Annotated in this window: 53 protein-coding genes and 1 pseudogene (2 of these 54 only partly in view); 11 read left to right on the forward strand and 43 right to left on the reverse strand. The window is 30.5% G+C overall.

Annotated elements, in window-relative coordinates; all coding sequences use genetic code 11:
* The 4 genes from pyrF to pyrB all read right to left on the reverse strand — a co-directional run.
* Positions 1 to 314, reverse strand: the 5' end (the start) of a protein-coding gene (gene pyrF, locus BR66_RS0120705) for an orotidine-5'-phosphate decarboxylase (protein WP_026884628.1). It extends 550 nt beyond the left edge of the window; only the first 314 of its 864 coding nucleotides appear in the window; it begins with the start codon at positions 312 to 314; its stop codon lies off the left edge, out of view.
* A gap of 15 nt (positions 315 to 329) precedes the next feature.
* Positions 330 to 1514: a dihydroorotase gene (locus BR66_RS0120710; RefSeq protein WP_026884629.1), complete on the reverse strand. Its 1185-nt coding sequence runs from the start codon at positions 1512 to 1514 to the stop codon at positions 330 to 332.
* A gap of 68 nt (positions 1515 to 1582) precedes the next feature.
* On the reverse strand, positions 1583 to 2005 hold the full coding sequence (locus tag BR66_RS0120715; protein ID WP_026884630.1) for an aspartate carbamoyltransferase regulatory subunit: 423 nt from the start codon (positions 2003 to 2005) through the stop codon (positions 1583 to 1585).
* Complete coding sequence (pyrB, locus tag BR66_RS0120720; protein ID WP_026884631.1) at positions 2005 to 2928, reverse strand: aspartate carbamoyltransferase; 924 nt, start codon at positions 2926 to 2928, stop codon at positions 2005 to 2007. Before pyrB ends, BR66_RS0120715 begins: the two co-directional genes overlap by 1 nt.
* A 369-nt stretch (positions 2929 to 3297) precedes the next feature.
* Between pyrB and BR66_RS0120725 the strand changes: the two genes are divergently transcribed.
* Complete coding sequence (locus BR66_RS0120725; RefSeq protein WP_026884632.1) at positions 3298 to 3906, forward strand: DedA family protein; 609 nt, start codon at positions 3298 to 3300, stop codon at positions 3904 to 3906.
* A 140-nt stretch (positions 3907 to 4046) separates the two neighbouring features.
* Here BR66_RS0120725 and BR66_RS0120730 read toward each other — a convergent pair whose 3' ends face one another.
* Positions 4047 to 5792 carry an ABC transporter ATP-binding protein gene (locus tag BR66_RS0120730; RefSeq protein ID WP_026884633.1) on the reverse strand — a complete coding sequence of 582 codons (1746 nt, stop codon included), beginning with the start codon at positions 5790 to 5792 and terminating at the stop codon, positions 4047 to 4049.
* 217 nt (positions 5793 to 6009) lie between these two features.
* On the opposite strand from BR66_RS0120730, the gene BR66_RS0120735 reads away from it, so the two are divergent.
* Complete coding sequence (locus tag BR66_RS0120735; RefSeq protein WP_026884634.1) at positions 6010 to 6210, forward strand: alpha/beta-type small acid-soluble spore protein; 201 nt, start codon at positions 6010 to 6012, stop codon at positions 6208 to 6210.
* A 162-nt stretch (positions 6211 to 6372) separates the two neighbouring features.
* Here the strand turns inward: BR66_RS0120735 and BR66_RS0120740 are convergent, their stop codons facing one another.
* The 9 genes from BR66_RS0120740 to BR66_RS0120780 all read right to left on the reverse strand — a co-directional run bounded on the left by BR66_RS0120740 (position 6373) and on the right by BR66_RS0120780 (position 14088).
* The gene (locus tag BR66_RS0120740; RefSeq protein WP_026884635.1) at positions 6373 to 6798 is read right to left on the reverse strand and encodes a CBS domain-containing protein; all 426 of its coding nucleotides are present in this window, start codon (positions 6796 to 6798) and stop codon (positions 6373 to 6375) included.
* Between the two features lie 284 nt (positions 6799 to 7082).
* Positions 7083 to 8165 carry a nicotinate-nucleotide--dimethylbenzimidazole phosphoribosyltransferase gene (gene cobT, locus BR66_RS0120745; RefSeq protein ID WP_026884636.1) on the reverse strand — a complete coding sequence of 361 codons (1083 nt, stop codon included), beginning with the start codon at positions 8163 to 8165 and terminating at the stop codon, positions 7083 to 7085.
* A 258-nt stretch (positions 8166 to 8423) separates the two neighbouring features.
* On the reverse strand, positions 8424 to 8885 hold the full coding sequence (locus BR66_RS0120750) for a ribonuclease H-like YkuK family protein (RefSeq protein ID WP_026884637.1): 462 nt from the start codon (positions 8883 to 8885) through the stop codon (positions 8424 to 8426).
* Positions 8886 to 9044: 159 nt separating this feature from the next.
* A complete protein-coding gene (locus BR66_RS0120755; RefSeq protein ID WP_026884638.1) occupies positions 9045 to 10223 on the reverse strand; it encodes an SAM-dependent methyltransferase in 1179 nt (392 codons plus the stop codon).
* A 40-nt stretch (positions 10224 to 10263) separates the two neighbouring features.
* Entirely contained in the window at positions 10264 to 11325 is a 1062-nt protein-coding gene (locus tag BR66_RS0120760; RefSeq protein WP_242841190.1) for a CdaR family transcriptional regulator, read from the reverse strand.
* A gap of 40 nt (positions 11326 to 11365) precedes the next feature.
* The gene (locus BR66_RS0120765) at positions 11366 to 12067 is read right to left on the reverse strand and encodes an LrgB family protein (RefSeq protein WP_026884640.1); all 702 of its coding nucleotides are present in this window, start codon (positions 12065 to 12067) and stop codon (positions 11366 to 11368) included.
* Between the two features lie 5 nt (positions 12068 to 12072).
* Positions 12073 to 12414: a CidA/LrgA family protein gene (locus BR66_RS0120770; RefSeq protein ID WP_026884641.1), complete on the reverse strand. Its 342-nt coding sequence runs from the start codon at positions 12412 to 12414 to the stop codon at positions 12073 to 12075.
* A 336-nt stretch (positions 12415 to 12750) separates the two neighbouring features.
* Positions 12751 to 13578 (reverse strand): putative ABC transporter permease, encoded by an 828-nt coding sequence (locus BR66_RS0120775; protein WP_026884642.1) that lies wholly within the window; start codon positions 13576 to 13578, stop codon positions 12751 to 12753.
* A gap of 129 nt (positions 13579 to 13707) precedes the next feature.
* On the reverse strand, positions 13708 to 14088 hold the full coding sequence (locus BR66_RS0120780) for a DUF1523 domain-containing protein (protein ID WP_242841191.1): 381 nt from the start codon (positions 14086 to 14088) through the stop codon (positions 13708 to 13710).
* Positions 14089 to 14899: 811 nt separating this feature from the next.
* Here BR66_RS0120780 and BR66_RS0120790 point away from each other — a divergent pair.
* The 3 genes from BR66_RS0120790 to BR66_RS26880 are packed head-to-tail and all read left to right on the forward strand — an operon-like array spanning position 14900 to position 17277.
* Positions 14900 to 15811 carry a DMT family transporter gene (locus BR66_RS0120790; RefSeq protein WP_026884644.1) on the forward strand — a complete coding sequence of 304 codons (912 nt, stop codon included), beginning with the start codon at positions 14900 to 14902 and terminating at the stop codon, positions 15809 to 15811.
* Positions 15812 to 15860: 49 nt separating this feature from the next.
* Complete coding sequence (locus BR66_RS0120795) at positions 15861 to 16991, forward strand: hypothetical protein (protein ID WP_026884645.1); 1131 nt, start codon at positions 15861 to 15863, stop codon at positions 16989 to 16991.
* A 40-nt stretch (positions 16992 to 17031) separates the two neighbouring features.
* Positions 17032 to 17277 (forward strand): transposase, encoded by a 246-nt coding sequence (locus tag BR66_RS26880; protein WP_156946343.1) that lies wholly within the window; start codon positions 17032 to 17034, stop codon positions 17275 to 17277.
* A gap of 683 nt (positions 17278 to 17960) precedes the next feature.
* Here the strand turns inward: BR66_RS26880 and BR66_RS0120805 are convergent.
* The 10 genes from BR66_RS0120805 to BR66_RS0120850 all read right to left on the reverse strand — a co-directional run bounded on the left by BR66_RS0120805 (position 17961) and on the right by BR66_RS0120850 (position 27874).
* Positions 17961 to 18704 (reverse strand): amino acid ABC transporter ATP-binding protein, encoded by a 744-nt coding sequence (locus BR66_RS0120805; RefSeq protein WP_026884646.1) that lies wholly within the window; start codon positions 18702 to 18704, stop codon positions 17961 to 17963.
* Between the two features lie 14 nt (positions 18705 to 18718).
* On the reverse strand, positions 18719 to 19402 hold the full coding sequence (locus BR66_RS0120810; RefSeq protein WP_026884647.1) for an amino acid ABC transporter permease: 684 nt from the start codon (positions 19400 to 19402) through the stop codon (positions 18719 to 18721).
* 12 nt (positions 19403 to 19414) lie between these two features.
* Complete coding sequence (locus tag BR66_RS0120815) at positions 19415 to 20212, reverse strand: amino acid ABC transporter substrate-binding protein (RefSeq protein ID WP_026884648.1); 798 nt, start codon at positions 20210 to 20212, stop codon at positions 19415 to 19417.
* Between the two features lie 165 nt (positions 20213 to 20377).
* On the reverse strand, positions 20378 to 21721 hold the full coding sequence (gene mgtE / locus BR66_RS0120820) for a magnesium transporter (protein WP_026884649.1): 1344 nt from the start codon (positions 21719 to 21721) through the stop codon (positions 20378 to 20380).
* A gap of 182 nt (positions 21722 to 21903) precedes the next feature.
* Entirely contained in the window at positions 21904 to 23367 is a 1464-nt protein-coding gene (locus BR66_RS24425; protein ID WP_084156574.1) for an amino acid permease, read from the reverse strand.
* A 60-nt stretch (positions 23368 to 23427) separates the two neighbouring features.
* Complete coding sequence (locus BR66_RS0120830) at positions 23428 to 23724, reverse strand: hypothetical protein (RefSeq protein ID WP_026884650.1); 297 nt, start codon at positions 23722 to 23724, stop codon at positions 23428 to 23430.
* Between the two features lie 277 nt (positions 23725 to 24001).
* A complete protein-coding gene (locus BR66_RS0120835) occupies positions 24002 to 24784 on the reverse strand; it encodes an ABC transporter ATP-binding protein (RefSeq protein ID WP_026884651.1) in 783 nt (260 codons plus the stop codon).
* A gap of 14 nt (positions 24785 to 24798) precedes the next feature.
* Entirely contained in the window at positions 24799 to 25782 is a 984-nt protein-coding gene (locus BR66_RS0120840; protein WP_242841192.1) for a FecCD family ABC transporter permease, read from the reverse strand.
* A 32-nt stretch (positions 25783 to 25814) separates the two neighbouring features.
* On the reverse strand, positions 25815 to 26846 hold the full coding sequence (locus BR66_RS0120845; protein WP_051624332.1) for a FecCD family ABC transporter permease: 1032 nt from the start codon (positions 26844 to 26846) through the stop codon (positions 25815 to 25817).
* 89 nt (positions 26847 to 26935) lie between these two features.
* Complete coding sequence (locus BR66_RS0120850) at positions 26936 to 27874, reverse strand: ABC transporter substrate-binding protein (RefSeq protein ID WP_026884654.1); 939 nt, start codon at positions 27872 to 27874, stop codon at positions 26936 to 26938.
* A gap of 323 nt (positions 27875 to 28197) precedes the next feature.
* Here BR66_RS0120850 and BR66_RS0120855 point away from each other — a divergent pair, with 323 nt between their 5' ends.
* Positions 28198 to 28851, forward strand: a complete 654-nt coding sequence (locus BR66_RS0120855) for a pentapeptide repeat-containing protein (protein WP_026884655.1) — start codon at positions 28198 to 28200, stop codon at positions 28849 to 28851.
* Positions 28852 to 28906: 55 nt separating this feature from the next.
* On the opposite strand, the gene BR66_RS0120860 is transcribed toward BR66_RS0120855, so the two are convergent.
* From BR66_RS0120860 to BR66_RS0120880, 4 genes are all read right to left on the reverse strand, one after another.
* Positions 28907 to 30256, reverse strand: coding sequence for a citrate/2-methylcitrate synthase (locus BR66_RS0120860; protein WP_026884656.1), 1350 nt, complete (start codon positions 30254 to 30256; stop codon positions 28907 to 28909).
* 241 nt (positions 30257 to 30497) lie between these two features.
* Complete coding sequence (locus tag BR66_RS0120865; RefSeq protein WP_026884683.1) at positions 30498 to 31463, reverse strand: aromatic acid exporter family protein; 966 nt, start codon at positions 31461 to 31463, stop codon at positions 30498 to 30500.
* A gap of 1254 nt (positions 31464 to 32717) precedes the next feature.
* On the reverse strand, positions 32718 to 33632 hold the full coding sequence (locus BR66_RS0120875; protein ID WP_242841193.1) for an AEC family transporter: 915 nt from the start codon (positions 33630 to 33632) through the stop codon (positions 32718 to 32720).
* Positions 33633 to 33714: 82 nt separating this feature from the next.
* Complete coding sequence (locus BR66_RS0120880; RefSeq protein WP_026884658.1) at positions 33715 to 34359, reverse strand: hypothetical protein; 645 nt, start codon at positions 34357 to 34359, stop codon at positions 33715 to 33717.
* Positions 34360 to 34553: 194 nt separating this feature from the next.
* Between BR66_RS0120880 and BR66_RS0120885 the strand changes: the two are divergent.
* Positions 34554 to 35930, forward strand: a pseudogene (locus BR66_RS0120885) (urease accessory protein UreH domain-containing protein); the annotation flags it as partial.
* A gap of 21 nt (positions 35931 to 35951) precedes the next feature.
* On the opposite strand, the gene BR66_RS0120890 reads toward BR66_RS0120885, so the two are convergent.
* The 8 genes from BR66_RS0120890 to BR66_RS0120925 form a co-directional block, all read right to left on the reverse strand.
* Positions 35952 to 36635, reverse strand: coding sequence for a response regulator transcription factor (locus BR66_RS0120890; protein WP_026884660.1), 684 nt, complete (start codon positions 36633 to 36635; stop codon positions 35952 to 35954).
* Between the two features lie 69 nt (positions 36636 to 36704).
* Positions 36705 to 39158 (reverse strand): heavy metal translocating P-type ATPase, encoded by a 2454-nt coding sequence (locus tag BR66_RS0120895; RefSeq protein WP_026884661.1) that lies wholly within the window; start codon positions 39156 to 39158, stop codon positions 36705 to 36707.
* 68 nt (positions 39159 to 39226) lie between these two features.
* Positions 39227 to 39493 carry a metal-sensing transcriptional repressor gene (locus BR66_RS0120900; protein ID WP_026884662.1) on the reverse strand — a complete coding sequence of 89 codons (267 nt, stop codon included), beginning with the start codon at positions 39491 to 39493 and terminating at the stop codon, positions 39227 to 39229.
* A 243-nt stretch (positions 39494 to 39736) separates the two neighbouring features.
* Positions 39737 to 40537: a TPM domain-containing protein gene (locus BR66_RS0120905; RefSeq protein ID WP_026884663.1), complete on the reverse strand. Its 801-nt coding sequence runs from the start codon at positions 40535 to 40537 to the stop codon at positions 39737 to 39739.
* Between the two features lie 2 nt (positions 40538 to 40539).
* The gene (locus BR66_RS0120910; RefSeq protein ID WP_026884664.1) at positions 40540 to 41115 is read right to left on the reverse strand and encodes a LemA family protein; all 576 of its coding nucleotides are present in this window, start codon (positions 41113 to 41115) and stop codon (positions 40540 to 40542) included.
* 215 nt (positions 41116 to 41330) lie between these two features.
* Positions 41331 to 42698: a sensor histidine kinase gene (locus tag BR66_RS0120915; RefSeq protein WP_026884665.1), complete on the reverse strand. Its 1368-nt coding sequence runs from the start codon at positions 42696 to 42698 to the stop codon at positions 41331 to 41333.
* A 27-nt stretch (positions 42699 to 42725) separates the two neighbouring features.
* Positions 42726 to 43502, reverse strand: a complete 777-nt coding sequence (locus tag BR66_RS24990) for a hypothetical protein (protein ID WP_026884666.1) — start codon at positions 43500 to 43502, stop codon at positions 42726 to 42728.
* Between the two features lie 26 nt (positions 43503 to 43528).
* Positions 43529 to 44488 (reverse strand): zinc ribbon domain-containing protein, encoded by a 960-nt coding sequence (locus BR66_RS0120925; RefSeq protein ID WP_026884667.1) that lies wholly within the window; start codon positions 44486 to 44488, stop codon positions 43529 to 43531.
* Between the two features lie 277 nt (positions 44489 to 44765).
* On the opposite strand from BR66_RS0120925, the gene BR66_RS0120930 reads away from it, so the two are divergent.
* Positions 44766 to 46601, forward strand: coding sequence for a glycosyltransferase (locus BR66_RS0120930; protein WP_026884668.1), 1836 nt, complete (start codon positions 44766 to 44768; stop codon positions 46599 to 46601).
* A gap of 51 nt (positions 46602 to 46652) precedes the next feature.
* On the opposite strand, the gene BR66_RS0120935 is transcribed toward BR66_RS0120930, so the two are convergent.
* Positions 46653 to 48545: a glycosyltransferase gene (locus tag BR66_RS0120935; protein WP_026884669.1), complete on the reverse strand. Its 1893-nt coding sequence runs from the start codon at positions 48543 to 48545 to the stop codon at positions 46653 to 46655.
* 112 nt (positions 48546 to 48657) lie between these two features.
* Positions 48658 to 49038, reverse strand: a complete 381-nt coding sequence (locus BR66_RS0120940) for a hypothetical protein (protein WP_026884670.1) — start codon at positions 49036 to 49038, stop codon at positions 48658 to 48660.
* 190 nt (positions 49039 to 49228) lie between these two features.
* Between BR66_RS0120940 and BR66_RS0120945 the strand changes: the two genes are divergently transcribed.
* Genes BR66_RS0120945 through BR66_RS0120955 form a run of 3 tightly spaced genes read left to right on the forward strand, consistent with a single transcriptional unit; the run spans position 49229 to position 52673 of the window.
* Positions 49229 to 49804 carry a helix-turn-helix domain-containing protein gene (locus BR66_RS0120945; protein ID WP_026884671.1) on the forward strand — a complete coding sequence of 192 codons (576 nt, stop codon included), beginning with the start codon at positions 49229 to 49231 and terminating at the stop codon, positions 49802 to 49804.
* Between the two features lie 7 nt (positions 49805 to 49811).
* Entirely contained in the window at positions 49812 to 50873 is a 1062-nt protein-coding gene (gene eutH / locus BR66_RS0120950; protein ID WP_242841194.1) for an ethanolamine utilization protein EutH, read from the forward strand.
* Positions 50874 to 50891: 18 nt separating this feature from the next.
* Complete coding sequence (locus BR66_RS0120955; protein ID WP_026884673.1) at positions 50892 to 52673, forward strand: aminopeptidase P family protein; 1782 nt, start codon at positions 50892 to 50894, stop codon at positions 52671 to 52673.
* An 89-nt stretch (positions 52674 to 52762) separates the two neighbouring features.
* On the opposite strand, the gene BR66_RS24440 is transcribed toward BR66_RS0120955, so the two are convergent.
* The 5 genes from BR66_RS24440 to BR66_RS0120980 all read right to left on the reverse strand — a co-directional run.
* Positions 52763 to 53362, reverse strand: coding sequence for a hypothetical protein (locus tag BR66_RS24440; protein WP_051624333.1), 600 nt, complete (start codon positions 53360 to 53362; stop codon positions 52763 to 52765).
* A gap of 147 nt (positions 53363 to 53509) precedes the next feature.
* Positions 53510 to 54766 carry a VanW family protein gene (locus BR66_RS0120965; protein ID WP_026884674.1) on the reverse strand — a complete coding sequence of 419 codons (1257 nt, stop codon included), beginning with the start codon at positions 54764 to 54766 and terminating at the stop codon, positions 53510 to 53512.
* A 325-nt stretch (positions 54767 to 55091) separates the two neighbouring features.
* Positions 55092 to 55913: a Cof-type HAD-IIB family hydrolase gene (locus tag BR66_RS0120970; RefSeq protein WP_026884675.1), complete on the reverse strand. Its 822-nt coding sequence runs from the start codon at positions 55911 to 55913 to the stop codon at positions 55092 to 55094.
* Positions 55914 to 55944: 31 nt separating this feature from the next.
* Positions 55945 to 56799 (reverse strand): DeoR/GlpR family DNA-binding transcription regulator, encoded by an 855-nt coding sequence (locus BR66_RS0120975; RefSeq protein ID WP_341350084.1) that lies wholly within the window; start codon positions 56797 to 56799, stop codon positions 55945 to 55947.
* A gap of 121 nt (positions 56800 to 56920) precedes the next feature.
* Positions 56921 to 57671, reverse strand: the 3' portion of a protein-coding gene (locus tag BR66_RS0120980) for a cysteine peptidase family C39 domain-containing protein (protein WP_026884677.1). 341 nt of this gene lie beyond the right edge of the window; 751 of the gene's 1092 nt are visible here — the last part of the coding sequence; its start codon lies beyond the right edge, outside the window; it ends in the stop codon at positions 56921 to 56923.

The following is a 57671-nucleotide window of genomic DNA, read 5'->3' on the forward strand; positions in this document are numbered from 1 at the left end:
GCTGTCCTTGATATATCTCCTCTTTTAATATCTGCTATTGATATTACTTTTTCACTTTTCAAATATTCCAAAGTCTTTTTATATGCACTCAGTCCTTTTAATCCATAGGCTTCGTAATATGCTATCTGCACCTTGTAACATGCTACTACGTCAATAGTAGCATCTATTATTTTTTTATTGAAATTGAATAATGCATCCTCAATATTCTCATATTTTTTTAAAAAATCTTCTGGCAAATAACTAAGATCTGTATCTAATCCTAAACAAACATGTCCTTTTTTTTCAACACTTTCATATAATTTATCTATAATCATATTTAAAAACTCCCTCTATATATTATAAACAGTTATCCCGCTTTTTATAGTTCTTAATACAACACCATATAATTGCATTCCATTAAAACAAGTATTTTTACCCTTTGATAAAAAAGATTTTGAATCAACCGTATATTTTTTCTCTAAATCTACAATTACAAGATCCCCATCATATCCTAGCTCTATTCTACCTTTATTAAACTTTAATATTTCAGAAGGATTTTTAGACATTATTTCTGAAAGTTTATTTAAACTTATATTGTTGTTTTTAACAAGTTCCGTATAGCATATTGAAAAGGAAGTTTCTATTCCTGATATACCACATGCCCCATTTTCTTTGTCCTCTTTTGTATGTGGTGCATGATCCGTTCCTATTGCATCCACATATCCTTCTTTTATAGCCTTTATAATATATTGTCTGTCCTCTTCTTCTCTAAGTGGAGGATTTACTTTATACCTGTCTTCCCCTGTCAGTGCTATATGATGAGGCGTTACTTCGCATGTTACATTAAATCCCTGTTTTTTTGCTCTTTTAATTTCTTTCATTGCCTCTTTTGTACTTACATGGCAAAGGTGAAGATGTGCTCCGGTAAATCTAGCAAGTTCTATATCTCTTATTGTCATAAGATTTTCCGAAAGTCTTGTACTTTCATGAGTAACTTCCATATCCTCTGCGTGAGACATAACAACCCAATCTTTCTTTTTTGCTATTTTCATAGCTTGAAGCATGATTTCACTGCTACATACTCCTTTACCATCATCAGATATAGATTTGATATTATTTTCAAGTTCTTTAAGGTGAGTCATATCTTTTCCCTCTAAATCCCTTGTTATACTAACTGTTTGATTAATATCTACAAGTCCAATTTTCTTAGCCCTATCAAGTACATAATTTACCGTTTTCATAGTGCTACATACAGGTTTTGTATTTCCCATGAGATTAACTGCTGTATATCCGCCTTTTACCGCAGCCATGCTTCCACTTTCAATATCCTCTTTATATGTAAACCCTGGATCCCTAAAATGACTGTGCAAATCTGTAAAAGCGGGCATTACCACTTTCCCTTTTGCGCTTATTGTTTCACAATCCTTTTTTAAACCCTGACCTATTTCCTTGATCACTCCATCTTTTATATATATATCGCCAAAAACATCATGAGAAAAATCAACTATTCTTCCATTCTTAATTAAAAGTTCCAAACAAATTCCTCCCTAGGTATCCTTTCAATAAAACAATAAGTATACCAGTTTATTTTGTTTTAAATTCTTTATATTGTAACAATTTCGTCACAATACTCACATCTATATTCTCCTTTTTCTTCATCTACTAAATTAAATACATGAGTTACATATTTCTCAACAGAAGTAATACATCGTGGGTTTTTGCATTTCAATACATTTTCAACTTTTTTTGGGAGGCTAAGTTTAATTTTTTCCTTGATTATTTCATTTTCAATTATATTTACTGTAATATTGTGATCTAAAAGACCTAGCATTTTAAAATCTAAATCTATATCATTTTCAATTTTAATTATATCTTTTTTCTTATTTTTAGTACTACTTACATTCATAATTAATGCAGTAGGAAAATCTGCATCCTCAAGATTCAAATAATTATATATCTTAATGCCGTGACCTGCTTGAATATGGTCTATAACTATACCATTAATTATGCTATTTATAGTAATCATTAAGCCACCCCCAAAAGTTTTGCCATTAATGCCATTCTTACAAACATTCCAAATTTAGCCTGCTTAAAATAGCATGCCCTTGGATCATCATCTACTTCATAGGCTATTTCATTTACCCTTGGTAACGGATGTAGAATTATCATATCTTTTTTAGCCAGTTCTAGCTTTTCTTTGTCTAGGATATAACTATCTTTTAGTCTTATATAATCCTCTTCATTAAAAAACCTTTCTTTCTGAACTCTAGTCATATAGAGGATATCTAAGTCCCCTATTACTTTTTCTAACTTATGGGCTTCTACAAATTCAATATTATTTTTCTGTAATATTTCTTTTTTTATATAATCTGGGATCTTTAATTCATTAGGTGAGATTAAAATAAATTTATTGTTTTTATATCGTGAAAGGGCCTTAATAAGTGAGTGAACTGTTCTTCCGAACTTAAGATCACCACATATACCGATTGTTGAATCAGTTAGTTTACCTTTAATATTTTTGATTGTAAGAAGATCAGTTAATGTTTGAGTTGGATGTTGATGACCTCCGTCTCCTGCATTTATTATAGGTACTTCTGAGTACATAGCCGCAATTTTAGGAGCACCTTCCTTGGGATGCCTCATAGCAACTATATCAGCGTAACACCCTACAACCCTTATAGTATCTGCTACAGTTTCTCCCTTGGACACTGAGGTTGAATTTGGTTCTGAAAAGCCAACAACTTGACCGCCAAGCCTTAACATGGCAGTTTCAAAGCTAAATCTTGTTCTAGTACTTGGTTCATAAAAAAGTGTAGCCAATATTTTACCAAAAGCTATTTTTTCATAGTCCTCTGGTTTTTCCATTATATTATCTGCTAATTTAAATATTTCGTCTAATTCTTCAATGCTTAGATCCATAGGATCAATTAAACTTCTTCCTTTTAACATATTCATCCTCCTTCTTAGTCTCTCTGTACTAAATTTAAAGGTGCAAAAAATGCCTTCCCCTAAAGGAAGGCATAATGATATCAATACTCATTTATTCCTGTTCTACCTTCCCAGTCTCTCTGAACTGAACTTAAAGGCTAATCAATTCGATTATTATATTATCATACCCATAATTTATTGTCAATGCACCCCAATATCCTATAATTTCACTTATGCTACAATGTCTAAACAACATCCATTTTGTAAATTTTTTATAACAACGCCTACTTTTCCGTAAATTTATGTGGAAAAATGTTTCTCTAACCATTAAAATGAATATGGTGTATAAATAAAATAATTTTACTCGTGTTCTGAAAGGATTGTGTTAATTTGGTTAATCATATTATAAACTTGTTAATTTTAATACTAGGAAAACTTGGATACTTCGGAACTTTTTTTGGAATGTTCTTTGAAAGTGCATGTATCCCAATACCAAGCGAAATTACTTTACCTTTGGGTGGTTATCTCAGCTTTACAGGTCAATTAAATTTAATACTTGTCATAATCTTTGGTACTGCTGGAGGAACTGCTGGTTCCATATTCGCATATTACATAGGAGCGAAGGGCGGAAGACCTCTAGTGGAAAAGTATGCTGATAAACTACACCTTTCAAAGGAAAAGATTGATAGTAGTGATGCCTTATTTAATAAGTATGGTGATAAAATAATATTTATATCAAGACTTCTCCCTATTATTAGAACCTTCATTTCCCTGCCTGCGGGAATTGCAAAGATGAATTTTGCTAAATTCACCATTTACACTATTATTGGTTCTGCAATCTGGAGCTCACTTCTGGTATATTTAGGTTTTGCTATGGGGAAAAATTGGGAAACTATTCGTTCATATTATCATTACTTAGATATAGCTGTTGTACTAATAATTGTTGGATTTATAGTGTATAAAATAATTACTCGGAAAAAGCAAAAGAAAACACTGTAAGTAATTAAAAGTTACAAGTTCATGAATATTTTCTGCTAATGCAGAATAATAGATTATAAAAGTAAGGCAGATGTGTAAACTCATCTGCCTTACTTTTATATATTTTTTTATTTTTCGTTAAGACAAAATCCCCTTAACTCTTAACGTTGCTCCATTACTTCAAATTGCATATTATAAAGAGAAGCGTACATACCCTCATTCTCCATAAGCATATCATGATTTCCTCTTTCTATAATTCCTTCCTCTGTTAGAACTAAAATTTCATCTGCATTTCTTATGGTACTAAGCCTATGTGCAATGACTATAGTCGTTCTATTCTTTGAAAGTTCCTCCAGGGAATTTTGAATAAATTTTTCACTGGCATTATCAAGAGCGGAAGTTGCTTCATCCAAAATTAGTATTGGTGGATTTTTAAGAAATACTCTAGCGATAGATATTCTCTGCTTTTGCCCACCAGAAAGTTTAACTCCTCTCTCACCTACAAAGGTATCATAACCATCTTCAAGTTCCATAATATAATCATGTATATTAGCTCTCTTTGCAGCCTCTAGTATTTCTTCATCCGTGGCTTCTTCCTTACCATAAGCAATATTTTCTTTTATAGATCCACCAAACAAATACACCTCTTGCTGTACAATACCTATTGAGTTTCTAAGTGAGTTTAGTTTTATATCTCTTACATCTATTCCATCTATAGTTATACTTCCTTCAGAAGTTTCATAAAATCGTGGAATAAGGCTACAAAATGTAGTTTTTCCACCACCAGAAGGACCAACTATAGCTATCTTTTTGCCTGCAACTATTTTTATATTTATGTTATCAAGTATTGTTGAACCTTCACCATATCTAAACGTTACATTTTTAAATTCAATATTACCTTTAGTATCATTAAGATTAACCGCACCTTTTTTATCAACAATATCAGGATTTGTATCAAGTATTTGTAATAGCCTGGTAAATCCAGTTAATCCTCGTTGAAATTGTTCTGTGAAATTCACAAGTTTATCTACAGGATTTAAAAATATATTTATATACAATATATATATTACAAGATCAGAAACATTAAAACTTCCACTACTTATAAATATTCCACCAAGTAAAATTACAGAAAGATATAACATTCCTTGAAAAAAACTATTTCCACTATAATATTTACCCATTATAAAATAACTTTTTTCCTTAGTTTTTAGAAATTCCAAGTTACCTTTTCGAAATTTAGCCGCTTCTACTTTTTCGTTTGCAAATGATTTAACAACTCTTATACCTGAAAGGGTATCTTGAACTACTGCATTTACATCTGCAATCTTCACTCTATTACTCATAAATACTACTTCCATTTTTTTATTGTAATATAATGAAAAATAAAGCATTACTAATGTGAAAAATACTAATAAAAATGTTATTGGAACATTTATACTAAAAAGAATAGCAAAAGATCCTATTATCTTTATTAGTGAAATGAACAAATCTTCTGGCCCATGGTGTGCTAGTTCTGATATGTCAAACAAATCATTTACTATTCTTGACATAAGCGTTCCAGTGTTATTATTATCATAATATGAAAAAGAAAGTTTTTGATAATGTTCAAAAAGGTCTCTCCTCATATTTGTTTCCATCTTAGCTCCCATTATATGGCCCCAAGAAGTTATGAAATATTGGCAAAAATACCTTATTATATACATAACTAATAATGCCCCGCCAAGTATTAAAACATATCTCAATATAACATTTTTGTCTTTTAATATATACACATGATTGAGCAAAAATTGTACAATTATAGGAAAAGCTAAATCCACTGCTGATAATATGAGTGCGCAGAACATATCTGCCGCAAATAAATTTTTATATGGTTTGTAATACGCAAAAAATCTTTTAAGTTTATTCATTATTAAAATATCACCTTTTCTCTAAAATAATTATAATTCCCATTTGATAAGAGTAACATTTAATTTTAATTTTATCAACAAGTAGTTTTCCTTTGTTTCTCATCTCTTTTGAATTAATCCCAAAAGCACCTTAAATTACATAGGATATGATTTTAGAAACTACACAATATACTAACGTAACACAAACAAATTATTATTTATAAGGAGATGTTTACTAATGGCAAGTAGAGGAAATAGAGTTTTAGTACCTGAAGCAAAGGAAGCGTTAAATAAATTTAAGTTGGAAGCAGCTCATGAGGTAGGTACTCCTTTATCAGAAGGATACAATGGAGATCTTACTTCAAAACAAAATGGTTCTGTTGGTGGCCAAATGGTTAAAAAAATGGTTCAGGATTACGAAAGTAAAATAAGCAAATAGTTGTGTTATTATAAAAAAGAAAGAAGCTGTTTCAAAGTTAGAAATTACTTAGCAATTTCTAACTGCTTGAAACAGCCTCTTTTATTATTTTTTCACTATATTGGTATATCTATTTATTATTTTTTCTACTTTACTGAAAAATTCTTATTACCTTATAACTTACTACATACATCTAACCCTCATGTTATTCATTGAAGCATATTTATCAGAATTTATCAAATCACTTTTTTTGATTATTCCTATAAATATATTGTTATCATCAACAACTGGAGTAAAACCTTGATTTATCATATCATTGGGTAAATCCTCAACCTTACAATCTATATGCACAGGTCTAATTACCATTTGTCTTACTATATCTAATATTCCCACTTTATTAAAATCCTTAAATTCTACTTCAGGGGAATTTTTTATCTTACGGACTAAATCATCTTTTGTAACAGTTCCAACATATATTCCATGGTTATCTAATATAGGAATTTGAATGCAATTATGATATTTCATCTTTTCTAAAATTTGCCTCACTGTAGAAGTTAATTTACCATATATTACTTCTTTTTTAGGAGTTAAAAAAAACACTATAGTCATAACTATTAACCTCTTTCCTTAGATTACTTTTACTATAATTATATTATATATGTATTGTTTCAAGATTTCAATAGTTTTTTATCGATTTATCAATAGAACTCTAGTTTTGTTTAACATATTAATAAAATATTCATTTATTGTTATTAACCTATACATTAATAACATTAAAACTTGATTTAATTATTTATAACAAAATGAGGATGTAAGTAGATTTGTTTATGCAAACCTACTTACATCCTCATTTTATATTTATTGTATACTATCAAAAATAGCTTCCTTAATTTTTAACTGTTTTTATCAGTTCTTATATCCACATAATTATTTTTATCAAGTCCTGATTCTTCAAAACAAACCATATTGTTTATTGCATATAAAGCGGTTTCTATTAAATTAAAAGCTAGTGGACATCCCGAACCTTCACCTAAACGCATTTTTAGATTAAACATAGGTTCAAGTCCAATTTCGTTCATTATAAATATCATACCTGGCTCGGCGGATAAATGAGATGGGAAAATATAATCTTTAACATTACTATTTAACCTATATGCACATAATGCTGCCACTGAAGAAATCAATCCATCAATAACTATAGGAACCCTATTCCTTGCAGCTCCTAAAAAGCACCCACAAATTCCAGCAATGTCAAATCCGCCTATTTTAGAAATAACGTCCACTATATCATTTTTATCAGGCACATTTACCTCAATTGATCGCTTTACCACTATTTTTTTATTTTTTAATTGCTCCTCTGTAAGACCCGAACCTTTACCCACAGCCATATCCACATCAATTCCTAGTAATACACTTAATACAGCTGCAGATGTTGTTGTATTTCCAACTCCCATTTCACCAGTTCCAAATAAATTATAACCTTCATTACATAATTCATCTACAGTTTCAATGCCTATTTCTATTGCCCTTATAGTCTGCTCCCTAGTCATAGCAGGCTCTTTTGCTATGTTTTTTGTTCCATATGCTATTTTTTTATTTATTATTTGTGGATTATTAAAATCTGCATTTACACCAACATCCACGATTGTCAAATCTGCTTTCTCCTTTTTAGCTAATACACAAACTCCTGTGGTTCCTTTGGTAAAATTATTCATTACAACTGAGGTTATATTTTGTGGGCATGTACTAATTCCTTCTTCCACTACTCCATTATCCCCACACATAATAATTATATTTTTTTTATACTCTTTAATAGCTAAATTCCCTTGAATTCCTGCTACCTTGGCAGCAATTTCTTCTAGCAATCCCATACTTCCTATAGGTTTTGATAGATTATCTATAACCTTCCATGCCTTTTTCATTTGTATTTTATTTGAAGGCATAATATTTTTTAATGTTTCATTTAATAACTGCATACTGTCCCCCCAATTAAATAATTATTTATATTATACTACTTTATATATGCAAACATTTTATTTTTCTTTTACTTTCTAATATAACTGAATCATCAGCTTACATTGTTTTGTGCCTACCTAAAGTAAAACCTTTACAGTATATTTATAAAACTATGTATTTATAAGTGCTAATGCTTGTTCTAATACATTGTTACCATTAATCAAACTAACACTCAGCAGTGGCTTAAAACATACCTCCCGCAAAGTGTTAGTTAACTTTTATTTTGAATATCTGTCTGCTATTGTTGATGCTGCATAAGAATCTGGTTTAGTTTTACAGTCAAACCCATAGGACCTTACCCACCTAGTTATTTCAGGTATAATACTTGATGTAGGTCCACCTTCACCAGCATCCACATGAATACCTATTCCGTAATTGAAATTTTCGTTTTGGAATTTTTTTGAAAGCTTCATGGCAATTTCAAGGCTCATACTTGTTTCATAAAATAACTTTTCATGAATATTATTTAGCTTTTTTACCCTTTTTATATCATAGAAAAATATCCCACCATGCCCCATTCGATGTATTGAAACTACCAGTACAACTTTGGTTAAATCAAAATTTTGGCTATCTGTCCCAACAGCAATATGATATGTTTCCTCAGGCGATTTACCAACAAATTTTTTTATGATTTGAAACATCTTGTCAAAATCAACATTTCCATAGGTTATACTTCGCATATAATTTCCAACTTTCATAATTAATATTTAGTCATCTGAAAAAAATATCAAATAAAGTGATTTGTAATTTCTTTAAGAAGTCATATATATATTATTATTTAATTGTTAAGAAACAATACCTACAAAGGTTAACTTTTAATTGATTTACATATTAAGGTATCATTCTTTATACATATACGTCCTAGTAATAGGTATTTCATTATTAAGACCTTTAGTAAATAAAAATTGATTGATATCCATAACTCCATAATGAAATGATGCTGCACAAGCATTTAAATAAAGTCTCCACATTCTTATAAATCTTTCATCTTTTATTTTTCTAACCTCGTCTATTGCTTCTTCAAAATTACTTGCCCAACACTCTAGCGTTTTTGCATAATGTAATCTTAAACTTTCAACATCTATTAAATGAAAATCATAATCTGGCATGAGTCCTATAAGTTCCCTAGTAGATGGTATATATCCTCCTGGAAATATGTATCTTCGTATCCATTCATTAACTTCACCTTCAGTTTGAGCTGTAATACAGTGCAAAAGTGAAATACCATGTTCTTTTAGTAATTTATCTACTGTTTCCATGTATATAGGCAAATTTTTTCTGCCAACATGCTCTACCATACCTACACTTACTACTCTGTCAAACATTTCACCTGATTTAGTTAGTTCTCTATAATCAAGCAATCTAACCTCTACCAAATCCTCAAGTTTGTTCGCCTTAATTCTTTCATTAACTTTGTCAAACTGCTCATTACTTAGCGTAACACCCAATGCGTGTACTTTGTATTTTTTAGCTGCTGTAATTATCAGTTCGCCCCAACCACAACCAATATCTAGAATTTTTTGTCCTTCTTTTAGGTTTAATTTTTTTAGAATATGGTCAACTTTATTTAACTGAGCCTCATATAATGTGTCTTTTTCATTCTGAAAATAAGCACATGAATAACTCATAGTATCATCTAACCACAGTTTGAAAAAATCATTTCCTAAATCATAATGATATTGTATATCATTTTTGCTCTTTTTAATTGAATTTGTTTTAAATTTATTTAATTTTTGAAATATAGCTGCTTTATGTAAGAAACTATCTTTATTTTTATATATTGACTCAATAATTTCTTGAATATTACCTTGAAAATCTATGACATTATCCATATATGCTTCACCAAAGGTTAAAAAAGGGTCTTTTAGTGCATCTTTTTTAGATATTTGATCATTTACTAACAGCTTAAATTTAGATTGGCCTTCTCCAAATTTTTCAGAGGTTCCATCAGGGAACTCTACCTCACAACTATCATAAAATGCATTTTTTACAAATTCAGTCAAGAAAAATTTATCTATATCCATTTTTATCATCTCCATTAATATTTTAACATCAATACTATAATATTGAAATAAGATATGCCGTAAAAAGTTCAAAAAGTTCTATTACATTTCTTGGGTTCTTTCCAGATATCTCATGTATCTTTTCTAACCTATAATTTAAAGTGTTTCTATGTATATGTAATTTTTCCGAAGTAATATTAATCTCTTCGTTGTTATACACATAGGCTACTAATGTCTTTAAAAGATCTATTTGCTTTGCCTCCTTCTTTAATTTTTCAATAATATTACTTAGCTCTGAATCACCTTTAAATTTTGCGAGCATTGAAATAAAATGCAAGTCTTTAAATAAAAAAACATTTTTATTATTCTCAAGTTTTTTGCCTATATTTAACGCTGTAAGCGCCTGTTTTACTGATTTTGCTATAATTATTTCATTGAGTCCTATTCCAAAATTCACATTACTATATTCATTATCAAAACATGCTGACAATCTCTTTATGATTGTTTCATCAGAATTCATAAAAAGTACTATTGTATAAGAATTAAGCATATAAAAATATTCGTTTTTACCTAAAATTTCATTTAATTTACTTTTTATTTTTTTTGAAGTTTCTTCATTAAAGCTTATTACCACTGCTGTATGTAAAATATTTAAATTTATTCCTAGAGAGAGCCCTCTTTCAATAAAATTTTCTGAATAATCGTCTGTTATATATGACAAATCACAAAGAAATTTTTCTATCCGTTGTTCCTTAACATTTTTTTCATTCAAGGTATACTCCTGATTTATTAAAAGCTCCACTGTTACCCGTGCCAATTCACTAAAAGATTTAACAATACTAGGCTCTCCTGAAATTCCAATAACACCAACAAGTTTTCCTGCAAAAAAAATCGGTGAATTCACGCCTCTTTTAACACCTTCATAAGAATCATCATATATTTCAACTATTTTTTTAAATTTCAATACTTGTTTTGCTCCAGTATGAACCTGATTAATTCTATGTATATCTCCACTGCCTATTATTACGCCCTGTTCGTCAGCAATAATAACATTATATGGAATAACCTTCATAATCATATACACAATTTTCTGTGCCAGCGGCTTAGACAATTTCATAATAATATACCCCTATCTGTAGTTTATATAAAGCTACAATTCATAATAAACTATGAAATATTTTCGCAAGTATTGGAGCGATTATTACTGTTATTAGACCTGTAATTCCTATAGCAAGACTACTCATAGCACCCTCGACTTCACCTAATTCAATTGCTTTAGATGTACCAACAGCATGAGAAGAACAACCCAGTGATATTCCTCTTGCTACTCTATCATTTATACGAAAAATTTTAAAAATAGTAGGTCCAATTACAGCACCTGTTATTCCCGTAATTATAATAGCTGCAACTGTTATTGATGGTATCCCACCAATTTGCTTAGAAACCTCCATACCAATTGGCGTAGTTATAGATTTAGGAATCATTGATAAACTAAGTTGTTTTGAAATTCCAAATAAATTACACAAAAGGATTACGCTAGTAATACCACCCACTGTTCCTAGTGAAATGCCCAAAAATATAGGAAGTGCATTTTCTTTGAACAGTCTTATTTTTTTATATAATGGAACGGCTAAAACCACTGTCGCTGGTGCTAATAACAATGTTATAAACTGTCCACCAGTATTATATTCCGTTGTGCTTATGTTAAAACATTTTAGGAATGCTATAAGCAAAATTATACTTACTAAAAGTGGATTTAAAATAGCGAGTTTTATTTTTTTATTTATGTAACATGCGATTTCGAAAGCCATTAACGAAATCATTATGAAAAATAATGGTGAAGAAATTAAGTCATGCAAAACATTCAGCTCCTTTTAAGTATCTGCACCGTTATCCCAGTGATAACCATAGCAACAACCGTAGATATAAAAATTATAATAATTAAATATGGCCAACAATTTCTTATACTCCCTATGCTTGCAATAAGTCCAACACCTGCCGGAACAAAGAAAAATGGTAAATGCTCTAATAAAAAATTGCTTACCTCTTCCACTGATTCTACTTTTAAAATTCCAGAGCATAAAAAAATAACAAGTAATATCATACCAACTACATTTCCTGGTATCTTAAGTCCTAATACAGTACTTATGACACTACCTAAAAAACAAAATCCTAGTATAATTGCCAATTGCCTTGTAATTTTCATCTGTGCGCCTCCTCTCTAAGTATACTTTATTCATTTGTTCATTTGCACCAATCATCGTGTCATAACCATTATTTTATACTAATTCTTTATAATATACAATGGTCATTTGATTTGTCTTTTTTCTATTCTATTGTGCATTCGAACAAAATCAATTGTAGTAATCGTATACAGTTCATCTCATTGATCACACTTCAAAATATAAATGTGGTAATAACCGAAGCTTCTCCTAGCAGTGTTATATCCGATTTATCAAATAAAATTCATAGGGCACTTATATAAATATATAAGTGCCCATTTCCTACTGCATATATTTGTTTCTTCACGTTATAAATCCCACTACCCTCTTCGAGTAGCATTCTTTTTTAATTCCTCTAAAGCTTCAAAATACTTATTAGACCTAATATTCGGGAATGCTCTAATAAGTCTTCTGTGAAGTATGTTTTTTCTTGCTATAAGGTTATTATAATTCTGTTTAAGTCCATCAACTTCATCATCATATTTTGTTTTGATTGCGATTAACTCATCCTCATGTTTTCTTTTGAACTCAATTGAATCCTTAGATATCTCTTTAGCCAAGGTATCTGAACTTTCTTTTATTCTAGCAGATATTTCATCAATTTTCTTTAATCTTACGTTAAATTTTAATACAGTTTCAACTGCCGCCACCATATCTATAATTAATAAAGTAATTATTACACCCAACATTATATTGCCTAAAAGTATTGGAATTAATTTTGTAATATCCCTAATTACAGTATGAATTATTTTAACAACAAAAACACTTGCTAGTCCCCAAATCAATGAAAATCTAAGACAAATGTACCCTTTTATGTTAAATGATCTCTGTGAATAATCCCACCACCTATTATTAAACAACTTTTCAAGTATAAATCCAGTTATAAATTCAATAAGAGAGGTAACAATAATGGAAACAATAAAAATCAATATTAAATTATTTCCAATTGGTGTAATTAATTCTATGAGTATAACAACTCCAAACCCATATATAGGGCAAACTGGTCCATTCAAAAATCCTCGATTAACAAATTCGCCTGTCTTAATTGCCGCATATACAACTTCTATGCACCAACCTATAAATGCATATATAGTAAAATAAAGAATAACGTTATATAATGATAAATTAAAAATTATTATGTTTTGCATAGATACTCCCATTTCACTTAATATTATAATCCAAGGCATCTTCAAAAAACAACCAATCACGCTAGCCTATTTTGATTCAGATATCTCTTTTATCTATATTATAAGTAAAAAAAGATTTTTTGTATACTTTTAATTTACACCTTTAGCCCATATAATATTTTCATAGGATGATATTAATGGTATATTGAGCCCATATGTCTTTATTTCATATTTTTTATTAACCCTAAGTTCCCAGTATAAATTTTCAGAATTTAATTTTAATTCTAGCGCACTGTCAGTATCATTAAATGTAATTATTTTACCATCATCAGTTTGTGCATAAATTAAATAAATATCACTATTATTATACGTTTTTATTTGTTTATTCGAAATAGTTACTACATAAGTGTTTCTAAATAAATGCGGAAAAAATGCAACCACCCCTACTATTAATACTATACCAATTATTATTAAAACAATATTGAATTTATAGAACTTGTTATTTTTAAATTTATAAAAATTGTTTTTCATCATAAAATCTCCTCGATTTTAATAAATATACTCTATTTAATTATTACTAATTTTATATATATATTAGTATTAAATTTAGAATTAAATTTACATTAATGAATATTACACTTTCAGTAATCCTTACATACCCAAAATAAATAAAACGGAGCAGTAGCACAACTTGAACGTGATTACATAAAGGATAGAGAAATGGAAGGCATAGCTATTGCAAAGCAGAAAGGAAAATTCAAATGTCGCACCCTAAACAGTGGGACAAGTATTATAAAATGATGAAACAAGGGCAAATAAAAGGTATTGATGTGATGAAAATTTTAGATTTAAAGAAAACTACTTTTTATAAACTAATAAAAGAATATGAGTCTTACGAAAGGGGTCTAAAATATTTATAGAGAACATTATAATTAGTTATATGAGGGTGTCAGCCAACGAAACCTACGCTAAGGAAATAAATACTGTAAACCTTCGTTTATGGCACTTAAATAAAACACTTATAAATAGCTGATTTATAAGTGTTTTTCAGTTCAAAAAGTATTACAAAAAATGAAGTACAAAATAATGCTAATACACCGTTTATGGTACTTATTTTAAAATATTATTGGATTAATATAGTCAAAACTTTTGCTTTAATTTTAAGTTCTATCAAATCTTTGATTTTGTTGTATGTATATAATTTTTCAAAAAAAAGTTGCAAAATTATATCTTTTGTATTAATATGAGAAATAGCTAATATTTATACTATATTTCATAACATTTACATATTAGTAAAGAGATGAAGTCAAAAAGACAAAATGATCGTTATAAGGAGGCGAATATGAGCGTACATAAAATCAAATCAAATCTTATTCTTTTACTTGTTGCAATTATATGGGGATTTGCATTTGTTGCACAACGAGAGGGAATAAAATATATTGGACCATTTACTTTTAATGGTATTCGTTTTGCACTTGGTAGTATTTCTCTAATTCCACTTATGTTATTTAATAAAAATATGCATCATAGTTATGTTAATAAGCATGGTATTAAACGTGCAATAAGCTCCGGTATTCTGGCTGGAATAATCCTATTTTCGGCTTCGTCTTTACAACAGATTGGCCTTTTAGGTACAACAGCTGGTAAAGCTGGTTTTATAACTGGATTATATATTGTTCTTGTTCCAATTTTAGGAATAATTTTAAAACAGTATATTGGTATTAATGGGTGGCTTGGTGCAATAATTGCTACGATTGGATTGTATTTACTGTGTGTTACAGATCGATTTTCTATTTCATATTATGATTTGCTGGAGCTTATAGGATCGTTATTATTTGCAATACATATACTTCTAATTGACCGATTTTCATTAAAAGTTGATACTTTGAAATTAGCATTTTTTCAATTTTTAACATGTTCAGTTCTTAGTATGGCAATGGCTCTATTTATGGAAAAGGTATCTTTAAGTGGCATTCATAAATCTATAATACCTATTCTATATGGTGGAGTTTTTTCAGTAGGAATTGCTTATACATTGCAGATAGTTGGTCAAAAAAATGCAAATCCTTCACATGCAGCTATAATTCTAAGTTTTGAATCTGTTTTTGCAGTTATTGGAGGAACTATAATTTTAAATGAAAATTTAGGATTAAAGGGCTTTTTAGGTTGTGCTTTTATGTTTACAGGTATGTTGTTATCTCAGTTTCGTAGTCATGATAAAAAAAATATGCTATCTGATAGTGAAACTGGATAAGGGTAATATTTAAAAAAATTTTAGTCTTTAATAAATGATGTGTTTAAAATTGAAATGTAACAGTTTATTACAAAAAATCAATAAAGAACTTACAGATAATGTTCCTTTAGTTAAACCAGAAAAATATTTATTTTCACGACCTAAAAACATTAGTATAGGTACTACAAATATATCAGGTAATTCTCTTAATAAAATTATTATATATCTAAGATCTGATGTTGGCGGTGAGCATGGTACTGAAACAGGAGGATGTGCTTGTTGTAAACATTGGAGGCTAGGAACTGCAGGTATTAAACTTGATATTCCAAATATGTATATAAATCAATATCTATATGCAGTGAAATTACATGGGTTACAACCTGTTGTTAGTCTTTACAATGAAGGTAATATACTTAATACTAATGAGGTTCCTATAGATGAATTAATTTATATTATTAAGCATATGTCAAAAAATAACGTCAAAAAATTAATTATAGAAAGTAGACCAGAATTTATAGATCAGAATAAGTTAACAAAAATAAAAGCTGTGTCTGGTAATATGACAATAGAAATTGGAATTGGATTGGAATCTGTAAATGATTTTGTAAGAAATGAATTATTTTTAAAAAATATGAAAAAAAGTGAATATGAATCAGCAGTTAAAATAATTAATGAAAATAATATGAAATCTCTTACATATGTAATTTTGAAACCAGCTTTCTTAAATGAGGTACAAGCAATAAAAGAAGCAATAGAAACAATTAAATATGTTTTTAATGCAGGGTCGCATGCTGTTTCGCTTGAACCAATTGGTGTTGAACCATACACGGTAACTAATCTATTATATGAAGATTGTAAGTATATACCTCCAAAATTATGGAGCGTGTTAGAAGTTCTTAAGCAGACATATCAACTTGGGGAAATTAGAATTGGTGCTTGTCAAGTATCACCAAGACCAACTACTTTACCGTCAAATTGTGATAAATGTACAAATAAAGTTTTGGAGAAATTTGATGAATGGAATTGTACATATGACATTTCTGTTTTAAATGAGTTATATTGCAGCAATTGTTATGATACATATATTGATGATGTTAATAAGTTAGATAGTTTTATCGATGAAAAATCTATAGAAAAAGATATCCTAGATTTTATAAATCATTATAATACTGTAAGCATGGAGAAAGTAACAAATAGTTAATTGGGGCTGTTGCGCCAAGAAATTAGTGTGACAGTTTTTTTTGCAAAAAAACAATTCCTACGCTTCTAGCAAAATTGAAAGTGCATGCAAGCGAGATATTAATTTCATGTATCTTTTAGAAAGTGCGTCAGCACCAGTCTATTCAACTATAGCTAGATTTCGTAGCCTTCATTTTACACCAGTTGCCGAAGAACTTTTATCACAAATGACAGATTTTCTGGCACATAATGGAGAGCTTTCGCTAGAAAATCTGTTCATTGACGGTACAAAGATTGAGGCGGTGTAGCCAATAAGTACACTTCCGTCTGGAAAAAATAAATTACTAAAAATCAGAAAAAACTCATGGATAAAATTCCAGCATTTATTTTACAAGCTGAAAAAGATTTTTGAATTAAAATTTTGTATAAAAGTTTAATTCAAAAAACATTATACCAGCTTGATAGATACATCCAAAGATTGAAACAGTAGAATCAGTACATTCAATTTACAAAAGAATCATTGCAGATTCAGGATATGAAAGTGAAGAAAATTATTTGTATTTGGAAAATAATCAACAGCTAGCATTCATTAAGCCTACAAATTATGAAATCAGTAAAAGGTGAAGTAAAGCAAGACATGGGATTCAGACGCTTCTTGTGTCGTGGACAACAAAATATACTGGCAGAATGCATCTTGCTTGGGATTTCACATAACGTAAATAAGTTACACAATAAAATACAAAATGGACGTTGTGGTTCTTATGTTTTTCCATTAAAAGCAGCGTAAACTTTAGAATTTTAAAATTCAAAAAAAATGGGTAAAAATACCCTTTATTTTCTGTACCCTTTTTACATTTCAATTTCAAAAAACATAAATTCAATCCTAAAATCTAAAATATAGTATAGAAAAAGAGCTGTTCATAGCAATTAAAAAAATCGCTAATGCAACAGCCCCGTTTCATTTATTTACTGAAATACCAACATATTAATATTAATCATTAAACAAACTTAGAAACTGTTTTATTCTTTGATTTTCTGTTTCCTCAAATATTTGCTTTGGGCTGCCCTCTTCCACAATAAGTCCATGATCCAAAAATATTACTTTATGAGCAGTATTTCTTGCAAAGCTCATTTTATGAGTTACAATTACCATGGTCATGCCTTCATGTGATAGGTTTTTCATTACTTTTAACACTTCTCCCTCAATTTCAGGATCAAGTGCAGATGTTGGTTCATCAAATAGTAACACATCAGGTTCCATGGCCATTGCACGTGCTATAGCAACTCTTTGCTGTTGTCCACCAGACAATTGATATGGATAATCATCACACTTTTCTATAAGTCCAACTTTTTCTAAAAGTTTAAGTCCCTTTTCACGAGCTTCATTTTTGGGACGTTTTAGAACAATAACTAATCCTTCAATAATATTTTCTATAACTGTCATATGAGGAAATAAATAAAATCCTTGAAATACCATTCCTGTTTTCTTTCTTAGCGTTATTACTTCTTTTTTACTTGGTTTATTATCTTTATCAAAAGTTAATTTGCTAGTTCCCACACTGATTGTACCCTCACTAGGAGTTTCTAGTAGATTTATACAACGTAGCAATGTAGTTTTCCCTGAACCAGATGGCCCAATAATTACTGTTGTTTCACCCTTGTTTACTTGTAAATTTACACCTTTTAAAATCTCATCATTTCCAAAACTCTTATGCAAATTTTTTATATCAATCATAATATTATCCTCCATTACATTGCCACAGACCTTTCTAGTCTTTTTTCTAGCTTTTGCTGAAATAAAGACAATACTGCACAAAATATTAGATAGATAAATGCCGCTTCGCTATATAAATATAGTGGCTCATATGTTGTTGCAGTTATTGTTTGTGCAACCTGAAACAGTTCCGTCACAGTTATTGTTGCTGCTAGTGATGTATCCTTGACAAGACTAATAAATGAATTTGCAAGTGCCGGTATAGCAACCCTTGCAGCTTGTGGTAAAATAACTCGTCGTAATGCCTGATTATCACTCATGCCAATGGAATAAGCAGCTTCCCATTGCCCTTTATTTGTAGACAAAATTGATGCTCTTATTATTTCAGAATTATATGCGCCTACACTCAAAGTAAATCCAATTGTGGCAGAAGTTAACGCACCAATTGTGATTCCTGCAGCAGGTAGACCATAAAAGATAATAAATAATTGAACTAGTAAAGGGGTTCCCCTAATTATAAAAACATAAAACTTTGCTATTGCTACCAAAGGTTTTATATTTGAAATACGTGCTAATGCCGTTAACAATGCAAGTATTAGCCCAAGTATAAATGATATCACAGCAAGTGGAACTGTAAATTCTAGTCCTGCTTTTAACAAAGGAAAAAAAGAACTTGTGAGTATGTGTATTATTCTTAATGTTGAATCGTCTAACTTCATTACATCACCCTATTATTTTGATACATCAGTACCAAACCATTTATTGGATATTTTCAAATAAGTTCCATCTGATTTCATATCAGCTAAAGCTTTATTTACTGCTGCTATTAATTCTGTATTCCCTTTTCTAAACAATATGGCACTTTTATCAGCATTTGTGTAAGTTGCAACTATTTTTACAGGTGCATTAGGCTTTTGTTTTTTTAAATCTAAGTAAGATAAACTATCATTAACTGATGCATCAACTCTTTTTGAAGTTAATAAATCAATTGATGCGTTAAATCCATCATCTTGTACAAGTTCAGCACCGTACTTTGTAGCTATTTTAGCAAAGTTACTTGTTAGGCTTTGTGCTGACTTTTTACCTTTTAAATCTTCAAAACTTTTTATGCTGTTATTATCACTGTTAACAACAAGGACTGCTTTTGACACAATATATGGATTTGAAAAGTCATATTTTTTTTGTCTGTCAGCATTCACTCCCACTTCGTTTACAACAATATCAAATCTTTTAGCATCAAGTCCTGCGAACATTCCATCCCACTTTGTTTCAACAAATTTAGTCTTAACGCCAAGACGTTTTGCAACTTCTTTAGCTATATCAACATCAAACCCTGTCAAATTCCCGTTACTATCATGAAATGTAAATGGCGCGTATGTTCCCTCTGTACCAATTTTTATTACACCATCACTTTTTATTTTTGATAAACTATTTGATTGTTGTGTGCTACTACTATTGCTTACTCCGCATCCTGTACTAACAATAGCTACAGTTATTAATGCAGTAATTAATAAAGATATTTTTTTCATAATGATCCCTCCTAGTATTCCAATCGAAGTTATGTACTAACAAACAATATCATGCATATGATTTTATGTCAACTATTAATACCAATATCATGCGTTTTATTTTTTGCGCTTTTATAATCATTATTCATACTATGTTCCGTTAAAAATCTTGGCACTTGTCACTACTTATATTAGGTATTTTAAAAGCAATGTAGCTAGACCAAGAAAGAAAAAGAAACCACACACATCAGTAAATGTAGTTACAAAAACAGCTGAAGCTAATGCAGGATCTACCTTTAGTTTTTTTAATATTACAGGAACTAGATATCCTACAATAGTTGCAACACACATGTTACCAATCATAGATACTCCAACCACTATTCCAAATACAGGTTTACGAGACCACACCATTCCAATTATTGCTATTACAACGCCAATAGCCGCTCCATTAATTAATCCAACTAATATTTCTTTTCGAAATATTTTTTTTGCGTTTTCTTTTGTAAATTCTCCTAATGCTATACCTCTTACAATTAGTGTTAAGCTTTGAGTTCCTGCATTTCCTCCCATCCCCGCTATTATAGGATTAAAAGCTGCAAGTATAACTACTTTATCAATGGTGTTACTAAAAACACCTACAGTGGCTCCTGCAAGTATTGCTGTTACTAGATTAACATAAAGCCATGGCAATCTGCTCTTTACCGAAGAGAATGTTGGTCCATCAATTATTTCACCCTCATTAACTCCACCAAGACGTAAGATATCTTCAGTTGCTTCCTCTCTTACTACCTCAATAATGTCATCCACAGTAATTACACCAAGCATCTCACCCTTTTCATCCGTAACAGGCATTGCTTGAAATCCATATTTTTCAAATATAGTTGCAACCTCTTCTTGATCCATTTCTACTGGAAGACTTTTTACTTTTTCATGCATTATTTCTCCTATTTTCGTATGAAAGGTTGAAATAACTAACTCTCTAAGTGATATTATTCCTTTTAAAATATCATTTTCATCTAATACATAAAGGTAATAGGCCGTTTCCGCATCAATACCTGCCGTTTGAAGATATTTCAAAGTTTCTTTTACAGTCATAGTTTCCTTAATGGCCAAAAATTCTGAAGCCATAAGTCCACCAGCAGTATCATCTTCATAGTTTAAAAGTTCTTTTACATCTTCAGCCTCTTCTTTTCCTAAATGTCCTAAAAATCTAATTATTCTTTCTGGTTCTAGGTTTGCCAGTAAATCTGCTATCTCATCTGAAGTCATTTCATTAACAATTTTATATTGTTCAAGTTCTGAGAACAGGTTTAAAAAATCCTCTTTTTCTTCCTCTTCCATTTCCTCGAAAACATTAGCTATAAGCCATACAGGTAATTTTTCCATTATTTTTAATTTATCAATATCACTATCTCTTAAGACCTCTAGTATATCAGCTGGATGTATATCCTCCAGATATTGTTCCAGCTGTTCTGTGCTACTATATACCAATAATTCTTTAAGATCTTGATTTGTTAAAACATCATTCAAGTAGCTTCACTCCCTCATGATATATATTATGTATATTATATATATTTTTTAAACTATTTAATCTTAATCCATTATTAATGAAAAAAAGAATGTAAGTAGTTTTGCTTACATAAATCTACTTACATCTTTACATTATACCAAAATAGACTACCATATGGTAGTCTACTTAACTTTGGAAACTTTTATTTTTTTTCTTTATGTCTTGGAAATTTAATATGATGCTCATTAACCCAAGTTAACATTTTAGTGTATATAGGAGCATTGGCTTTTTGGAGTTCACTATGCTTTCTACCATAAGCGAAATATATTATTAGTCCCAATAATAACCAGATTACAAATCTAATCCATGTTTCTAAAGGTAAAGCCGACATTAAGTAACCACAAGCTATTATAGTAAGTATTGGTAAAAACGGTACCCAAGGACATCTGAATTTTCTTTCAGCATTGGGCATAGTTTTTCTAAGTACAATAACCCCTACAGAAACAAGAACAAAGGCAAATAATGTTCCTATATTACATAATTTTATTATTTCCTGCAATGGTAAAAATCCTGATATTGCCGCAGCTAAAACCCCAGTAATTACTGTGCAAAGGGTAGGTGTTTTATGAACTGGGTGTACTTTTGAGAACACCTTAGGTAATAAACCATCTCGAGACATAACCATAAATACCCTTATCTGTCCATAAAGCATTACAAGTAATGTTGAAATCATACCTATAACTGCACCGGTTCCAACCAGGGCCGCACCCCAATTGATTCCAAACTTTGTTAATGCATCTGGGATAGCATTATTTTGACTTATTGCTTTAAATGGAACCATACCAGTTATAACAACTGCTACTGTAACGTAAAGTATAATTACCACTCCAAGACAAATTGCAAGTCCTCTAGGTACATCCCTCTTTGGATTTATAGTTTCTTCTGCCGCAGTAGAAACTGCATCAAATCCAATATAAGCAAAGAACATTATTGAAGCACCTGCCATAACACCTTTCCATCCAAAAGGAGCAAATGGCTTATAGTTAGCTACACTAATATGAAATACTCCAAGCACTATAAACAAAACAATTACAGCAATTTTTATTAAAACTATTGCATTGTTAAGTTTCGCACTTTCTTTTATACCTACAAACAATATACATGTTACAAGCCCCACTATAAGGACAGATGGTAAATCAACAAATCCACCTTCCGTTGGTCCATGGGTTATCACTGTAGGTAAATTAAGTCCAGCAGATTTTAATAGCCCTACGAAAGTTCCAGACCAGCCAGATGCAACTGCTGCTGAGGAAACTAAATACTCAAGCATTAGATCCCATCCTATAATCCAAGCTATAACTTCACCAAAAGCAATATATGAATATGTATACGTACTCCCTGCAACTGGAAACATAGTAGCAAGTTCTGCATAAGTAAGTGCACAAAGTCCGCTAGTTATTGCAGCTACAATAAATGATAGAACTACCGCTGGTCCTGCCATATGAGCACCAACCCCTGTTGAAACAAAAATCCCAGTACCAAGTACTGCACCTATTCCAAGTGCCGCTAGATCTGTTGATGTAAGATTCTTTTTAAGATCTGATTTCTCTGCAGAATGAAGTACCTGTTTCAGTGATTTTGTTTTCCATATATCTTTAATATTCATAATGATCCTCCTTTGTAAAAACAGTACTGATGATTCTTAATTATCTATTAGATACAAGTTTCACTTTATAAACATAAAATAACATAAAACTACTAAAAGTATATTTGAAATTGCTAAATCTACATATACAATATAATCTATAAATTTTTTTCGTTTATAATAATCCTCAAATTTCTTTTCAGATTGTTGTTGAAACTCCTTACATTCTTGTATTGTATCCTTAGTCTCCTTAGTTATACGGGCATTTTTGGTGTTATATGTATTTTGAATTTTACTTTGAAAATGTGAAATGGTATTTTCACATTTTCCACGCACCTGTTTTATAGTCTTTCCTTGCCAAATTTTATTAATATTCAATACGTTTCTCCTTTGCAGAACAATAGTAATACCTATTTTTATTTTGTGATTAATTCACTAATTTATATAAGCATCTAACTTTTTACAGGAAATTTATAAAAAGCATAAAAAAAAGCACCACTTCGTTAAATTCAGTGAAAACATTTAACAAAGTGGATTCCTATTTTTATATTATATCAGAAAATTCATCAAATTTCAAATGTAAAAATATGCATTTTATTTGTTGATCTTTAGATTAAAGAGGATTTTTTTCTTTTTTTACACAAGCTTTAATGTTCTATCCTAAATTATATGTTATGCAAACCGGTTTATTATTTATAGGTTCTTTAACTATTTCAGCTTCTATATTAAATATTTTTCTTAAATTATCTTTAGTCATTATCTCGTCTGGTGTACCTTTACATACTATATTTCCATCTTTAATACCCACCATATAATCTGCAAATCTTGCGGCATTATTTAGCTCGTGAATAACCATAACTATTGTTCGTCCCTGTTCTTTGTTTAATTTATCTAATAACTGCAGGATTTCAAGTTGGTGTGCCAAATCCAAATATGTTGTTGGTTCATCTAATAACAATATTTCAGTATCTTGTACCAAAGCCATAGCTATCCAAACTCTTTGTCTTTGTCCTCCTGATAATGATTCTATAGGTCTATGTTTAAATTGTTTCATATCAATTATATTTAAAGCCCAATTTATTTTCTCTCTGTCCACTTTATTCAGTTTTCCAAACCCACTTTGATGTGGAAATCTTCCATAGGCCACTAACTCACCCACAGTTAATCCACTTGGTGCCTGCGGACTTTGAGGCAAAACCGCCATTTCTTTTGCTATTGCTTTTGAACTTAATCCTTGTATATCAACACCATTTATATAAACACTCCCACTTTTACTTTGTAATATTCTAGCTATAGTCTTTAATATAGTTGATTTTCCACATCCATTTGGACCTATTATGGTAGTGATCTTACCCTTAGGTATATTTAAATCTAGATCTGTTACTATCTCAAAACTCCCATATGCTATAGATAAATTTTCAGTTTTTATACTTTCCATATGTGCCTCCTAAATTATTCTTTTAAAAGCAAAAATATAAAATATGGTACTCCAATAATTGAAACAATTATTCCAACTGGCACCTCAAGAGGGGCTAAAATATTTTTTGCTATAGTATCGGATAAAAGTAAAATTATTGAACTCACGATTGCTGAAGTTGGTATTAATAGTTTATGTCTTGGTCCAACTAGTCTCCTAGCTATATGTGGAGAAACCAGTCCCAAAAATGATATGGTTCCCGCTACTGCTGTGGCAACACCGGCCAGTGCCACAGCGTATATCAATAATACTCTTCTTTCCCTCTCTACATTTACGCCTAGGCCCAATGACATCTCATCTCCTAAACTTAATACATCTAGATATCTTGCTTTATAAATTATTAGTCCAGTAAAAATAAATACCCAAGGTACTGTTGCAAAAACATAAGTCCAACTTGTTCCCCAAATACTTCCTGAGGTCCAAACCATTACTTTATTAAATTCTTGGGTTGTAAACCTAAGTTGAAATATAATTAATATAGCGTTAAAAGCTGAATTTATACCTATACCCATCAAAATAAATCTGGTAGGCTCTAGCCCCTTTTTAAATGCCAATGTGTAAATTAACAAAGCTCCAAAACCAGCTCCAAACAAAGCTACTAATGGCATAGTAAATACAGTTAATTTACTTATATCAGATGATCCCCCCCTATTCATAAAATAAATATAAATAACAACAGCCACCGCTGCTCCAGAGCTTATACCTACTATACCAGGGTCAGCTAAATCATTTTTAGTTATTCCTTGAAGTACCGTTGCTGATATAGCTAGTGCACTTCCTACCAATATTGCTATTATTATCCTTGGAAGCCTCATGGTAAAAAGCACTAATTCCTGCTTTTCGTTTCCTTGTCCTAGCAAAGTTTTAATTACGTCAATTGGTGTTATAGCAAATGTTCCTATATTAAAGCTAATTACAAATATAGAAAGTAGTAAAATGATTAAAAATCCTAGGATCAAAACATTTTTTTTTATTTTCTCATAGCTACGCTTTATAATGGTTTTGCCTCCTTTCTCACAATATATATAAAGAAGGGTACTCCAAGTAATACTGTTAATGCACCAATAGGTGTTTCATAAGGTTGATTTATCATCCTAGAAGCTATATCACTATAAACCAATAATACTGCACCTAATACTAGTGAACATGGAATTATAAATCTATAATCAGGCCCAACTAAACTTCTTACAATTTGTGGTACAATAAGTCCAATAAATGCAATATTTCCTGCTACTGCTACTGAACTACCACTCAATAATATTACTATTACTATACCAATGAATCTTATAATATTTGTTTTTTGTCCAAGCCCTATAGCGATTTCTTCCCCTAGGCTTAAAATTGTTATTTTAGGAGAAATAATTATTGCAGCTATCACCCCAAATACACCAACAGAAGCTAGTAATCTAACTCCCTGCCACTTTGCAGTAACAAGACCTCCTGAAATCCAAAAACTTAACTGCTGAGATAAATTAAAATACATTGCCACACCTGTTGCTAGTGATATTAAAAGGGTTCCTAGTGCAGTTCCTGCCAAAACAAGTTTAATGGGACTAACCCCTTTAATGGATCTTGAACTTAACAAGTAAACTAATAAACCGCTTAGGCTAGCTCCAGCAAAAGCAAAAAGCATCAATCCAGAACCTCCTATACTGGCTTTCATTGCAAAAGCTATAGATATACTAAATGTTGCACCTTGCGTAATTCCCATTATTGAAGGATCTGCTATGGGATTTCTTGTTATTCCTTGCATTATAGCACCAGAGGCAGCCAGAAAAGCTCCAACCAATGCCGCTGAAATTGCCCTTGGAAGTCTTATATCTCTAATTATATTTGAATTTATATCTCCATGGTATGATGTAATACTATTAACTACAACATCTAAACTTATGTGTTTTGCTCCCAATGATGAAGACAAAATTATACCAAAAAACAAAATTATAAGTCCAGTTATAATTAATAATGAGCTTATAATAAGTCTAGTTGGCTTTGTTTTATTTTTTTTAACTATTATGTTTACCATTAAAATCTTACGCCTCCAATTTGCTTAAGGTAAAAAGGTGATAAAAAGACTAAAAATTTTCTTTTTTATCACCACAATTTTTTTATGTATTACTTCACAAATTTTCCTTTTACCAAATCAAGTAATAATTCTCTTCCTATTGGCGCATACCCTTGAGCAAAATATGGACTACTATTAAGCATTGTAACATTTCCATCTTTTACAGCCCTCATACTCTTCCAAACTTCACTGTTCTCTAAATCTTTTTTATCTGCATCAGTTGTTATAGCAATAATATGGTCTGCATCAATGGATGCCAATCCTTCCATAGTTACTACTGGTAAACTTATGCCTTCCTGTTTTGGCATGTTAGATGGTTGTGGAAGTTTCATGTCTGATAATAAAATTGAACCAATAGCTGCATCGCTAAAAATATAGAACTTACCTGAACTAGCTAATATGGTTAGATATGTTTGTTTCCCATTTTTTTTCTCTATCTCTTTTCCTATACTAATAGCTTTTTTATCATAATCAGCTAACCACTTTTTAGCATCCTTTTCTTGTCCAAATAATTTTGAAACATCAGTTAATTGAGATCTCCAATCATTAGCATAATCTTTCAACATAACGACTGGTGCTATAGCTTTTAATTGATCATATATCTTTGCTTGTCTTTCGCTCATTATAATTAGGTCTGGATTTAATTTTAGTATAGCCTCCATATCCATTGTATCCATCATGGAAAAACCTACAAGTTTTGATGTACGCAATTCATCTTTAAGATAACTTGGCTTTTCAGTAGTTTTATATGAATCAGCATTGGCTGTACCTATTGGAGTGTGCTTTAAAATTAATAGGTCTTCAGTAACTCCCGATATATCCACAATACGTTTAGGGTTAGTTGGTATACTTACATTTCCCTTTATTGTGCTAACTATCTTCGTACTGCTCTCCTTTTTAGCCTTTTCTGTATTGCTTGAACAACCTGCAAACAAACTAGCACAAATTATAATTCCTGTAATTAATCCAAACACTCTTTTTTTCTTCAAGTTGATTCCTCCTAGTATAATTAAAATCCGATTAAAAATCCCCACGCAAACCTTAGTTGAAATTAATAATCATTATCATTTATCTTCAAGTGATATTGTATCAGAACTGATAGATATGTCAATATATTTTTTTTATATTACCTGATTGGTTTTTAACATAATGCTTATGACTCAATTCTACATAAAAAATAAAAGCCCACAAACTCAATGTTTGTAAAGCTTTTATAGTCACTAGAATTATGTCTACAATCAAAAATCAGTACTCTTAAATATAATTATGATATAATAGTTTAGGTTCATAAATTAAACTGGGGGAAACGTATATGAAGGACACTAAAATAAAGTCAAAAGTTTTAAGACCTAAATTTAATAATGATTTAGATATCATAGAGTTAGCTGAAGAAAATATATTTGATGATAATATAATTTCTTTTGGAATAATTAGTAGTTGCACTTTAGAAAATCAAGAAGCAGATAAAATGACCTTTAAGCAAGTGGTATTCAAAAATGTTATTTTTAATAAAATTATATTTAGACATATAGAATTAGAAGATGTGAGATTTGAAAACTGTAATTTATCAAACGTAGACTTTGATGAAGCTTCATTGTACAGAGTTGAATTTATAAATTGTAAGATTATTGGTATTAATTTAAATCAATCTACCCTTAGAGATACAACTTTTGAAAACTGTAATGGTCAATATGCTCTTTTTAGTAATTCCAATTGTAAAAAAGTTTCTTTTCTACAATGTCAATTACGTGCATCAAACTTTCAAAATTCAATACTTTCTAAAATTGAATTTAAGGAATCAAATCTTCTTATGTCACAAATGAATTTCACAAATCTTAACGGAATAGATTTTACTAGTTCTGACATTGAAGGTTTAGGTGTAAATATTGCAGATATTAATGGTGCTATAGTTACTGCTATGCAAGCAAGTTCACTTGCCACCTTACTAGGTCTCATTGTTAAATGAGGATTTCCTTTGTAATTGTTACTCCTCATTTAACTTACAATAACCTACCCCATAATTATCTATCACCTAATGGGATATAAGAACTTCTTTCTGCAACACATTTATATGCAGGTCTAATAATCTTACCATTGTTTATTATTTCCTCAAGCCTATGAGCGCTCCAACCAGATATTCTTGATATAGCAAAAATAGGTGTAAACATCTCAGCTGGTATATCTAGCATTCTATATACAAATCCCGAATAAAAATCCACATTAGCGCTTACCCCTTTGTAAATTTTTCTAACACTGGCAATTACTTTTGGTGCTAGTTCTTCAACTTTTGCATAAAGATTGTATTCATCTTCAAGACCCTTTTCCTTAGCTAGCCTTTCAACATATCCTTTGAAAATAACTGCTCTTGGATCAGATATAGAATAAACAGCATGACCTATTCCATAAATTAGCCCCGATTTATCAAATGCCTCTTTATTAAGTATTTTTGATAAATATTTTTCAATTTCTTTGTCATCGGTCCAATCACTTACTCTTTCCTTCATATCTTCAAACATTTTAACAACTTTAATATTCGCACCACCATGTCTTGGACCTTTTAAAGAACCAAGAGCTGCAGCTATTACTGAATAGGTATCCGACCCAGAGGAAGTTACTACATGTGTAACAAATGTGGAGTTATTACCACCACCATGTTCTGCATGAAGTACTAGTGAAAGGTCAAGTAATATAGCCTCAAGTTTTGTATATTTACTATCATCTCTAAGCATATAAAGAATATTTTCAGCAGTACTTAATTCTGGACTTGGATCATGAATAATCAGACTGTTATTATTATGATAATGTGATAATGCTTGATAGCCGTAAACTCCAATAAGTGGGAAACAGGCAATTAATCGAAGGCATTGCTCAAGAACATTACTTACAGTGGTATCCTCAGCTTTATCGTCCAGGCTATAAAGTGCCAAAACACTCCTTGCTAATGAATTCATTATATTTTTACTTGGCATTTTAAGTATCATATCTCGTACAAACCCATCAGGGAGATTTCTGTATTTAGCCAATAATTCTGTGAATGTTTTTAGTTCTTGTTCAGTTGGTAGTTCACTAAAAAGTAGCAAATAACAAGTTTCTTCAAATCCAAACCTAGAATCTTCAACGAAACCATCTACTAAATTGTTAATGTTTATACCTCTATACCTTAATGAACCTGGTACTGGAACCATCTTATTTTCCTTAGATATAAATGAATTTACTTCTCCTATTTCCGTTAAACCAACAAGCACTCCTCTACCATCAGTATCTCTAAGTCCTCGTTTAACTTCATACTTATTATATTGTTCTAAGTCTATAGGCCCACTTAATTTTTTAGCCATTTTTTTCTCGAATTCATCCAGTTTATCATTTTCCATAATATACCACCTTTCAAAACGATTGTTAATATTCCGTTAAAAAGAAATATAAGTGTTTTTTTGCACAAACCTATCTATATTTCTTTATTATACAAAAATAGCCTACTTGGAAGTAGGCTATTTGAATTTAACAATTTTATTATGTTTGTTTTTCTGCCTTAGTTACTACCTCAATAATCAGTATATCACTATATCATATCACATATACTAACATAAGTATGCATTAAGCTATACTAATTTTTTAATTACCATGGAGCTTATCCTTAAAATTTTTCTTTATCTCTAAAAGATACTCCATATCATTTAGAAATTGGAATAGCATAGCTCTATTTTCAAACTCCTCCCTTGATTTAGGAAGTTCTTGAACTTTACAAGCTTTCATGACACCTTTTAGCTCTGCCATAAGCTCCTGCGCTGTATTAAATTCACCAAAATTTAATGCAACTTTTTCCGTAAATGCTGCCACCATCTCTGTCTGATGAAAATTCATATAAAATTTCACAAAATGCATTCTCATATATTTTAATATCTCATATTGTAGAGTTCTCATTTCCATATATTGAACATAATATTTCACTTCATTCATAATGTAATTATTTAAATTTCTATATGCCCTCTCAGTACCTTCCTTTAATTTACTCTCTAAGTCATTAAATAGCTTTTCCTCTTCAATATGTACAGACTGGTTTCTTAAACTTTCCGCCATGTTAAATAAAATTTTTCTCATATATTCTTCTATATCCCTTTGATTTTCCTTGATTTCACCTTCAATTTTAGGCATATATATATTTAAAATAATACCAATTCCAGCACCTATAGCCATAAGTAGAAGTTCATTTTTTATTAGAAATGGTGATACAGATTTTTCAACTAATAAATGAGTAACTAGAACCGAGCTAACCACAATTCCATCTGTAATCTTCAAAATCACAGTGAGCGGAATAAAAATAATTAAATATACACCAAAAATAACTGGAGTATATCCAAATACAAGAAATAATGATCCTGAAATGACTAGAGCTAAAATAGTAGATTCAATTCTTTGTCTAGCTAAAGTTATAGATGTTTTTTTTGTATTGTGAACACTTAAGATTGTTATGATTCCAGCAGCAGATGCATACTTTAGCCCTAAAGATCCAGCAAGGATAATTGCAAGTGCTGAACCTACTGCAGTTTTTAAAGTTCTAAGCCCAATAATTTTTCGCATATTACCTCCATAAATCCCATGATTTTTATATACTTGTTCAATTATAGCATCTTTATTGCCACCAAAAAACATCTGCTCCCATATACCTTTTTCTTCAAAAACTTCTTTAACTCCCTCCTTTTCAGTTGTTAATTTAACTTGACCTATGCATCTTATATATGAAGGGTTGATTTTTAAAGCTTTAGCTGCAAATTTTTTTATTTTAGATATTCCTGTGCTTATAAACATATTTACAGTTAAAATATCCTGTTCTCTTTTAAATTCTATTTTAAACTTTTCTCCATTGCTCACTTGTTGAATAAAAGTTAAGTTATTATCAATAAATTTTTTAGTTACCGGATGATATTTTGTATCTAATCTTTTTACTGCAGTTTTTTCTTCATTATCAGCTATTATATTTCCATGTTTTCCTATCATGAAAACTGGTAATCTAGCATAACCATATTTTTTTTCTGCAATAATATCACAGGCTATAATTGTATAATCTCCAATATTTGCACGACACCAATACCAATGGTTCATGAGTCTACCCATATGGATATTACCCCAATTGTGATCATGATATCCATTTCCATTTAATTTGAACGTTTCCCTTTCAATTCTTAATGTAGCACTAACATAGGCAGAAGGCATCGCCACAAACCAGGCGAAATAATGTTTTTGTCCCTCCCCATAATACCAATGTCCTGTTCCTGGTCTCCACATTGGTAATTTAGGTTTCATGATGCAAGTGTATTCAACTTCGCCTTCTACAAAATGTATGAAATAATTACCATCACAATATTTAATACTGCTTCGACAAATCTTTACATCACATTTCTCTTTTGAAGCACGAATTTTTTGTCCGGTGCCTTCCGAAATACTTTTTAATATAGTTTTTCCATTTGGAAAAGTTATTTCAATAGATGCTGTTGGATGTGCTGGTCCTCTTACATCAAACCCATTTTTACTATAGAATATAACAACAACTTTGGTTCCATCAGTATATTCAACATCAAAATACCACCATTCATAGGTTCTCTCCCCACCGCTACTTCTCATTCCATCTTCCCAAATTGCCGGTTTTTTATTTATGCCTAATTTTTCATAGTACTCATTACTTTTTGCTAAAAATGCTTTTTCACTCATGAAACTATCACTGTTCCTTCTCACTGAAAATTTATTCTTTACACCCACTCCTGCGCACCCCATTTTGGCAACTTCTCCAAGAGGTTTTAAGAATGGTCGATAATAAATACTGAACAAATCAAGACTTTATAATGCAATTATAATCCATATAAGTGCAAAGCTTAATATCATCGTTATATTGCATAGAGCTCCCACCAATTTTTTATCATAATTAAATTGCACTGCATATGGTATAACTGCCATACCAATTGGAAGGCTTAGTCCTATGAGGATGGTATACCGAAACATTGAATTAAACGGCAGTATTTTGAACAATATAATTCCAAGAACTAGACCAATACTGTATCTTACAGCTAATATTTTTATAATATTTTTATAATATTTTTTTTCTATGGAAAAATTTAAGAATACCCCAAGGAGTAAAAGTGATAGAGGCATGTTTGCCTTAGATATTATCCCACAAACACTTATAAACTGTGAAGGAAGATGAAATCCAGCTAAATTAACAAGGAGTATGATTATGTAAGCCATAAGTGGCACTGAAGCAAATGATTTTTTTACAATTTCTTTTATCCCTATTTTTGTTTCGCTTGTTGAGAAATAAGCTGCAATTATATAGCAGAAAATAAACATTGTTAGGGAATTTCCCATATCAAACATACCAATATATTTTAATCCATTCTTTCCCCAAATTGATTGAATAAGTGGATATGCAAACAATCCTATGTTAAAACCAGGGACTAGCATAGCCAAAGTCCCTCTCATGTTTTTTTGTTCTTTTCTGAAAGCATATACTCCTATAAATGACATTATAATTCCATATACTGCACTTATTATAGTAAGTAAAATTAGTGAATGGTCCAACTTCATTGAATTAAATGTAACAAAAATAAGAGCAGGAAGAGTGATGTTGAATAGAATTCTTGCCATTCCATCCCCATCTTCTTCCTTTATTAAGTTTAATCTTTTAAATGTATATCCTATTACTATAATTATCAAAGACATACCAAACTGAGAATTCACATTATTAATCTTAAACACATCCAATCTGAATCTTAGGCATTTTAGAGAAAATAGACTATTATATCTATAGCAAAAGCCATAAATAGATATTTTGAACCATCTAACTAGTTGCGTTTAATAAATATACGAATCCTCCGCCAAGCGTTGTAGTATTGTACCATAACTCAAGATTGATATTTTTAATTAATCCCTCATCTAATATTTTTATAAATGCACTTTTTTTATTTTCTGTAAACTGGAGTGAAATTATAGTAACCCAGTGCCATGGTTCTAAATTTTTCTCATCCCCATTAGATAAATTCAAAAATGCAATAGGTGAATCTTTTATCAATGCTTCTTCTAAAAAATCCAATATTTTCGATAATTTAGGTCGTAGTAATTTATCTTCAGGCACATCACAAAATCCGTATTTTACATTTAACCCTTTTGATTTTGTGTATGCAACCACATGATCATAAAACATTTTAGTTGTAGGTATCCCTTCATTTGTTGGTGTAACATGTTCCCAAACCTCTTCCATGAAAGATACACATTTATTTTTAGTGTTCACGTTTTTCTCCGCATCCGAAATAGTTTTGTTATTATTTAGATAAAAAACGATATTACTTGCAACCGATGGGCCACATCCAGAGCGGCGTTGCCAATCTGTGCCATACCACTCTTGATTGCAGCCATAAAACATTTCATTAGTACCTTCATCTAGTACCTTAAACAATTTTAAATTAGTTATTGACCTTACAATCATATATAACACCCCCAGTTATTAAAATTATAATTGTATACTCGCTTTATAATATATAATTACTATTAATAATATCATAATTTTACGACTAAAGATAATTATCATGATTTAATTCTTTATAATATCTACACATCTTTTATTTATACTTAATGTAATAAGATTATATCTTAATTTATATTCAAGGAAAGGTGATATACGTGGGTTTAAAAAAAGAAACTATTAATGTTTACGATATGACATGTGCTCACTGCGAAATAAGAGTTGAAAATGCCATAAAGAATTTAATTGGAGTGAAAAATGCTATTGCAAGCTATAGCAAACAGCAGGTTATTGTAGAATATGAGTCCGATATTTGTGATAATGAAACAATAAAAAGAGCTATTAATTCTGCCGGCTATAGCACAAAAGCTTCCAATAATTTTAAAATTGTTGGTATATTAATAATAGCTGCTGCAATTATTCTTTTGAGTACTTCAGCTTCAAGTTTTGATATAAACTCAAGGCTAAATGGAGCAACTTATTTTATGCTATTTGTTGTTGGTATTCTGACTTCACTACACTGCGTTGGAATGTGTGGTGGAATAATGTTATCTCAAAGTATTGTAAAAGAAAGTTCAAATAAATTTGAAGCACTAAAACCTGCAGTTTTATATAATGCTGGAAGAGTAGTTTCCTATACCATTCTTGGTGGAATTGTTGGAGCACTTGGTTCTGCAGTGTCCCTTTCAATAAATGCTAAAGCTGGACTTCAAATTTTTGCTGGCTTATTCATGATAATAATGGGTTTAAATATGTCTGGTTTTAGTTTATTTAGAAAGCTTAACATTAATCTACCTTGGTCATCATGTTCAATTAAGAAAAAACCTAAAACCCCTTTTTTTGTAGGTATACTTAACGGACTTATGCCATGTGGACCTCTTCAAACGATGCAACTTTATGCTTTAGGAACTGGTAGTCTAACAAAAGGGGCTCTATCAATGTTTTTATTCTCCCTAGGAACTGTTCCTTTGATGTTAACTTTTGGTACTTTATCCTCTATTTTAAATAAAGGTTACACAAAAAAGCTTTTAAAGTTAAGTGGAGTTATAGTAGTAGTTCTAGGTTTAATTATGGGTAGCAGAGGATTTACTTTAGCTGGTATTTCATTGCCTTTTTTTAATTCTAATACTGCAAGTGGAACTTATGGTGCTACTAAAGCCTCTTCAGTAAATACATTTAAACCAGTAATTGAAAACGGTGTACAGATAATAAAAATGACTGCTAATGCTGACGGTTATACCCCAAATGTACTTTACGTACAAAAAAACATGCCAGTAAAATGGATAATAGCCGGTAAAGAATTAACTTCATGTAATTATGAACTTATAATTCCGTCACTGCAAATACAAAAGCAACTAATTTCTGGTGATAATATAATTCAGTTTACGCCTAAGGATGGGGATATCAGTTTTACCTGTGGGATGGGTATGCTAAATGGTATTATAAAGGTTGTTGACAATGTTAATTCGGTAGATACTTCAAAGCATGATTCCTCGTTACCCGCTCCCAGTAAAAGTCCTAACTGCTGCACAGGTCCAGCTCCAAAGTAGTACGCACTATAATTCTTCACCAAATTTATACCCTATCTTGGTTACAGTAACAATATAACGTGGTGATTTAGTATCTTGTTCGATTTTTTTTCGAATATTCTTAATATGAACGTCTATTGTTCTATCATAGCCATCAAAATCTAAACCAAAAACTATTTCGATAAGCTGTTCTCTTGCTAAAACCTTTCCTTTGTTTTTAGCAAGAACATATAATATATCAAATTCATTAGGCGTAAATATTATATTTTTTCCATTTAATTTTACGCTTCTTGTATCTTTATTGATTTCAAGTTTACCATCATCAAATATAATTATATTCTTCCTTTCTGAACTTACTCTTCTAAACAAAGCATTTACTCTTGCTACAAGTTCTCTTGGACTAAATGGTTTTGTTAAGTATTCATCTGCTCCAATATTTAATCCCCGAATTTTATCGCTTAAAGCTACTTTTGCAGTAAGCATAAAAATATATACATCAGACATTCTTCTTAGTGCCCCACAAACATCCTCGCCATCAATATCTGGAAGCATTAAATCTAATATTACCAATTTAAAATCCACTTTGCAAAATAATTCTAAGGCTTCTAAACCTTTATCTTTGCAATAAACTTTATAACCTTCTTTTTCAAGATAAGCTTTAAGTATTTCAGCTACATTTCTTTCATCTTCTATTATCAAAATATTACTCATATGCGCTCCTTAAAAATGCCACAAAAATCGATTAGGTTTTATCCTTAATCAACCCTTGTGGTCTAATTTTTATATTAATGGTTTAAAACCTTTTAACCTAAGTGCATTTGTTAATACTGATACCGAACTAAAACTCATGGCTAGTGCTGCTATCATTGGGTTTAATAATGGTCCACCTAGAAGGTATAATACCCCCATAGCTACTGGTATTCCTAATGTATTATATCCAAAAGCCCAAAATAAGTTTTGTTTAATATTTCTTATTGTTTTCTTGCTAAGTTCTATTGCAGTTGCCACATCCATTAAATCGCTTCTCATAAGTACAATATCTGCAGATTCAATTGCCACATCTGTACCCGATCCAATAGCTATACCTATATCTGCCTGCGCTAGAGCTGGAGCATCATTGATTCCATCTCCCACCATAGCAACCTTTTTGCCCTCATTTTGAAGCTTTTTAACTTCACTTGCCTTATCCTTAGGCATTACTTCAGCCAAAATTATATCTATGCCAACAAGTTTTGCTATAGCCTTGGCCGTTCTCTTATTATCTCCAGTTATCATGGCAACTTCTATACCCATATTATGCAATTTTTCAATGGCTTTTTTACTATTTTTTTTAACTGTATCTGCAACGGCTATTATGCCTATTAACTTTTCCTCCAAGGCTATATACATTGGAGTTTTTCCTTCTTCAGCTAATTTATTAGAAGCCTCCTCACAATCACTCAATGAAATATTGCTTGTCTCCATAAGCTTTTTATTACCTAATAATATATTATTATTATCTATTTTCACCTTAATTCCATAACCAGGTATTGCTTTAAAGTCTTCTGTGCTTTTAAATTTCAATTTTTTTTCTTCCGCGTCCCTTACTATTGCCTCACCTAACGGATGTTCTGACCCTAGTTCTGCCGATGCAGCTATTTGTAGCAAATATTCTTCACTTATTTCCTTAGAAATTGCAACAATATCTGTTACTTTAGGTTTACCTTCTGTTATAGTTCCAGTTTTATCAAACACCACAGTTTGTATTTTATGTGCAGTTTCAAGCGCCGTGCCACTTTTAATTAATACCCCATACTCTGCACCTTTGCCTGTACCAACCATAATTGCCGTAGGCGTTGCAAGTCCCAGTGCGCATGGGCAAGCTATAACCAGCACTGAAATAAATATAGTTAATGAAAATACTGCACTTTCACCTGAAAAATACCATCCTAGTGAAGATACAATGGCTAGTACCATAACTATTGGAACAAAATACCCCGCTATTACATCTGCTAGTTTTGCAATAGGTGCCTTTGAACCTTGGGCATCTTCTACAAGTTTTATTATTTGTGAAAGAGCCGTATCGCGCCCTACCCTTGTAGCCTTATATTTTATAGAACCATTTTTATTTATACTCGCTCCTATAATGTTATCTCCAATATTTTTTTCAACTGGAATGCTTTCCCCTGTAAGCATAGCTTCATCAACTGAAGTACTACCCTCTACAACTTCGCCATCCACAGGCATTTTCTCACCAGGTTTAACTACAACAATATCATTAACTTCAACTTCATCTATTTGAATCTCTATTGCTTTATCATCTCTTATAATGATAGCGGTCTTTGGAACAAGTCCCATGAGCTTTTTAATAGCTTCTGAAGTTTTTCCTTTAGAAACAATTTCAAAGTACTTACCAAGAGTTATTAGTGTTAATATTACCCCCGCAGATTCAAAATACAATTGTACCTGTGAATTTCCTCTTAGTATTTCATAGGTTCCATACAATCCATACAAGAATGCAGCGGATGTTCCCATGGCAACAAGGGAATCCATATTGGGACTTCTCTTAATTAAAGATCTAAATCCAACTATAAAATATTTTCTGCCAGTAGCTATAACTGGTAGAACTAATATAAGTTCTATAATTGCATACACTTTAATATGAATCATTGGATCAATAGCCATTGGCAAATTAAAATTTAGTTTGTCTGCTATCATTGGACCCATTGCTAAAATCAAAAGTGGAACTGCAAATATTGCGGATATAACAAATCTATTCCATAAAGCTTTTATTTGTTTCTCTTTGTTTTCTTTATCCATGTCTACAGTTATTTCTTCCTCAATTGCTTTATACCCTGCTTTTTCGATTGCTTTCTTAATATCAGAAATCCTTACCTTTGATGGTTCAAAACTTACCTTCAATTTTTCAGTGGCTAAATTTACATTTGCCTCCGTTATTCCATCTAATTTTTTTGTTGCCCTTTCCACCGCTTTTACGCAAGAAGCGCATGTCATTCCTTCAATCCTAAGCATCCTGGTTGTTTCTTCAATTAAAGCCTTATAACCTGCCTTGTCCACAGCTGCCTGAATATCTGACACCTTGACCTTAGCTTCATCAAAACTTATATTAAGTTTCTCAGTGGCTAAATTTACATTTGCCTCCGTTACTCCATCAATTTTTTTAGAAGCTCTCTCTACTGCTTTTACGCAAGACGCACATGTCATGCCTTCTATTTTTAATGTTTTACTAACCATTTTTATTATCCCCTTTGTATTCCTTATACTGTCCTAAATAATCGCTTAAACTGTATATTTGGGTTTGTTTATTTATCAATAGCCCTTGAAAGCAGTTCTATTATCTCATCAACCTTTTTCTCGCCATTGTCCTGCATAAACGCTTCCTTTACACAATGATTAAGATGTTGTTTTAAAATCAGCATATTAGATTTTTTAAGAAGAGATTGCGCTGCGATTATCTGATTAGATACATCTATGCAATATCTTCCTTCTTCTATCATTTTAATTATTCCTTCTATTTGTCCTTTAGCTGTTTTTAATGAAGTTAATGCACTGTTTTTTTCTTTATTCATGAAAATCTAACTCCCTCATGTTTTATATTCTTAATTAACAAATATACCCCCTCCCCGTGGGGTGGTATATTTTAATACTAACACTTGGTTAGATTAGAGTCAATAAACTCATTCATTAATAATTGGTGCAAAATTAATATAACAAATAAATGTGTAGATTTTATGAAGATATCCAAAGCAAAATCATATCTTTCAATTGTTAATTAAGACATCTTCAAAAAAGCAACAAGGTAGCTTGAATTATTACCAGCTACCTGAGGAACCTCCTCCACTTGAGGATCCTCCTCCCATACCTCCAAATCCTCCTCCACTGTTATTTCCATTACCACCACCACGGCCTCCTCGACCTGACCAAAAGAACATGGTTATAATAAAAAATGTTATCCGTCCACCATTAAAGCTGAAATCTAGTATAACAAAAACTGCTAGCAATGCTAAAGCAATGATACTTGTAGTTGTATTACCAGATTTATTATCCTGGGATGGTAGATTTATTTTTTCATTTTTATCAAGTTTTACTTTGTATTCCTTAGCAATAGAATCTGCAAAAATTGAATAAGATTCCTTAATTCCCCCATTATAATTTCCTTCTTTAAATCTCACCTTAGCAATATTATCCATCACTCTTGCGGAATAAATATCAGTTACAGCTCCTTCAAGAGAAGTACCTACCTCTACTCTATACTTTCTATCCTTTATTGACACAAGAACTAAAAGTCCATTATTTTTATCTTTCTGTCCAATTCCCCAGTTTCTAAATAATCCATTAGCATAGGACGCAATATCATTTCCCTGCAATGAATCTATTACTACTACCACCTCCTGTGCTCCAGTTTTATCCTCTAATTCTTTTCCCACCGAAACAATATATTGCTTTGTATTGTTATCTATGGTGGAGGTATAATCATTAATATATTTTAATTCAGTTGGCTTTGGATATTGATTTTCCGCATTAACAGTAGAAAATAACAGTGAAACAAGTACTATTAATGCTAAAAATACATATGAAGTATTTTTATAAAATAAAACTCTATCTCTCCTCATTATTATTTAACCTTTGAAAAGTCAACCTTTGGAACTTCCTTTGCCCCTTCTGCGGCTTTGTAATAAGGTTTTTGTTCAAATCTAAATATTCCTGCAATTATTACATTAGGAAATCTTTTTATTGTACTATTATAATTACCTACTTCATTGTTATAATCTTTTCTTGCAATATTAATTCTATTCTCTGTACCTTCTAACGCAACGCTTAGGTCTCTAAAATTTTGATCTGATTTTAAATTAGGATAATTTTCAACAACAGCTAATAATCTAGATAATGACCCTGACACTTGATTGTCTGCTTCAGCTTTTGCAGTAATAGTTTGGGCACCAGCTAATTTTGATCTTGCATCTGCCACTGCTGTAAATATATCTTTTTCTTGTGAAGCGTATCCTTTTACTGTAGCTATAAGATTGGGTATTAAATCAGACCTTCTCTGAAGCTGGGTATCAATATCTGATTCAGATTGTTTAACTGATTGATCAAGACTTACCATTTTGTTATAATTCCCGATTAATGATAGCAATAATACAACTACCACAGCTATTACAATAAGAAGTGTTTTAAATCCTCTACTCATTTTTTCCCTCCATAAATCAACATATGTATAGTTTATGTATAGTCTCTAGCAATAATTCAACTGTTAATAAACTTTTTGTAATACATAGTATTTCACTTATAGTTGAATTCTATACGTTTAAATATACAAACAGAGTTCTCCATTATTTATAATTTAAAACGGCAATAAAAAAAACAGCCTCCTAGCTGTTTTCTTAATGAAGAATGCAGTTTAGCTTATATTTTATTAAAATACAATGTAACTGTAGTTCCAATATTCGCAATACTGTCTACATGAATAGTAGCAGAATGAATATCTAGTATGTTTTTCACAATGGTCAACCCTATACCACTTCCCTCTATTTTATTACGACTCTTATCTCCTCTATAAAGTCTCTCAAAAATATTAGGTAAATCCTCTTTTGTTATACCCATCCCTGTATCTTTTATCTTCACTAAAATTTTATCTTTCGTTTCTAACATACTTATCCAAATGTTCCCATTGTTTTGTGAAAATTTAATTGCATTTGAAATTAAATTTATAAAAACCTGTTTAAGTTTATCCTCATTACCTATACTCATGAATTTTTTTCCTTTTTCAATGTTAATATCCAGTATTATATTCTTGCTTTTCAACTCAATATTAAACTCATTACACACAGAAATTACAAGTGTATCTAAAAATATTGTCTCCATGCTTAATTTTATCTTTTCATCTTCAAATCCCTTAATTATATTTAAGTTGTCTAATAACTTACCGAATCTTATTACTTCATTATTCAAATAATTTAGCCGTTGTTCATTAACTGGAAATATTCCATCAATCATGGCTTCTATATTATTTTGAAGTACATTTAATGGTGTTCTTATCTCATGTGATATATCTGATACTAATCTCCTTCTAAGCTTATCTTGCTGCTCTAGTCTGCTACCTAATTTATTAATGCTTTGAGTCAAATTATTTAGTTCTATTATATTACTTATAACATTGGAACTTGAGTTATAATGTCCATTTGAGAGTTCCACAGAAGTATCCGACACTGACTTAATAGGATTAGAAAATTGTTTTGATATAACTATACTTATTATAATAGCAATAATTATTGTTATTATTACACTTATTATGATACTTCTATTTATTGAGACCTTAAAATTAATATCTTGCTGGGACAATAGTATTGGTGAGTACTGACCTATATTTACATAGCCAACTATTTTTTCATGTGATTTTATCGGGAAATTATTAGACCTATAAACCCCATTACTTGATGTCTCTTGCATCATCACATGATTTTTTTCCTGTATATCATTGGGATTCATACCCCAAACAACTTTTTTATTAGCATCTAATAAAGTCAAACAATAATTACTCATATATGCTTCATGCATCATTTCTTGCCCTGAATTATTTGTCCATTTTCCATCACGTTTATATGCATCTTGAAGATATTGAACAATTCTATCATTCCTTTGATCCTGATTATCAGCCATATACTTGTTAAAAGTTCCATTAACCGCTAAATTAACAAACAGTGCGGTTAATAAAATAGCAATAACTGAGCAAGCTATAATAATTATGCTTAATCTTTTTCTAATACTTTGCACGAGCATAAAACCCTCCGTGTATTCTGATTATTGAACTTTACCTTGCTGCATTCCGAACAAATTTTTACGATATATGTATACACTAGCAGCATGTTTTTTATAATTTATATATGCTAAATTTACACCTGAGTTTATTTCATACTTACCTTTTTGAGGTGAATTAAGGGTATTTCCCCATAAAAGATAAGGATCCATATCAAATTTCACATGGGCATTGATTTTAGGTATTCCTGCTGCATAGTTATATGTACCCATATTAATAGGATCATTTTTTTCGTTTAGCAGAACACCTTTCTTATTATAAACTGCTTCACAATAGTCATCATAGGACACAAATTTCAGGTTATATTCTCCATCAACTCCCTGAATATGATAGCCTGAATATCTAATATTTAATAATATCCAGCGTCTATTGATCGGTAGGGTTTTATTTAATTTTATTAGACCTTTCAATGTTTTAGGAGCTCTATTTAGCTGATTCCTAAAATAATGAGTTTGCATATCAACGTAGCCAATTTTATAAATTAGTGAACTCACCAATTTATGAAATCTTACAATATTGGTTGATTCATTATTGTCAAGCTCATTCCCATTTTTGTCTACGTCCACCATAATTACAGACAATGCACTACGATCCCCAGTTTTTTGGGCAATTTTTTGTATTTTATCTACATATTGTATACTTCCCAAAACAGGTATCTTATTACTTGTTGAGTTATTATGTATTACTTTTGGTGCTGCCTTAGTACATCCATTTAATAAAAGAAAAAATATGAAAATTGGTACTATAAATTTTCTCCTCATAATAATTATTTCCACCTCCAACAACTCTATTTATCTTTAATATTTATTTTTTCCCCGCAGTATGGGCATAAAATCCAATCATCTTGAACATCCTTATTACATGAAAGACATTTTATTTTTTTTGGTCTTAATATTAAATAAATTCCAAGTCCTAGAATATTTGTAAAGAAACTAATTATTGACCACTTAGGAGAATTTAAATTTTGTTTTTTCGAATCTTTATATACCCATATAGGTAATAATATCCAGAATATACTTAAGAAAATAAATGCACAAACAATTAACCACCTTATTATTCCATTCAATTGATTTGTAAAAATATAGTAATTATTGAATTGATGTTCAGAATCATATAGCGAATACAGATTTAATCCTTTTGAAGCAATATATTCATAGTTCATAATTATGTTTGTATCAGAGGAATTAACATAGGTAGATCCATCACTATTAGTAATTTGCTTATCCCCTAAAGAATCATCGCTCTCTATATTTTTGGGAAATAAAACTTTTGATAATGCATTTTTAGCGCTTTGTGATTTCATTTTATTGGTATTGCGTGATATATCTAATTCTGTAGAATATTTAATATTATTTTTACTATCAACAACATATGCTATATCAGTAACACTTCTATTTGATTTCCATGGATCTATAAGAATAGAAAATTTATTTTTTTCTGAAATATATCCATCATTCGCCTTATAAATAATTTTTCCGTTATCATCTGTAATTATTATATTGCTGAACCCATCAAACAATTTTGAGTAGTCCCCAATAGTTCCCTTTACGTTTTTAGTTATACCTTGAATTTCAAGTTGGCTTTTTATTTCGTTAAATTTATCGGCAATAGACTTCTGAATATTATCAGGTTGAGCTTTTATTTCTTCCGTGACAATTAATATTGAGACAGATAGCAAAATTAATATTGAAAAAAGTATTACAAGTGCTTTTTTAAGATTTGATATTTTAAAAAAAGAATGCTTCATAGTTTTTCAAACCCCCTTCAACGTAGGTTGAATTTATTATTAAAATTTTTATATTCCTATAAATAACAGTTTATTTAAAATCGAAAAAGTACATATAAATCAAGTATCATTACAATTAAATTATAACATTAATGCACTGCATTTATTTAACCTGTAACAATTTATTTTACATATTAATAAGATATACTAGACTACTTTAACCTTGAATTTATAGGTTCCTCTAAATTAAATAATGTAATTTAAATTTATTTACTACAAGTAAAAAGGGGCGAACTATATGTTATATAATAGAATATCAGGATTGGTTAGTGTTGTAATAACTAACTATAATCATGTCGAATATATAGTAGATTGTCTTAACAGTATTAAAAATCAAACCTATAAGAATATTGAAATTATTATCGTTGATGATGCCTCTACAGATAACAGTGTTCAGGTTATTAATAATTGGATTGATACTAATAAGCACTGTTTACCAAAACAAAATTTAATAACCTTAACTTCACTTTCAAGAAATTCAGGTTTTGCAGCAGCTGTTAGTCTTGGTTTTTCTCTTTCTAAAGGACAATTTATTGCTTGTCAAGATTCGGATGATATATCACATCCTAAACGTATAGAAAAGCAAGTTGCATTTATAAAAGAAAATCCAGATGTTCATGTTATAGGCTCTAACTATTCAACTTTTGAAGATAATTGTTTTAATCTCACACCTCCCCTAAATTGGCTAAGTTATGGTGCTACTAATATAAAAGAGATATACTCAAAAGGTGGCCATTGTGTATGCTATGGAACCATTTTATTCTATGGAGAATTATTTGATAAATTTGGAGGTCTAACAAGAAGGCTTCCTGGAGCCGAGGATTATGAATTTATAACTAAGCTTCTTTCTACTGGAATCGACAATTTACCAGATGTATTATATTATTATCGTCATCATTCACAGCAGCGCTCACACAAATTTTATAGTAACAAATCTGAGAAAACTGATATTGAGCCTATTAAAGTGCTATTAACTATGGATAGTATGGGTATCGGAGGCACAGAAACTCATGTATTAACCTTAGCTACAGAATTAATAAGAGCTAAAATCAATGTAGTTATTCTAGCTAATAAAGGTGTTCTATATGATGCCTTTAACAAAATCGGTTGCACTATATATACTATGGAGTTTCCTTTAACTATAATTAGCTCTCAAGATATTAATGCATCAATATACAAAAATAGAATAGAACAAATTATTAGGAATGAAAATATTAATATTATACACGCTCATCAATCGCCTTCCGGTGCCTTATGTATTGATGTTGCAAAAAAGCTGAACATTCCTTGTGTTTTTACTGTTCACGGTCTATATTATCAAGATATAGCCTCTGATAAATTAAATAATTGTACCAAAGTAATAAGTGTAAGTGAACCTGTTTTTGATTGGCTTCACACCTTTAACATTCCATCAATAGTAATTCCAAATGGTATCGATTTTAACAGTTTCCATCCTATAAAAGCTAATAACATTCGTAACCAACTACATGTACCTGATGATGCTTTTGTAATTTTATATGCCAGTAGGATGGCTTGGGGAAAGATTAATGTTTGTGAAAACGTAATACGAGTGAGTAGTGATTTACGAAATAATAAAAAAATGAATATTCATGTTTTTATCGTTGGGGATGGTCCTGGCTTTAAGGACATTAAAGATGCTGCTGATAAAATCACTAGCCCTTCTAATAAAAAATTCATTCACCTTTTTGGTGAACAAACCGATATGCTAGATTTTTATTCAAATAGTGACTGCATAGTTGGTACTGGAAGAGTTGCCTTAGAATCAATGGCTTGTGGAAAGCCATTAATTGCCACCGGAAATCAGGGATATTTTGGCTTAGTAACTAGAGACAATTTTAGAGAAGCCTGCAGGATTTATTTTGCAGATCACAAGGCAATAAAACCAAATAATCAGGAATTTTTATATGATGATTTAAGCTATATTTACAATAATAAACAGGTAATAAAAAAGATAGGTGAAACAAGTACCGAATGGTCCAGACCCATCTTTGATATTAGCATAACCACCAATAAAATCATTAAGTTATATAAATCTGCTATAAATGATTTTTAGATAATAAAATGTAGACCTAACATCAGATATATTAATGTTGGGCCTTCTCTTTTAATTAATAATATCCTTATATAATCCTATTATTTCATCAGCAATCTTTCTAGCTTCAAATTTTTCTTTGCACCATTCCCTGCTCCATTTAGGTAATTTCAATGATTTTCCTATGGACTGAATTAAATATTCCATGCTAGCAGTAATATTTTTATTATAATTATCTACTTTGCCTTCATGATCTCCAAAGTACAGATTCCACATTTCCTCCTTATTTTCTTCTCCTACAATACCTGCATACCCTTTATTCCCTATTGCAATTACTAACCTTTCACAGCTTAGTGCCTCTAATACAACTCTTCCAGTTCCAATAATTATATCGCTTTCCAAGTAATATGATAGTACATCATACCTTGCCCCTATTACATGTACTGCTTTTCTATGCAGTGATAAGTTTAATTCCTTAGCTGCCCCAGTTATATTTTCCTTTCTTTCACCCTCTCCCAGTATAATTAAATATATATTATTAAGTTTAAGTGAAATCTCTTTGAAGCTTGATAAAACAGATTTGGCTATAGCACCCTTTCCCCATCCAAGTCTACTACAGTACAATATAACAATGGCATTTTTAGGAATGCCTAAATTTTGTCTAATGAATTTATGGTTTATGTTAGGTTTAAAAGTTTCAGTATCTATACCATTAGGAATTACTCTAAGAATTCCTTGAAATTCAGCTCCTGTATTTTCGGCAAAAAACTTCTTCACGGGACTACTGACAGCAATAATTGCTTTTGCTGCAATGCAACTAGACAGAAAAATTTCTTTTGAATAAAACATTCCATGTAGGGTTATAACATATGGAATATTATATTTATTATAAATTTCTCTGCCTAGGCTCATACTTTTATTTAAATGACAATGTAATAAATTAATACCTTCCATATCTATAAGGTATTTTATCTCTTCAATTGACTTAACTTCTACATTCATTGATATTCTAACAACCTTTATACCACACTGCCCAAATGCGTCTTCAAAAATCCCTCCGCTGCTTCCTATTACTACATATATCCCCTTTTCCATTAAAGCCTTGGCTAGATTAAAAACATAGGTTTCAGTGCCACCAATATTAAGCTCATCTACAAGCATTAATACTCGAAAAATACTAGACTTATTAATCATTATTTTTTTAGCCTTTACCTTTGCTAACTCATTACAAAACTCTCTATATCTTATATTATTCATTAAATTGGTATCATTTAAAAGATTTTTTCTATATTTTATACGCTGCATTTGATTAATATTATGATAAGCATTACTGTGCCTTCGGTAATAATAAAGAATATTCTCTATTTTTTCAATACCACTTTTCTTTAAAAGATTTAAGGCTAATTCTATTTCGTCTTCAAAATCAGTCTTTTTATATAACATATTAATATCTTTAAAAAGAGACTTACGAATCATTAGGGATGGAAAAATAATAGGATAGTTCCCTCCAAGTATAGCCTTATCTATATCTTCTTTAGTTTTATAAAAATTTTGAAGCCTATTAATATTTTCACATTGGTTTTTATACCTATAATCTTCAGTAAAGGCTTTTATGCCACATGATAAAATTCCAGCTTCCCTATGCTCCTTTAAATAACTTACCTGTAATTCTAAGCGCTTTGGCAAACTAATATCGTCTGGATCATGTCTAATTACATATTCCCCATGAGTTTTACTAATGCCCATTTCAAAGGCTTCAGGTATACTAATACTTTTTTCCAGCTTGATAAGCACAATCCTTTGATCACTAAATTTATTTACTATGTCTTGGATTTTTTTAATAGGACAACAGACTAAGATGAATAATTCCCAATTTTTATATGATTGTTTGAAAATACTATTAACACTTTCTTCAAAGTATTGCTCGGTAATAACTGGCATTATTAAACTTACTAAATCCTTCATATATTACACTTCCTTTAACCTAACATCTATTTTATTCAATTTCAAGAAAAGATCCAACCTTTTTAAGGGAGGATCTTTTTATTTCTAGAAATAGCTACAATAAATACTGTAGCTATTTTTTATTGCCGTTTCTATAGACCAATTGCTTGTAAAGCACTGTGTTGCCTTCGCTAATAATTCCAGCATTACTTATTCCAAATATATTAACTATAGTGTTGCATTCATGGATTATACTTAAACGCACCTCATAAAGCTTAATATCTAGACAATCTCCATATATGGACGAGGCTATTTCAATATCGCTGACTTTTCCTTCTTTAGGATCTAATTGTACAAGATCTTCCTTTATAAGGATGGGGGTACCATCACTCCAATCATAAACTCTATATTTGAGAAGTTCTGAATCTTTTCCAAGATTAACCCAAGTTATTCGTATGAAATTTGTAAGTTGATTCCTTGTTAAAACTCCAGTTGTATAATTAAAAAGCCACATAATATCACTCCCTTTTTTAAGAGTCACACAATATAATATGAATTAGCTCCTTGAAATGCTTTTAATATTTCATATTTTAGCAATGATCCAAATTGATATAATTTCACTTACAAATATTTTTTCATGTTCTATGTGCAATTATTTAAAATATGTTATATAATATTTACAATTAATATATTGAGGTGAAATTATGGATATAGGAATGAAAATCAAAAAATTGAGAGTGGAAAAAGGTATCACTTTAAAAGTATTAGGCACAAAAAGTGAACTATCTGTTGGATTTTTATCTCAATTAGAAAGAGGTTTAACCACAATAGCAGTTGATTCATTAGAAAGAATAGCTGAAATTTTAGATGTTCATCTAACTTATTTTTTTGATTATCCAGTTAAAAGAAAAGACAAAATATTACGAAGTTATGAGCAAGATATATTTGATATAGAAGAAGGTAGTAGCATCAATTATTGCTTAAGCACAAATTTAGAGGATAAACAGCTTATTCCAAGGCTAATAGAACTTTTACCTCAAAAAAGTAAAGAGGAAATAATCCCATATATGCATGAAGGAGAAGAGTTTGTTTATATATTAGAAGGTATATTAACAATTTATATAGATGGTGAAAGTTATGATGTTTATCCTGGTGATAGTATTCATATGAATTCAAATGTGACACATAATTGGGCTAATTACACTAATAAAAAAGTTAAGCTTCTAGCTGTTAATACTCCGAATAATTTCTACAACAAAAATAAAAATCAGCATGAATAAATTTATAATGTACGTAATTGGTGTATTTTTTATACTTGGAGGAATTGATTATATATTGGGTAGTCCCCTAAAGCTTGGTGGAAAGTTTGAGGAAGGAATAAAAACCATGGGTGCCTTAGGTCTTGGAATGATTGGAATATATTCCTTGTCACCTATACTTTCAACTTTATTATCTACTGCTATTATCCCCCTATGTAAATCACTCCATTTTGATCCTTCTGTGTTCACCTCTGCCTTTTTAGCTGTGGATATGGGGGGCTACAAAATAGCTATGAATTTAGCCTTAACTAGGAAAATGGGTCTGTTTTCAGGTGTCATTATAGCCTCAACTTTAGGTGCAACTATCAGTTTTACTATACCTGTTGCTCTTGGAATGATTTGTAAAGAAGATGAAAAATATTTTTCAAAAGGTGCCATGGTTGGTATAACTACAATCCCTATAGGTTGTTTTGTTGCAGGATTGTGGCAAAACATAAATTTAACTATATTATTATGGAATCTTACTCCTATTATTATTTTTTCCTTGCTTTGTGTAATAGGTTTACTAAAAATTCCAAATGTTTTGATGAAGGCTTTTAATATATTTGGAAAGATAATAATTGGATTAAGTGTTATTGGATTACTCCTTCAAGGCACAGAAGCCATATTTGGGGTTCAAATTGTTTTAGGTCTCGCACCTCTTTCTGAATCTACAGTAATAGTTGGAAAGATAGCCTTTGTTTTGGCTGGAGCCTACCCTATGCTTACCTTAATAAATCGTATTTTCGAAAAAAGTTTTGAAAAAATCGGTGAAAAATTTGGAATAAACTCAGTATCAGTTACAGGAATTTTAGGAAATTTGGCTAGTAATCTATTGATATTTGGAACATATAAAAAAATGGACCCTAAGGGTAAAATTGTTTGTACTGCTTTTGCTATAAGTGGAGCTTTTGTATTTGGTGGCCAGTTTGGTTTTGTATCAGGAATAGCCCCTGAAATGTTAGGACCGTTTATTATATCTAAATTTACAGCTGGAATAATTAGTATTTTATTAGCTGCTTGGCTATATGAACGTGAATATAAATTATAAAACACGGAGGAAAAAATTATGATGATTAAAGAAAAAATTGAAAAGCTAAGGCAATTAATGAAGGAAAACAAAATTGATGCCTATGTAATTCCAAGTTTTGATGCACATCAAAGTGAATACGTAGCATATCACTGGAAATCTAGAGAATGGGTATCTGGGTTTACAGGTTCAGCAGGTACTGTAGTTATTACTTTACATGATGCTGGATTATGGACGGATGGCAGATACTACATTCAAGCAGAAAAACAACTCCAAGATTCTGGTATTAGATTATTTAGAATGGCAGATGTGGGTACCCCTTCTTACACTGATTGGTTAAATGATGTTCTTAATGAAGGAAGTTCCGTGGGTTTTGACGGAAGTGTATTTTCAGTAGATATGGTTAATAGTCTAAAGATGGCATTTAAATCCAAGAAAATAGCAATAAAAATGGACAAAGATTTAATTGATTTATTATGGCATGATAGACCAGCTATACCCACAAATGCTATGTTTGTACATGACGTAAAATATGCAGGTATTAGTCGAACAGAGAAATTTAATATAATAAGAAAGGAAATGAATAAGAAAGGTGCTAACTATTATTTATTAACTTCCTTAGATGACATTGCTTGGCTTTTGAATATAAGAGGTTCTGATGTCCCTAACAACCCTGTTGTAATATGTAACGTAATATTATCATTGGATAAATGTTATTTATTTATTGATTCTTCAAAGGTACCTAATTCCGTACGCCTTGAATTACAATCTGATAAAGTTGAGTTTAAATCTTATACTGACGTGCAACAATTTCTAAAAAGTATGGCAAGTAGTGATAAAATCATGTTTGATCCTAATATGACTAATGCTTTATTGTATAATTCCATTAATATTAATGTTACAAAATTGCAGATATCTAATATTACTCTTAATTTAAAGGCTGTAAAAAACAAAACCGAAATAGCAAATTTGAAATGCTGTGAACTTAGTGATGGCGTTGCCATGGTGAAATTTATAAAATGGCTTAAAACCTCTATTAATGAAGAACATATTACAGAACTTTCTGCAAGTGATAAACTCCAGCAGCTTAGAAAAAAAGATGAACTTTGTGTTGGGCTTAGTTTTGATACAATAGCTGGATACAAAGAACATGCTGCTATGATGCACTATATACCAAAGATAGAAACCACCTCTACTTTAGAAAATCGTGGTCTTTTCTTAGTGGATTCAGGCGGTCAATACTTTAATGGCACAACAGATATTACAAGAACCATAGTACTTGGAAATCTCACTGAAGAAGAAAAGTCAGATTTTACTTTGGTGCTTAAGAGCCATATTGCTTTGGCCACTGCTAAATTTCTATATGGAGCAACAGGCTCTAATTTGGATGTAATAGCTAGGCAGCCTATTTGGAAATACGGCTTAGACTACAAATGCGGAACAGGTCATGGCGTAGGATTTTTCTTAAATGTTCATGAAGGACCTCAAAGACTAAGTCAAGTACCTAATGATATAAAAATAGAAGAAGGCATGATTCTTACTAATGAACCTGGCATATACAAAGAAGGAAAACATGGCGTTAGAACTGAAAATATGATGATAGTCGTTAATGATGAAAAAACAGAGTTTGGTCAATTTATGAAATTCGAAACAATTACCTATTGTCCTATAGATTTAGATGGAATTAATAAGAATATGCTCACAGAAAGCGAACTGGAATGGCTATATACATATAATAAAAATGTATTTACAAAACTTTCTCCTTATTTAAATCATGAAGAAAGATCATGGCTAAACGCCGAAATAATGGGTGATAATTAATTCTAACTTTATATATAAAATACCGTAAAATTCGATAACGTCCATAAATTTGTGTACCAATTCACTAAAGTTTAGTTTTAAATAATTCGCTATCCATGAAAATAACCTGTTCTTGCTGAAACTACAACGAAAGGTACTTCTGACCCTTCTTGATTAATATATGTTTGGTATAAGAAATCACTTAAATGTACAAATTTAACAACTGTTACTTTTGGGCCATATTGATCATTTAAATCTTCTTTAAATAACTCTTGCCAGTTATTTTGAATAGGTGCATTAAAAGTAATATATTTTGCAAAATCCTTTATATTTATATTACTTGGATTACCTTCAGTAGTAGTATATTGCTTATATAAATTCGCAATATCAACCTGTTCTAGGAATCTTTTGCTCCAGTTTAGTCGTTCTGCTGATGATAGATTATTTTGACCATTCAGAATATAGTCTTTAACTTTTACAACTGTATCATTTACTGTATTACTATTAGAAATTTCAGCTTGAGCAGTATTGCTAGCTACATTGCTACTATTATAGGAGGCCTTAGCAATACTGCTTACTTCATTACTTTTTTCAGAAGAAGGCTGAGTTTGAGGAGAATTGCTAACTGCAGTAGATTTATATTCGTAAAAATATATTGCACATAAGATAGTAACTACTAACAATATTGGTACTAAATATTTTCGTTTCATATACAAACCTCCTTTATAGTTATATAATAGCATGATCATAAATTTAATAAAAACACATTCAATATATTTCACTTTATATGGTTACAGATTCATGTTTTAAAAATTTCCTTATACTATAGTTTTTTTATACGAATCTTTGTCATATCACTAGTTATTGTAAGTATCGTTTACTATTAAATCATTGCTTACCATTGCTCCATTTTGATAAGTTTGTAGATAAACTTTAACATTCTTACCATCAGATGAAACATCACTAGATAATTTATAAGTTTTGCTAAGTGAACTCACATCTGAATAAATATTAAAGGTCTCATTTCCATTAGCTGAACCTGCTTCAATGTATATCGGAAAATTAAGAGTATTTTTAAATTGATAATCCAAATTGTCAAAACTAACTGTAGCATCATATCCCAGTGGTACGTATGTTGAAGGAATAGAATGATGCATCCTTACTGTGGATTTAATTCCTGCACGTATTACTGAATTATAAAGTGTTGTTGAGACTTGACAAATTCCGCCTCCAAGTCCCATACTCGTTGCATTACCTATATCCACTGGTGCTGACTGATATCCCTTTGCTTCTGTTCTTTCACCAACTACTCCATTAAAACTAAAAGTTTCACCAGGCATTAACACTAGTCCATTGATTGCCCTAGTTGCCAATTGAATATTATTTGCTCTTCCTGGAGATGATATAGGCCCATAGATAGTACTATAAGTAGATATTAGTGTATTAATGCCTTGAAGTTTTTCCTTTGTCTTACTAGCTTTTAATGTTTCTATATTGGCTTGTACCGTAGTATCTTGACTAATTTCCCCATTAATTGATGCTATAATGTTAGTCTTCAGTTCCCCATCCTTTAATTTATATCCATCTTTATCCGGTTTAACTGCAAACTGTGCTACACCCATGGCTCCAGTTTTTTGAATAGCTCCATTTTTAGGCTCACTGTTCACGTCTAGCTTTATTCTATTGATCACATCATCTATATGTTTGGGATTATATGTAAACGGTAATTTCATAGGTTTTATTACTGGATCTTTTATCAGTTTGTATTTATCAATGATGTTTTTGTCTTTTGCATAGTTAAATGCCTCATTAACTACTTTATCAATATCATATTTTAAGTTCAGTTCTGAATAATTAATTGTATAGATTTTATCATTAACTTTAACATTTATTTTTTTATTATCTATAGGTTTTTGGTACTTATTTTCAAGGATCTCCTTAGCTTGCTTTATTGTTTCTCCTGACATGTCCATCCCATTTATTTTTACAGTAGGATAAATATACCCATCAAAGTTTTTTACTTTTGAATATACTTTATACATATAAATAGAAATTCCTAAAACTATTATTATTAAGCATATTAAAAATGTTATTATTACATTTTTCTTCTTCATCAATTAGCCCTCGCACTTTTTTTATAATTATTATACCATGTAATTATACATATTAATCATAATTATGATTATGTTGTTTTTATTGATATTAAATCCATATTTTTTACTATAATCCTTAAACAATCCAAATATACTATGTATTTGGATTAACTATTTTCTAGGGCGTAAACTGAAAATGGGATGTTACACTAAGAAATTAGTGTGACAGTTTCTTTATGCAAAAACCAATTCCCTAGCTAAAAAAAGTTAGGGAATTGGTTTAAAATATATTTATGATATTAAACAATTTAACACAGAATATTCTTATTTCACGATTTAGCTTTATTTACATAATTTCCTTGCAAAAATATTTTTTTATTGCGGCTGCTACTCCATTCTCATCATTAGTTAAAGTCACATCATCAGCATATTTTTTTACTTTTTCAGGAGCATTCCCCATAGCAATACCAACCCCAGCGTACTGTATCATATCAATATCATTGTAATTATCACCTATGGCAATTATTTCTGATTTTATTATGTTTAATTTTTGGGATAAACATTCAATTGCAGTTGTTTTAGAAGACGACTTTGGCATTATTTCTAGGTATGTTGGCTTAGATGGATATATATTTATGTACTCTGATAACCTACTTGAAATATCTTTGTCTAAACCATTTATTTTGTCCATTTCAGACATACATAAAATTTTATTTGGCCCATCATTATTTTCTTCCCATTTTTGTATTGTTTTCTTTAAATTTGTTATTTTTGGAGTGATAGCGGTTATTTCACTTTCTTGCTTAGACCAGTAATCTTCACTTTCTATATACCACTCATCATTTTTATATAAACTTATGTGTATGTTCATCTTTTGGGCTGAATCATATACCAATCTTGTAGTATGAGCTGGAATATATTTATTTAATAAAGTATTAGCATCTTTATCTCTGATTAAAGAACCACTATAACAAATTATAGGCTCTTCTATGCCTAATTCCTCTTGTAAATACAATATTCCCTTTGGCATTCTTGCTGAAACCAATACTACGATTACTCCTTCATTTGCAACAATATTTATAATTTTTTTTGTTTCTTCACAAATTTTGTGCTTAGAGTTAAGTAGTGTTCCATCAATATCCAAACATAACATCTTATATTTCCCCATAATAAAATTCCCCCTAAAATGTTTTAATATATTAAATAATTAGTAGCTCAATATTTTCCTTTTTTATAATTTCAATAAATTGTGCCGGAGGCGCAACATCCGTTATAATAGTATCTATATTTTTAAAGCTTACACCTCTATAATAACTTGAACATATAAATTTTTCATGGTCTGCCAGTACAATATTTCTTTTAGACTGCTTAACCACTGCCTGCTTTATATAAGCATCTTCTTCATCTTCGTAATATATTCCATCACTCATTATGGCTGCGGCACCTAGAAAAGTAGCATCAAAACGCATTCCATCAAAATAATTTTGAAAATTCGGTTTATAAAAGAAACGATTTTTTTTATTCAAATACCCTCCGAGAGATATTACATTTATATCTTCTTTATCTGAAATCATCTCAATATTATCAAGTGAATGGGTAGCAATAGTAACTTTTTCATTTAAATATTCTGCCATAAAACTTACTGTTGTTGATACGTCAAAAAAATAATGCCCACCTTCATCAATAAAACTGAGCGCCTTTTGTGCTATGTTTTTTTTCTCTTCTGAATATGATTCAAGTCGTTCTCTGTATGCTTTCATTGTATTTTTAATAACTGGAAGACTAATGCCTCCATGAGTACGAATTGCAACTCCTTGCTCCGTTAGCTTTATAATGTCTCTTCTTGCTGTGTCTCGTGATACATTACTCATTTCACAAATATTTTGTACAGAGATACTATTATGTTCATTTAAATATTCTAATATTTTAATAAGTCTTCCTTCTTGATACATAAAATCACCTCCATGTACATTATAGTGCTTTATAAGTTCATAGTCAACGTTTTTAAGTATTTCTAATGTTTGACGTATAATTATACAAGAAGAATCACGCATAGAATCACCTCAATACTTATATATTAAGCATATATAAGTATAAAATCAAGTATTTTAAGTAAATATATTTATAACCTAAAAATATTTAATGCTAAGAGATAATTTTAATAGTAGATTTAATCTAATTAGAAGCCTTTTCTAATATCCTACCAATTTGCTCTTCTAATTGTGAATTTTCAAATAAAATCCTGCTTACTTCATTTATATTTGCTTCATTTATTTCTATTTTAATGATTTTTAATGCTTGGTTATATTTTTCGCTTACAACTTTAAACAAGTTAGCTACTTGTTTTAAGTCATTATCATCTTTAAAATATTCTTCAAAGAATTTAGCATTATCGCTTCGTGAATATGCTAATACTTCAAGAGGCCACTGGTAACTAAAAGTTTTTGTTTCTTTAATGTGTTTTGCAAGCTCAGATATAGCAATTGATCCTGAAGCAGTTCTAGGAGAAGCTTCTCCAATAAGATTTCTTGCATTTGTTTTAATCACATCTTTAATTTGCTGATTTTTTTCACTAGCTTTGAAGACACTAAAACCATATTTCCATGGTTTTTTAAACTTTGTATTCAGTTTCTTTGTTGCATCAACTAATTTTTTTACTGAAACATACTTTTTCTTTTCATTATTAATTCCAAAGGTTTCATAATAACAGAATTCATTCTTGTTGTATCCTACTATAAGCTCGCTAATTGAATAAAAACTATTTTTTCCCAGAAGCGTAGCCATATCCAATTGTACTAATACAGGCTGCCCTTGTGAAATGTAATACTTTATTGCATCTACAAATACTTTAGAACTGTTTGTTGTACGATAATCCATATTCAAGCCCAAAAATGGTGCACAGATTTTCGAACAAACAGTCGGTTCT

It is taken from the genome of Clostridium akagii DSM 12554 (genome assembly GCF_000686725.1).
GTDB classification, from domain to species: domain Bacteria; phylum Bacillota; class Clostridia; order Clostridiales; family Clostridiaceae; genus Clostridium_I; species Clostridium_I akagii.

Excerpts from the sequence above, each read along its gene's own strand:
- BR66_RS0120770 (WP_026884641.1), bottom strand. The coding sequence starts at position 12,414 with ATGAAAATTACAAGGCAATTGGCAATTATACTAGGATTTTGTTTTTTA.
- BR66_RS0120860 (WP_026884656.1), bottom strand. The coding sequence starts at position 30,256 with ATGGAAAATGATAAACTGGATGAATTCGAGAAAAAAATGGCTAAAAAA.
- BR66_RS24990 (WP_026884666.1), bottom strand. The coding sequence starts at position 43,502 with ATGAGGAGAAAATTTATAGTACCAATTTTCATATTTTTTCTTTTATTA.
- BR66_RS0120735 (WP_026884634.1), top strand. The coding sequence starts at position 6,010 with ATGGCAAGTAGAGGAAATAGAGTTTTAGTACCTGAAGCAAAGGAAGCG.
- BR66_RS0120865 (WP_026884683.1), bottom strand. The coding sequence starts at position 31,463 with ATGCGAAAAATTATTGGGCTTAGAACTTTAAAAACTGCAGTAGGTTCA.
- BR66_RS0120790 (WP_026884644.1), top strand. The coding sequence starts at position 14,900 with ATGAGCGTACATAAAATCAAATCAAATCTTATTCTTTTACTTGTTGCA.
- BR66_RS24440 (WP_051624333.1), bottom strand. The coding sequence starts at position 53,362 with ATGAAACGAAAATATTTAGTACCAATATTGTTAGTAGTTACTATCTTA.
- BR66_RS0120845 (WP_051624332.1), bottom strand. The coding sequence starts at position 26,846 with ATGGTAAACATAATAGTTAAAAAAAATAAAACAAAGCCAACTAGACTT.
- BR66_RS0120750 (WP_026884637.1), bottom strand. The coding sequence starts at position 8,885 with ATGCGAAGTATAACCTATGGAAATGTTGATTTTGACAAGATGTTTCAA.
- BR66_RS0120760 (WP_242841190.1), bottom strand. The coding sequence starts at position 11,325 with ATGAAATTGTCTAAGCCGCTGGCACAGAAAATTGTGTATATGATTATG.
- BR66_RS0120775 (WP_026884642.1), bottom strand. The coding sequence starts at position 13,578 with ATGCAAAACATAATAATTTTTAATTTATCATTATATAACGTTATTCTT.
- BR66_RS0120810 (WP_026884647.1), bottom strand. The coding sequence starts at position 19,402 with ATGAAGTTAGACGATTCAACATTAAGAATAATACACATACTCACAAGT.
- BR66_RS0120975 (WP_341350084.1), bottom strand. The coding sequence starts at position 56,799 with ATGCGTGATTCTTCTTGTATAATTATACGTCAAACATTAGAAATACTT.
- BR66_RS24425 (WP_084156574.1), bottom strand. The coding sequence starts at position 23,367 with ATGAATATTAAAGATATATGGAAAACAAAATCACTGAAACAGGTACTT.
- BR66_RS0120740 (WP_026884635.1), bottom strand. The coding sequence starts at position 6,798 with ATGACTATAGTGTTTTTTTTAACTCCTAAAAAAGAAGTAATATATGGT.
- BR66_RS0120955 (WP_026884673.1), top strand. The coding sequence starts at position 50,892 with ATGATGATTAAAGAAAAAATTGAAAAGCTAAGGCAATTAATGAAGGAA.
- BR66_RS0120930 (WP_026884668.1), top strand. The coding sequence starts at position 44,766 with ATGTTATATAATAGAATATCAGGATTGGTTAGTGTTGTAATAACTAAC.
- BR66_RS0120925 (WP_026884667.1), bottom strand. The coding sequence starts at position 44,488 with ATGAAGCATTCTTTTTTTAAAATATCAAATCTTAAAAAAGCACTTGTA.
- BR66_RS0120895 (WP_026884661.1), bottom strand. The coding sequence starts at position 39,158 with ATGGTTAGTAAAACATTAAAAATAGAAGGCATGACATGTGCGTCTTGC.
- BR66_RS0120910 (WP_026884664.1), bottom strand. The coding sequence starts at position 41,115 with ATGAGTAGAGGATTTAAAACACTTCTTATTGTAATAGCTGTGGTAGTT.
- BR66_RS0120905 (WP_026884663.1), bottom strand. The coding sequence starts at position 40,537 with ATGAGGAGAGATAGAGTTTTATTTTATAAAAATACTTCATATGTATTT.
- BR66_RS0120835 (WP_026884651.1), bottom strand. The coding sequence starts at position 24,784 with ATGGAAAGTATAAAAACTGAAAATTTATCTATAGCATATGGGAGTTTT.
- BR66_RS0120730 (WP_026884633.1), bottom strand. The coding sequence starts at position 5,792 with ATGAATAAACTTAAAAGATTTTTTGCGTATTACAAACCATATAAAAAT.
- BR66_RS0120935 (WP_026884669.1), bottom strand. The coding sequence starts at position 48,545 with ATGAAGGATTTAGTAAGTTTAATAATGCCAGTTATTACCGAGCAATAC.
- BR66_RS0120805 (WP_026884646.1), bottom strand. The coding sequence starts at position 18,704 with ATGATTGATATAAAAAATTTGCATAAGAGTTTTGGAAATGATGAGATT.
- BR66_RS0120780 (WP_242841191.1), bottom strand. The coding sequence starts at position 14,088 with ATGAAAAACAATTTTTATAAATTTAAAAATAACAAGTTCTATAAATTC.
- cobT (WP_026884636.1), bottom strand. The coding sequence starts at position 8,165 with ATGCAGTTATTAAATGAAACATTAAAAAATATTATGCCTTCAAATAAA.
- BR66_RS0120890 (WP_026884660.1), bottom strand. The coding sequence starts at position 36,635 with ATGAGTAATATTTTGATAATAGAAGATGAAAGAAATGTAGCTGAAATA.
- pyrB (WP_026884631.1), bottom strand. The coding sequence starts at position 2,928 with ATGTTAAAAGGAAGAAGTTTAATTGATCCTATGGATCTAAGCATTGAA.
- BR66_RS0120880 (WP_026884658.1), bottom strand. The coding sequence starts at position 34,359 with ATGATTGTAAGGTCAATAACTAATTTAAAATTGTTTAAGGTACTAGAT.
- BR66_RS0120945 (WP_026884671.1), top strand. The coding sequence starts at position 49,229 with ATGGATATAGGAATGAAAATCAAAAAATTGAGAGTGGAAAAAGGTATC.
- BR66_RS0120855 (WP_026884655.1), top strand. The coding sequence starts at position 28,198 with ATGAAGGACACTAAAATAAAGTCAAAAGTTTTAAGACCTAAATTTAAT.
- BR66_RS0120965 (WP_026884674.1), bottom strand. The coding sequence starts at position 54,766 with ATGAAGAAGAAAAATGTAATAATAACATTTTTAATATGCTTAATAATA.
- BR66_RS0120815 (WP_026884648.1), bottom strand. The coding sequence starts at position 20,212 with ATGAAAAAAATATCTTTATTAATTACTGCATTAATAACTGTAGCTATT.
- eutH (WP_242841194.1), top strand. The coding sequence starts at position 49,812 with ATGTACGTAATTGGTGTATTTTTTATACTTGGAGGAATTGATTATATA.
- BR66_RS0120940 (WP_026884670.1), bottom strand. The coding sequence starts at position 49,038 with ATGTGGCTTTTTAATTATACAACTGGAGTTTTAACAAGGAATCAACTT.
- BR66_RS0120900 (WP_026884662.1), bottom strand. The coding sequence starts at position 39,493 with ATGAATAAAGAAAAAAACAGTGCATTAACTTCATTAAAAACAGCTAAA.
- BR66_RS0120970 (WP_026884675.1), bottom strand. The coding sequence starts at position 55,913 with ATGGGGAAATATAAGATGTTATGTTTGGATATTGATGGAACACTACTT.
- BR66_RS0120715 (WP_026884630.1), bottom strand. The coding sequence starts at position 2,005 with ATGATTACTATAAATAGCATAATTAATGGTATAGTTATAGACCATATT.